Source organism: Rhodococcus sp. IEGM 1381, assembly GCF_030056795.1.
Lineage (GTDB): Bacteria > Actinomycetota > Actinomycetes > Mycobacteriales > Mycobacteriaceae > Rhodococcoides.
Genome location: NZ_JASHKQ010000001.1, coordinates 802,782 through 858,751 on the forward strand (window position 1 = coordinate 802,782; position 55,970 = coordinate 858,751).

Sequence of the window (55,970 nt, forward strand, 5' to 3'; positions counted from 1 at the left end):
CTCCGCTCAGCAGCTGCTGCTCTCGTGCCCCAAGCCGGTTCTAGCAGTCAAACCGCCTCGGTAGCAATCTGTTTCGGTCGTGCCGTTATCGCCTGCTCCGCCATTAGTGCGGAGCAGGCGACAGCGTTTTCAGACGAGCGGCTTCAATGCCTTACCTGCGAGTTCGACGGCACCCGGCTGGTGGCCGTTGGTGATCAGGTTGATGATGACGCCGTCGATGCCCTGATCGAGGACGCGCTTCTGCACCTGCTCGGCGACATCGTCGGGGGTTCCGCAGAAGTGCCGATCGGTGGCCTTCGCGGCGTCCTCCTCGGACAGGTTCGTCAGGTCGAGGCCCTGCTTCAGCACGAACTCACGCTGCAGCTCCTTGGCCTTGTCGCCGTCCTCGTCGATGATGACGAAGGCGAGGAAGCTCGTTTCGAGGTCCTTCGGGTCGCGGTCGACCTCCTCGCACCGTGCTTGGACGGCAGCCATCTTACGAGGCAATTCCTGTGCGTCACAGATGATGTTGAGGTGATCGGCGAACTGGGCGGCCAGGCCGAACGTCTTCTTCTCGCCACCGCCGCCGAGCATGATCGGAAGATCGTCGCGGATGCGGGGCTCGTTCATCGCGTTTTCGACCTGATACCAGAGGCCGTCGAACGTGGGACGCTGTCCGCGCAGCATCGGTTCGATGATCTGCAGGGCCTCGTCGAGACGCTCGAACCGATCGGTGAACGTACCGAATTCGAGTCCGAAGCTCTGATGCTCGAGTTCGTACCAGCCGGCTCCGATGCCGAGAATCGCCCGACCGCCGCTGACGACGTCGAGGGTGGTGACGGTCTTGGCCAGGATCGCCGGATTGCGGTAGGTGTTTCCGGTGACCAAGGCGGAGAGCTGGATGGTGTCGGTGGCCGTCGCGAGGGCGGACAGCGCGGAGTAGGCCTCGAGCATCGGCTCGTCGGGCTTGCCGATTCCGGGAAGTTGGTAGAAGTGATCCATCACGAACGCGGTGTCGAACCCGGCCGCTTCGGCCTCGCGCGCCTGCGCGATGACCTGGGGAAAGAGTTCTGCGACCGAACCGTCGTAGCTGAAGTTGGGCATCTGGTAACCGAGGCGAATAGTCACGGAAGCCACGCTACTCGGATATCGGCCCGTGGCACGTGCGAGAGCGTGATAATTCGACGATGACCATCATGGATCTGACCAGGCAGCCCTTCTCCGGGTTTGCTGTCGACGACCTACCCGCGGCGCGAACCTTCTACGCCGAGACGCTGGAACTGACGGTGACCGACAACGAGATGGGGATGCTCGAACTGCACCTGGGGACGGGCGCGATCGTGCTGATCTATCCGCGTCCCGGTCACGTGCCCGCCCAGTACACTATCTTGAACTTCCCGGTTGCCGATATCGAGAGCGCCGTCGGTGCCCTGACCGCGAAAGGAGTTGCGTTCGAGCAGTATCCGGAGATGGGCACCGACGAGAAGGGCATCTTTCGACATGGTGGGCCGCTGATCGCCTGGTTCACGGACCCGGCGGGCAATGTGTTGTCGGTGTTGGAGGGCTGACCGCTAGGCGCCCGGGAGTGGAGCCTGCGGAACGACCCTCAAGCTGTCGGGGTTCCTTGGGCGAGGGTGACTGTGCCGGTGGTGGTTATGCCTGCGTCGTCAACCCATTCGACGACGGCGGAATCACCCGGGACGCGGCCGATGAGCGCCTGAGACAGATCCGACGAGGACTGCACCTCCGTTCCGTCGAGCGAGACGATGATGTCTCCCGCCGACAAGCCAAGAATTTCGGCCGGGGAATCGGAGTTCACCGAGACGACGGCAGCCCCGATCGCCGGCTTGTTGTCGAACACCGACACGTCACGTACCGAGACCCCGAAATACGGCGTCGGGCCCACATGCACTGTGCCGCCGGACTGCCCGGCCAGTACCTGATCGAGCACAGCAACCGCCTCGCCGATGGGGACAGCGTAGGCCTCGGGCGCCTGGGGCGGTACGAACTCGGTGCCGTTGCGTGCGTCGTCCGACAACCCGGCGGTGTTCACACCCACCACCCTGCCCCAGGCGTCGAACAGTGGCCCACCCGAATCCCCTGCTCGCACATCGGCATCGACGCGAATCATCTTGTCCAGCGTGTTCCGCGAGCCGTCCACCGAACTGCGGGTGCGCACCTGCTGATCGAGGGCGGTCACGGTGCCGGGTGCCGGCACCAATACTCCTGCGCCCGAGGCATTCCCGATGGCCGTGACGGCATCACCCACGTCGGGAAGTGGGTCCGGGGCCAACTCGACCACTGGCAGGTCGGCCGCGGTGATCAATTGCACGACCGCGACGTCACGAGATTTGTCGTAACCCAGCACGGTGGCGTCGTAGATCAGTCCGTTGCCCATGTTCACTGCGGTGATTTCGGTGGCGAACTCCACGACGTGGAAGTTCGTGAGCACGATCCCATCGGGAGCGACGACGAAGCCGGTGCCGGCGACCCCGGAGAAGCCGGCGGACGCCGACAGTGTGACGACGGCTGGATCGACCCGAGCCGAAAGCTCGTCGAGTGTCAGTGGTGGTGGTTCGACGACGGGAGCAACGGGTGGGACGGGTGCAGGCGCAGCAGCGAAGTCCGCGGTTCCGGGATCGAGTGGTGGCGTCGCGAACAGCCACACACCGGCAGCGACCAGCGTCAGAACCACCGCTCGTCCACCCGACCGCATAGAGATCGATTATGGTCCGGTGGCGTCGGAGGTGCCAGCTAGTTGACGATCACGGCCCGCGGAACGTCGGCGCGCAACGTGAAATCGGTGACGAATTCGCCATCCTCGGGTCCGTACCGGCTCTTGATGTCGTAGTTCTCGACGTCGAAAGCGTCGAGCGTGGGTGAGTGCGACGTGACGGCCATCGTCGCGCCGTCGACGTCGAATTGGAGCAGACGCTGAAAGCCGGTACTGCGTTCGCCGTCGACCTCGAAGTACTGGTAGTCGGCCAATAGCTGCACGACGGTACGGTCGGTGTCGCCGACATTTTCGTCGACCACGGCAACCTGGCCGTCCACGTGCCCGGACAATACGAGGAAGACCGACTCGTGCGGTACGACGAGTCGATTCCAGATCTGTTGACCCGAACTCGATCCGATATCGCCGAACCCCATCAGTTTCTTCTCGCCGAGTTCGTCGAGGTAGTAGTGCGTGCCGATGACGACGTTGCGGTCGGGGTGATCGTCGAGTACCCGTTCTGCCCACTGCATGACCTTCTCGGGTGGGTTGTAGCCGATGAAGAGCATGAGAAATTTCGCGCCGGCGATGTCGACCAGATCGTAGTGCGCCGAATTGTCCTCGGCGGTAAAGGAACCGCCCCAGTACGGCTGATCACGATAGCGCTGCGGGCCGAAGTACTCGTTGTAGAGCGCGTGATTCTTCTCGTGCTCACCGGGAACCAACTTGCCTGCTGCGTTCCAGATGTTGTCGTGGTTGCCGGGCAGCACGCCGTGGGCAATGCCGGCATCTTCCAGGATGCTCATGGACTCGCTGGCAGCCTCGAATTCCCTGCGCGCCTGGGTATCCGGGCGACCGGGGCTGATCCAGCTCTGAATGAGGTCGCCGGTGTGCATGCTGTAGTCGATCTTCAGCTCGTCGGCGTTGTCGGCAGTCCACTGCGTCATGTCCGAATACACACCGGGGTCGTCGCGAGAGATGTACTGGGTATCGGTGATGTGTTGGAGCGCGAAGTCGTAGGTGTCTGGGTCGGCGAAAGCCTTGTCGGGGGTGGCGTTGGTCTCGGCGAACGAACGGTCCACTCGGGGACTGTCGATGACGAGAACCTCGATAGTGCCGCTCTCACTGGCTACGTCGGCGCTGAGTTCGATCGGACCACCGGGTGTTGCAGGCTCTGCTGCTGCTAGCGCCGGACTCCAATCGGCCGTCGATTCGTTCCACACGTGCAATGCGAGATCGTTGGTGCTGACCGATCGACCGGACCACGTGAGCGTCGTTCTCTCGGTCCCAGGAACGACCGAGACGGTGTATCGCAGATACGGGTACTCGTCCCACCCGGAAGTCTGCATCTCGGTGGTCGACGATTCGACACCGAACTCGTGCGTTGTCGGATCCGGTACTGCGGCGATCCCCGCCACCATCGACGTGGTGATCGCTGCGGGCACCGTTGTCAACCCGACACCAGGTACCGCAGCGGCCTGGCGAGGTGCCGGCTGATCGCGACGCTCGGCTGCCGCGTCGGCACCAGTGAGGGCGAGCAGCACACAGGTCAGCGCCAGGGAGCCGAATGCCGATGGGCGCTTCATGTCTTCGAGGCTACCGATACCAGCGCCAGAGTCGCGGCGTCGACGGTAGCGCCCGTCTACAGTCAGCTCATGTCCGCGCAGCATCGACCTCGGGTTTCGATCGGTATTTCGGGCTGGACCTACGCGCCGTGGCGGGGAGATTTCTATCCGGCGGGCTTGGCGCATCGAAAGGAGCTCGGGTACGCGTCCGAACACCTGACGTCGATCGAGATCAACGGCACCTTCTACGCGATGCAGAAGCCGTCGAGCTTCACCAAGTGGCGCGACGAAACCCCCGACGACTTCGTCTTCTCCATCAAGGGTGGGCGATACGTCACGCACATCAAACGGCTCGTGGGCGTCGAGAGTGCACTCGCGAACTTCTTCGCCACCGGTGTGTTGACTCTGGGCGACAAACTGGGTCCGTTCCTGTGGCAGTTGCCGCCCAACCTCGAATTCGACGCGCAGAAAGTAGCGGACTTCTGTGCGCTATTGCCTCGAACAGTGTCAGCTGCAGTGTCGTTGGCGGAATCACGGGACGACAAGTTGGCAGAGGATCGAGTGCTGTTGCCTGCTGCGTCGTCTCTTCCACTTCGGCACTGCGTGGAGGCCAGACATCAGAGCTTCGCCTCCGACGAAGCGGTGGAGTTGTTGCGGCAAAACGATATTGCGTTCGTCGTTGCAGACACTGCCGGCAAGTATCCGTACGTCGATACTCCGACAGCGAATTTCATGTATGCCCGACTCCACGGCGACGAGGAGTTGTACGCCAGCGGCTACACCGATGAGGCGTTGGATCACTGGGCCACCAAGATCTCCGAGTGGACGTCGACGGGAAGGGACGTCTACGTGTACTTCGACAACGACATCAAGGGCTACGCGCCGTTCGACGCCATGAGGCTCATCGAGCGCGTCGGTAGGTGAGTATTCCGTTTTCTAGCATTTTCTCAATACTGGCTGGCGCGCGGCGCTGCTGTGAGCAGCGCTCCGAAGCAGGTTCCGGCAGCGACGAAGACCCTTTCACCGGCACACTGGAGCCATGGAGCTATTGGTTCTCGGCGGCAGCGACTTCGTGGGGCGAACGGCCGTCGAGCATGCCCTCGCCCTCGGATGGGACGTCACGGTGTTCAATCGCGGCACGACGGCGTCCGATCCTCGAGTCACGCAACTCCGCGGTGACCGGCGCATGGCCGACGGACTGGATTCGATTCGAGAACGCAACTGGGACATAGCCTTCGACACCTGGTCGTGGGAGCCCGGTGTAGTAACGCGGTCGGCTTCTGCGCTCGCCGATCGAGTGCGCAGCTACGTCTACGTTTCGAGCCGATCGGTGTACGACGCGCCGAGAGCAGGTGCGACCGAGACCTGGCCGACGGTCCAGGGGCCTGGCGATGACTACGCGCGATGCAAACTCGGTGGTGAGCAGGCCGCCGTCACGGCATTCGGATTTCGAGCCTTGCTGGTCCGGGCCGGATTGATCCTGGGACCGTACGAGAATATCGGTCGACTTCCATGGTGGCTGAACAGAATCGAGCGTGCGGGGGATGTACTTGCGCCCGGCCCCGCCGACCTGACACTGCAGTACATCGACGCCCGCGATCTTGTCGGTTGGAGTCTGGACGCGGCTGCCGGTGGGCTCGGGGGTCCGTACGACGTGGTGAGTCGGCACGGGCATGCAACGATGCGTGAGGTTCTGCAGGCTTGTGTTGCCGCGACTCGGTCCGATGCTCGCCTGCGTTGGGTGCAACCTGAAGTACTCGGTGCTGCCGGCGTGCAGCCGTGGACGGAGCTACCGATCTGGATTCCGCCTGGCGCAGATCATGACTCGTTGCACGCGTCCGACGTGTCGAAGGCATTCGCGGAGGGGCTTCGGGCACGGCCGATTCAGGAGACCGTCGCGGACACGTGGAGGTGGCTGCAATCGCTGAACGGGCGTGCCCCGGTGAGGGGTGATCGCCCGCCGGTCGGACTCTCCGCCGACCGTGAGGCGGCAATTCTCGCGGATGTGGGGCGTGCAGAGGGTCGCTGAACTCGACAGACGCGCGCGCATTTGCGGGAACCGGGACAGCTACGCCAATATTCGAGACTCTTGCGGAGATGCGAGAGAACGATAGAAAAGGCTACGGAGTGCAGAGTCTTCGCACGGCGGCCTCGATTTTCGACGCCCTGCGCTGAATTTCGGCGTCGTCGGCGGCTTCGCAGGCCCTACTCGGCGCGGTCATCCAGGCCGAGGTGATGCCGAACATCATGGTGATCAGGTCGTCGACGGTGAAGGCGTCGGAGATCAGTCCGTCTTGCTGTGCAGCTGCCATGGCGTTGCGCCGCTCCGCGATGACCGAGTGGATGTCGTCGGTGCCCGATGCTGCCATGCCGCCCTGGAGCTGGGTCCAGAGAAGTAGGCGGTGTTCCTCGGGATGCTCTGCGAGATGCAGGTATTCGCGCGCTGCATATCCGCCGAGGTCGTCGACCGCGAAGGGTACTTCTTCGATGAACCGTGCGAACCCATCTTCGACCACAGCTCGGAACAGGGTCTCTTTGTCGCCGAAGTATGCGTACAGGCGCTCCTTGCTGGCCTTGGCCGCAACTGCGATGCGATCGACTCGAGCGCCGGCCAGTCCGTGCACCGAGAACTCGTCACGGGCGGCGACGACGATGCGGGCGCGGGTCGCGCCGGCGTCAGGTTTCATGGCGGTCACCATACCCCCAACCAACTAGTTCGTTTGACACTCGGTGCCGAGTGGCTTACCTTTCAGCTCGGGACATTTTTCGTGCCCAGAATCAACGAGTACGAGTGGGGTAGAAACATGTCGCAGCACTCCGAGCGCGAAGCGCCGGATCTGAATCCGAACTACGAGCGCCGATGGCTGGTGCTGTGCATCGTCGCCATCACGCAGCTGACGATCGTGCTGGACGGCACCATCGTCAACATCGCGCTACCGCAAGCGCAGATCGACCTGGGCATCAGCGACACCAGCCGCACCTGGGTCATCACCGCCTACGCCCTGGCTTTCGGTGCGTTGCTGCTGCTCGGCGGCCGCATTGCGGACTACTGGGGACGCAAGCGCTCGTTCATCGTCGGCATGGCAGGCTTCGCCGTTGCTTCCGCCATCGGCGGACTCGCCCAGGAAGGTTGGCAGCTGTTCATCGCACGCGCCGGCCAGGGTGTTTTCGCTGCACTGCTCGCACCTGCAGCGCTGGCCATCCTGACGGTCACCTTCACCGACACCAAGGAGCGCGCCAAAGCGTTCGGTGTCTTCGGCGCAATTGCCGGCGGCGGCGCAGCCGTCGGTCTGTTGCTCGGCGGCGTGCTCACCGAGTACGCGAACTGGCGCTGGTGCCTGCTGGTCAACATCCCAGTCGCAGTGATCGCCATCGCCGCTGCAGTACCGCTGGTCAAAGAGAGCAAGGCGCACGGAGACACCCGCTACGACCTGCCCGGCGCGATCCTCGTCGCTCTCGGTCTGGCCTCGCTGGTCTACGGCTTCACCGAAGCCGAAGACGGTTGGGCGACGGTACCCACCATCACCTTCATCGCACTCGGACTCGCTCTGCTGGCCGCGTTCGTCGTGGTCGAATCCAAGTCCGCCAACCCGTTGCTCCCGATGAGCGTGCTGCTCGACCGTGACCGCGGTGCCGCGTACATCGGCTCGGCAGTCATCGGTGCGGCCCTGCTCGGTGGCACGTTGTACCTCACGTTCTACTTCCAGATCGTGCTCGAGATGAGCCCGGTGATCGCGGGCGTCGCGTCACTACCGATGACCGGCGGAATCCTGATCACCGCAGCGCTCGCGTCCGCACTCGTCCCGAAGATCGGACCCAAGCCGCTGATGGCCGTCGGCCCCGTCGTCTCGGCGATCGGCCTGCTCCTGCTGACGCAGATCGGCGTCGACACCTCGTACTGGACGCATGTGCTGCCCGGCGTCGTGCTGCTCGGCCTCGGTCTCGGCCTGTTGATGGTGCCGATGCAGAACGTCGCGCTCATCGGGGTCCCTGATCACGACGCGGGTGCCGCATCTGCGCTGATCAACGCCACGCTGCAGGTCGGTGGCGCTCTGGGCGCGGCAGTGTTCACCACGGTGTACACCTCGTCCAAGACCTCGTACCTGGCCGACAACCCGGCCCCGACTCCGCCCGCCGGAGTCCCCGCGGAAGCTCTCGCGGGCCAGGAGGTCCCCAGCGCCGAAGCATTGGCCGCGCTGCCGGAACCGATCCGCAACTTCGTACTCGCCACCATCGACCACGCGTTCGCGGCCGAAGTCTCCGGCTACGCCTGGGCCTTCGGAACCGCCGCCGTTCTGGTCGCGCTGGTGTGCCCGGTGGTACTCGGGCTCGTTCGTGCGAAGAGAGACGACCTGCCCGTCGGCGACACCCCAGTGCATATCGGATAGTTCTCGCTGGCCAAACCCCGCTGCTCACCCGTCGAGCAGCGGGGTTTGTCGTCGTGTGGGTCTCTACTCCGGGTCGATCGCGTCGGCCTGCGCGGTGAGCAGCATGTGCAACAACTCCGGCGGCAGGGCCATCGGAGGCATTGCACCGAGGGTGATGGAGTTCTCGGAATCTCCGTTCAGTTCCTCGACCTCGTCGTGCAAGCTCTCCATCTTCTCGTCCAGTTTGTTGGCCGTCTCGGCGGCCTCGGTCAGTTCCGCCAACAGGTTGGTCGGTATCTGCCCGCGATACTTGTAGAAGATCTTGTGCTCGAGGCTCGCCCAGAAGTCCATGGCAATCGTGCGGATCTGGAGTTCGACCAGTACCGGTTGGACGCGGTCGGACATGAAGACCGGGATTTCGACAATGAGGTGTAAACTCTTGTAGCCGTTGGCTTTCGGGTTCGCTATGTAGTCTTTGACCTCCACGACACGAATGTCGCTCTGACTGCTGAGCATGTCCGCAATGCGGTACGTGTCGGAGATGAAGCTGCAGGTGATGCGGACACCGGCAACGTCGAAGATGCTCTCGCGAATCGCGTCCAGGTTCAGTGCGCAGTTCTTGCGCTTGGCCTTGTCGAGGATGCTCTCGGGTGTCTTCAATCTCGACGACACGTGCTCGATGGGGCTGTATCGGTGGATGTGGGTGAATTCCTGCTTCAAGATGTTGATCTTGGTGATCAGCTCGTCGATGCCGAACTTGTAGCTCATCATGAAACGGGTGAAGTCGTGCCTCAGCTGCACCAGGTCGACGACGGTTTCACTGTTGCTCATGCTCCCGATTGTCCACGATCGGCGGTCGTGACCGCGCGGCGCGGGAATCGAAGCTGGCATCGCTGCACGTCGGCCCGAGTTCCGGGGTGAAACGCACAAGACCACAGCTCTCGCATTGATGCGTACGGTGATGCCCTCGCTCGCACGAGCACGCACGTGAACCCACCAACACCGAGCCGGCGACGAGCGGATGGCCGTTGGTGCAGTGGGTAGGTGCTCGTTCGGCCCACCGATCGCCGACGCGATAGAGCGATCCGGCAACCGGGTCGGTATCGCGCTCGCCGGATGCCATCGCGCGCAACCGCCTTCGAGAATGTCTACCGTCCGATGTGGACCGCCCGAAGTGGCTCGGCTGGCTGCGTCGCCAACTCCGGGGGCCTGCTCAGGTTAGCAGAAATCGAACGTATGTTCTAACGCTTGGTCAGAACCACGTCTTGCGGCCACCGACTGCGCGCCCCATCGAACCGAGCACCGTCAGAACCGCGCCGACGACCACCAGAATGATGCCGATAGTCGTCAAAATTGAAATGCCGGCGAAATAGCCGATGAGGGCGAGGATGATTCCGAGAACGATCATGACTACTCCTGGTGCCACTGTGAGCCCACTACCGACGAATGCCGATGGGACCGAAGCTACGCCACCGAGATGGAGGAATGGTCACAATTGCCGCTATTTCCCGGCATCCACTTTCGCTGCGAGGAAAGCCTCCGGGTCGATCAGATCCGACTGCCCGACGATCGATCCCAGGTCAGCGATACGTTCGATACCGGTGAGCACCATCTCCTCTTCCACGGTGCCCTCGGCGTAACCGTAGTAACAGGTCGACGTCGTGTGGTTGTGGTCCTTGTCGATGCGGTTGGCGCGGCCCTCGATCTGCCTGATGTCGATGGGTGTCCAACGAGGATCGTGGATCAGCGTCACGCGCGGGGCGAGAGTGGACACCTCCCCTTCGGGGAGCAGTAACTCGTTGGTGTGCAGGTTGATTGCGCTGGTGGTGGTCGAGACGATGACCGACGCGGCCCCGGTCTGAAAGCGTCTGATCGACGCCTCCTGCGCGGGGCTGCTCATGCTGCCGTCGACCACGGCAACATCGAGTCCCTCGTCCCGCAATGTCTGCGCGAGTGCCGCGACGGACTCGCGGTAGAACATCGAGACGAACACCTGGTTTCCGGCCTTGACCCACGTCCGCACCTGGTCCGCCGACGCGGGAATGCGCAAATACGAACACTTCTGGCGAAATCGCAGCGTCGCGGCGCGGGTACTGGGGTTCTTCTGCAGCACTCGCCTTCCACCGACCGCTTTCCAGTTCGGCAGGCCCATCTCCTTGCGATAGTCCACCCACGCGGAGTTGTACAGCCGCTTCTGCGCGGCGGTGAGTTCCTGGCCGAGTGGTTCCCGCGGAGTCGGTGGAGACGGCCGCGAAATCGACCACGGCACGGCACCTCCCGACAGCCAACCGTGCACCGATGCAATGTCGCCTGCCCGTTTGGCCGCGTCCTCCGGTTCCCACCGCCACGTGGTCAACCCCGTCGTCGCCTTGCCTGCCTTCACCGCGAACCCGGACTCGATGAGGAACTCCGCCCACTTCATCGTCACCGCATAGCCGAGATATTCGTCGTCGCCCAGGATCTCGACCCCACGACTGCGCTCGACCGCGCGAGCCATGTACGCGAAGTGCAGCGGCTGATACCCGGGAGTGGCAGACATCCACACCACGGATCGGGCTGCCTCTTGATACCGCCAGAGGATCTGCGACTGCTGCGATTCGATGTTCATCAACGCATGCGACTCGTCCGCGATCACCACATCGATGTCGAAACGCAGCTCGCCCAGCGAGATGGTTCGCTTGTTCTGTGTCCGTTTGCGTTTGCCCAGATCGGTCTCGGGCGGAACCGACAGCAGCTTCTTCGTCGACTGATAGGTGATCAGCAGCCAGCGCTTGCGATCGGACGGTTCGATGTCGGCTTCGCTGTCGGCGATGGTGCGACGCCATCCCGGCAACGCGCCCTTGGGCGCAACCACGAGTACGGTCCCGATTTCGGCCGCGGACATCTGCCGCACGGCCTCGCACACCGCAAGCGTCTTGCCCAGACCCGTCGAATCCATCTGCGCGAAGTACGGGAATCCCGCGTCGAGCGCGGCGAGATGGCGTCGTACGGATTCGAGTTGAGTTTCTCGGGGCTGCATCGCCCGCTCCCGAACCATCTCGTCGCGCCAGACATCGTTGGCATCGTCCTCGAGCCACCGTTGCAGGCTGTACGGCGTCGACTCGTAGGGCTGCAGATACTCCGGCAACTCGGTGCAGTAGTACGCGAACACCCTAGGCCCGGGATACCACCTCGCGCCAGCCGCACCCGCCGCCGATCGATCCTCGAACGGCACGTCCAGCACCCAGACACGCTCGCCGGGATCGGGAACCCGCAGATCCGGGGCTGCGGCCTTACGCGACGAGGTCTTGCGTGGAGCTGCCCGCTTGCGTGGTGCGGCTTTCTTCGCAGCGGCCTTCTTCGGAGCAGGCTCACCGTTCTTCGCAGCCGCGAACTTTCGCGCAGCACTGCTCTGCCCGGCCTTGACGGTGCGGGCAGTGGTGGATCGGGTTGTGCGTCTACGAGGTGGCATCGGATCCAGTCTGTCGTACGGTGTGCACGAACACCGTAAAGGAGCCCTGTGACATACCCGAACCACCCGCGCGCCGTAGTACTCGTCCACGATCAGGATCCAATCCTTGCGCGACGCGACATCGGCACTCTCGATGCCGAATTGCGCACCAGGGGTTTCCAGTTGGACGTGCACTCCTTCGACCACAGCCCCGACGTCGCACCGCCGTTGCTGTCCGACGCGCAGTTGGTGGTGGTCATGGGCTCACCCGATGCCGCCTACGACGACACGCTGCCGTGGCTCGCGCCGGAGATTGCCTACGTGCAGGACGCGATCGATGGCCAGGTCCCGATTCTCGGTGTGTGCTTCGGCGGGCAGTTGCTCGCACGGGTACTCGGCGGCACCGTCCGTCAGTCCGAGCATCCCGAGTACGGATTCGTCCAGGTCGATACCTCCGATCCCGAGCTCGTCGCTCGAGGCCCGTGGATGGAGTTCCACGGCGACACGTTCACCGCTCCCCCGCAGGCGACGGTGATCGCCCGGAACGCGGCCGCGCAACAGGCATTCGTCTGCGGCCCGCACCTCGGGTTGCAGTTCCACCCCGAGATCGACCTCGACACCTACGACGCGTGGGCGGCCGCGTGGGACCGCGACGGCGTCGAACACGGGGTGGACGTGCACGAGATCAGGAGAGATATCGCCGACGCGGAACTCGCAGCTCGGGCGCGGTGCTCGGCTCTGCTGGACGCCTTTCTCGCCCGATCCTCGGCGGTGCCCCGGTAGGGTCGAACGATGACCGAGGCCAGGCCCAGTAACTTCAGTGATCACCAACTCGGCATCTACGCCGCCGGGATGTTCGCGCAGCAGACACCGCCGATCACCACCAACCTGGCAAGGCTGGAGGACCAAGCTGCCGAGAAGCTTTCGCCCGAGGCCTTGGGCTACATCGTCGCCAGCGCGGGCAGCGGATCGACGGCGCGGGCGAACCGGGCGGCGTTCGACAAATGGGCCATCACGCCGCGGATGCTGCGCAGTTCAGCCTCGCGTGATCACGCATGCACCGTGCTCGGCACCGATATGCCGGCTCCGCTGCTGATCGCGCCCGTCGGCATCCAGACTCTCGCCCATCCCGACGGTGAGCTCGCGACGGTTCGAGCGGCTGCGGAACTCGGTGTGCCGTATATTCATTCGACGCAGGCATCGCATTCGTTCGAGCAGATCGCCGAGGCAGGCGGAGATGCTCCGCGCTGGTATCAGTTGTACTGGCCGACAGACGAATCGGTACTGCTGAGCTTCCTGCAGCGCGCGAAGGACACCGGGTTCACCACATTGGTGCTGACTCTCGACACCACGTTGCTGGGCTGGCGGCCCGCCGATCTCGACCGCGGCTACCTCCCGTTCCTGGCCAACCTCGGCATCGAGAACTACCTGACCGACCCGGCGTTCCAGGCCGGACTGGCGCAGCCCGTCGAGGAGAATCCGGTTGCCGCCGCGATGCATTGGGCGCAGATGTTCCCCAACCCCGGTTTGTCGTGGAAGAACCTGGCCTTCCTGCGCGAGCACTGGAGCGGCCCGATCGTGCTCAAGGGAATCTGCACCGTCGGCGACGCCCGTGAAGCAGCAGCCCACGGCGTCGACGGCATCGTGGTCTCCAACCACGGCGGCCGTCAGGTCGACGGGGCCAGAGCGTCACTCGACGCCTTGCCGTCCATCGTCGACGCGGTCGGAGACGTTCTGACGATCCTGTTCGATTCCGGTGTGCGCACCGGTGCCGACATGGCCAAGGCGTTGGCGCTCGGAGCGGATGCGGTCTTGCTCGGCCGACCGTTCCTGTACGGTCTCGCGCTCGGTGGGCAAGAAGGCGTCGCACACGTATTACGTTGCCTGCTCGCGGAATTCGATCTGGTGACGAGTTTGTCGGGTCACACCGGTGCCGGCGAACTCGGCCTCGACTCCATCATGGAGTCCTGATGGAGTGGACGAAGCACGCTATCTGGTGGCACCTGTACCCACTCGGCTTCACCGGTGCGCCGGTACACGGATGGGACGGTGAATCCCAGTCGGATTTGCACCGGCTGAACAGAATCGAGAAGTGGCTCGACTACGCACTCGAACTCGGTGCGTCGGGCATTGCCCTCGGGCCGATCTTCGAGTCCGAGAAGCACGGCTACGACACGGTCGACTACTTTCATGTCGACGGCAGGCTCGGTACCGACGAGGACATCGACTCCTTGATCACCGCCGCGCACGGTCGAGGCCTGAAGGTCATGTTCGACGGCGTCTTCAACCATGTGGCACAGAGCTTTCCGAAGTTTCGCGAGGCCCTGTCCGAGGGCCCGGACTCCGAGGCCGCCGGGTGGTTCCACCTCGACTGGTCCGGCGACGAGCCGACGCATCGCAACTTCGAGGGCCACGACGAACTGGTGGCACTCAACCACGAGAGCCCGCACGTGCAGGAGTACGTCGTGAACGTGCTCTCGCACTGGCTCGAACGCGGCGTCGACGCCTGGCGGCTCGACGCGGCCTACGCGGTACCGCCGCGCTTCTGGGCCGCGGTACTGCCGAAGGTCCGCGAGAAGCATTCGGACGCATACTTTCTCGGTGAGGTCATTCACGGTGACTACGACCGGATCGTCTCGGCCTCCACGTTGGATTCGGTTACCCAGTACGAACTGTGGAAGGCGATCTGGAGTGGCCTGAGCGAGAAGAACTTCTTCGAGCTCTCGCACGCGTTGGAGCGTCACAACGGGTGGCTCGACGCGTTCGTGCCCGCCACGTTCGTCGGAAATCACGACGTCAATCGCATCGCCAGCGTCGTGGAGGACGAGCGACATCTGGTGCACGCATTGGTGGTCCTGTTCACCGTGGGCGGGATGCCGATGATCTACTACGGCGACGAACAGGCGTTCCGCGGCATCAAGGAAGATCGCGTCGGCGGTGACGACGACGTGCGTCCCGAGTACCCCGAATCCCCGGATGATCTGGCCCCGTACGGTTGGCCGGTCTATCGCGTGCATCAGGAGTTGATCGGAGTACGGCGTCGCAATCCGTGGTTGCACTCCGCGCGCACCGAGACGCTCGAGCTCACCAACACGGCGCTGCTCTACCGCGTGTCCGGGGACGACAATTCGATGACGGTGGCGCTCAACCTCGGCGACGATGCCATCGACTACGCGGCTCAGGGCAGCGAAGTACTGGCCGGTGAGGCGCACCTGAACGACGGCCGGGTGAGCGTTCCGCCGCACGGCTGGGCCGTCATCGGCTGATAGTTCTGGCTGCTTTCGCGCGATCGAAGAACGCCATCAGTTGCGGTAATTGTTCGTCGGTGACGGTGAGGATCATTCGATCGCCGTTGACGTGGATGCCGCCATCCGCGGTGCGCAGGCCGATGGTGAGCTTGGTGCCGCGGCGAGTCTGCTTGGCGTCGACACCGAGCTGGTCCACGTGCCAGCGACACCGGCCGCCAGAGGCGACGGTCACGGCAGCATCGAACACGTCGACCGTGCGATGGTCCAGGACGAAAATGACGTTCTCGTCGAGGCGATACTCCAGGTAGACGCGTTCGGCCATGGCGGCACAGTAACTCGTGATGGTCGTATTCAGGTATCTATCGATGACGCTAAAGAGTCGTAGCGACGGCAATGGAGCGCCGAATCGAGGCCGGTGGGTACAGTCGACCGCGACACGGGGTGCCCGGCAGGGCTGAGATCACACCCGTCGAACCTGATCTGGTTAGGACCAGCGAAGGGAATGTCGTGATTTTCGGTATTCCTGTCCCCTCGTAACGGTCCCGACCTCGAACGAGAGGCGAGGCGCATGAAAATCGACGAGCAGACAGTGTTGATCACCGGCGGCGGCCGCGGACTGGGAGCAGCGATCGCCGCTGCTTTCGCCGGTGAGGGCGCACGCGTGGTGATCGACTACCGCAAAAGCCGTGATGCTGCGGAGGCGCTGGCCGCCAGGCTCGGTGATAACGCGATTGAGGTGCAGGGCGACGTGACCGACGAGGGTGACGTGGCCGGGCTGTTCGACACCGCACGAACACATTTCGGCACTCCGATCACGACCGTCGTCAATAACGCGCTGGCCGATTTCTCGTTCGACGGAGATGCACGGCCGAAAGCCGACACCATTACCTGGGAGCGGTTCGACGCACAGCTGCGTGGCAGTGTCCGTGCGGCATTGCTCACCACCCAGGCTGCCTTGCCGGGTATGCGCGAGGCGGGCTTCGGCCGAATCATCAACGTGGGCACCAACTTGTTTCAGAATCCGGTGGTGCCGTACCACGACTACACCGCGTCCAAGGCCGCACTGCTCTCGCTGACCCGCACTCTGTCCGCGGATCTTGGCGTAGACAACATCACCGTCAACATGGTCTCGGGTGGACTGCTGCGCACCACCGACGCCAGCGCCGCCACCCCGGCCGAGGTATTCGACTTCATCGCAGCCTCGACCCCGCTGCAACGCGTCACCACCCCGGAAGAGTTCGCCGACGCCCTGTTGTTCTTCGCCTCGCCGTGGGCGCGGTCGGTGACCGGCCAGAATCTCGTCGTCGACGGCGGCCTGGTCAAGAACTGACATGCACCTCAACGCTTTTCTCTACGGTTGCGGCCACCACAGCGCCGCGTGGCGTCATCCCGATTCGCGAGTGGAGGATCTCGGCGACATCTCGTACTACGAGGAACTCGCGCAACTCGCCGAACGGGGCAAGTTCGATGCGGTGTTCTTCGCCGACGGACATTCGGTGCGCGACCCCGCCGGTGCAGGCACCTGGTTCCTCGAGCCGATCACCGCGTTGTCGGCCATGGCCAGGGCCACCACGCACATCGGTCTCATCACCACGGTGTCGTCGACGTTCTACACCCCGTTCCATGCCGCGCGCATGCTGGCGTCGTTGGATCACATCAGCGGTGGCCGGGCGGGCTGGAACGTCGTCACTTCCATGTTCGACGCCGAAGCGCGCAATCACGGGATGGATGTCATCCCGGCTCGCGAGGAGCGCTATGCCCGCGCGGAGGAGTTCGTCGATACTGCACTGGCGCTGTGGGATTCGTGGGACGCCGATGCGTTGACGCTCGATCGCGCCGGAGCGTATGCAGACCCGGCCAAGGTGCATGCCATCGATCACGAGGGCAAACATTTTCGCGTCGACGGTCCGTTGACGGTGCCGCGTTCACCGCAGGGTCGGCCGGTGCTGTTCCAAGCCGGGGCGTCGGGTCCGGGTCGCGATCTCGCCGCGAAGTACGCCGAGGCCATCTATGCCGTCGCCTACGATCTCGTTGCAGCGCAAAACTATTACGGCGACGTGAAGTCGAGAATCGATCGAGCCGGTCGTGACAGCGCGGCAGTGGGAATCATGCCGGGTTTGGTGACGTACATCGGATCGACGATGGCCGAGGCCCGACGCAAGAAGGCCGAACTGGATCGGCTGCTACCTACCGAGCAGTCACTGGCAATGTTGTCGACCTTCACCGGACAGGACTGTGCTGGTTGGGAACTCGATGAACCGGTACCCACGCTACCGCCGGCAGTAGAGTTCACCGGACCGCAGGGCCGCTACGAGACGATTCTGCGCATCGTAGAGAAGGATCGCCCCACCGTGCGTGAGTTGCTCGGCACCCTCGCGGCCGGTGGTGGGCACGCCACGATGATCGGCACGCCCGAGTCCATCGCCGACGAGATGGAATCGTGGATCGGTCGCGGTGCCGACGGATTCAACCTGATGTGCCCGCGCTACCCGGACTCGCTCGTTGACTTCGCCGATCAGGTGGTCCCTATCCTGCAGCAGCGCGGCCTCTTTCGATCCGAATACACGTCGTCCACGCTGCGCGGGCATCTGACCGGATGACCTGAAGGTTCAGCCCAGCGAGTCGATGAACTCTCGCGTCAACCGTGCGATGTCGTCGGCATGGGAGATCGGCGACCAATGCCCCGCTGGAATGTCGTTGCGGGTCAAGTTCTTCACCCACTTGCCGGTGTCGTCATAGTGGTACGGACGCACCGCGACGTCCTCGGTGTTGACGATCAGGTGGACGGGGATGTCGATGTATCGATTCCGCGGATTGGTCAGTAGCGGAATGATGTTGGCCCGATACAGATTGGTGCCGTTGGTGGCATCCGACCACAGCGTGGGGTTCTGAGTGACGAGCTTCGGGTCGACTCCCGAGAACTCCTCGAGGAACGCCGGCCAACCCTTGGCGAACTGCCGCTTGATCCGCAGCGTGGACAGACCGGGGATATGGAAGGTGACGGTGTACCAGGACGCTCGCGTCTGGGCTAGGACCTGCTTGATGCCGGTGAGCGTCGGACGACGCAGGCGCGACTGCGACCACTTACCGAGATGGTCGAGGTTCGGTCCCGAAATCGATGTGTAGGAACGAATTCGATCCTTCGCCTGGGGTTGGGCTGCGGCCTCCCATACCTCCACGGCGCCCCAGTCGTGCGCGAGTGCGTGAACGGGAGCATCGGGGCTGACCGCATCGGCGACGGCATAGAAGTCCGACGCCAGTCGCGCCAACTTGTACGCCGACTGCTCGGTGGGAACCGAGCTCTCGCCTGCACCGCGGGAGTCGTAGCTGATCACCCGAAAGCGGTCCTCGAGCTGGGGCACGATGTGGCTCCACAGCTCGTGGGTATCGGGCCAACCGTGCACGAGGACGATGGGGTCACCTTCGGGGTTGCCGCTCTCGAATACCGCCAGTCGGATTCCCTCGTTGACGACCGTCGTGCGAACCGCGTTGCTGCTCAAGAGGTTTCCGTTCTATAGATCGAGGACGAGACGTGCGCTGCGTGCGCGGGAGACGCAGATGAGCATGTGATCGCGCTGCTCTTCGGGGGTCAATCGTGTTTCCAGGTGCTCGGGCTCACCGGAGAGCACCCGCACCTTGCAGGTGCCGCAAAAGCCCTGCTGGCACGAGTACGCGATATTGGGCTTCTGTTCCTTGACTGCGGTCAACACGGAGGCGTCGGCGGCCACGTCGAGCACAGCCCCACTGCTGATCAACTGCACCTCGAACGGGTGGCCGTCGAGAATCGGCGGCGGGCCGAAGCGCTCGAAATGCAGTGCGGTGGAGGGGCACTGACTGAAGTCGCGGCGGACGGCGTCGAGCATGGGGGTGGGGCCGCAACAATAGACGGCACCGCCGGCCGGGGCGCGCTCTAGTAGCTCGCCTTCACCGGGGTATCCGTGCACGTCGTCGGTCCGGATGAACACGCGATCTGATTCCCAGCTCTCGATCTCGTCGAGAAAGGGCATCGTGTCGCGGGAGCGACCGCAGTACACGAATTGCCAGTCCATGCCGAGAATCCTTGCGGCACGAACCATTGCGATGATGGGAGTGATACCGATACCACCCGCGATGAACAGGGCGCTGCCCTCACCGACGAAAGGGAACCCGTTGCGAGGGCCGCGGACGGTGACCTCGGTGCCTGGCTCCAGGCCGTGCATCTCGATGGATCCACCTGCGCCGGTCGGGATTCGGCGCACTGCGATGCGATAGGAGCTTCGGTCGGAGGGGTTGCCGCACAACGAGTACTGCCGACGACGGCCCGAGGGCAGGTGCAGATCGAGGTGACAGCCCGGGTGCCAGATCGGCAGTTGAGCCCCCGTCGGCGACGCGAGGGTGAGGGCAGCGACATCGTTGTCCTCGGCGACGATCTCCCGATCGGTGACGACCAGCGTCAACGCGGAATCGGGATTGTGGCCGGCAACGGCGTCGTCGTACTCCGCACGTGCTGCGGCGTGCATGTACCCGTTGAGGAACGTACCGAGCAGCTGCATCGAGCGATCGGGACGTGCTCGTCCGCGCAGGTCGGGCGGCGCATCCTTCGGGAGCAGCCGAGGGACGCGACGTGAAGTGAGTTTCACCGCGCCGCAGCCTGCGCGGCAGGCGAGGACGCGAGGTACCGGACGGCCTGCGCGGTGGAGCCCTCCTGGCTGGGGTGGTAGGACTTCTTGAGGTAGCGCGACATGCTGCGACCGACGTGCGTCAGCGCAGGCAATGTGCCACGACGGACCGATTTTCTCCACAGCGCAGAACGAGGTTTACGGGTGGACTTCGGCGCGGTCTGGAGCTCCGGGTCGTTCTTCATCAGGAAGATGATTCCGCGCATCCAGATGTATCCCACCAACGGTACGACCACCACGAATGTGCGCAACCGACGAACCTCGCGCTTGTCGAAGTACCGCAACGTGTCGTAGGCGACCGAGCGGTGCTCGACCTCTTCGGCACCGTGCCAGCGCAGTAGATCGAGCATGGTGGGGTGGATACCTGCACGATCGAGGCCGTCGGCGTTGAGTACCCAGTCGCCGAGGAATGCCGTTACGTGTTCGATGGCGGCGATCAGGGCCAGGCGCTCGACCAGATTGTTCTTGGACCGCAAGCTCGTCACCGAATCGGATCCGAGCACCTTGCCGAAGGCCCATTCCATCTGGTCGGTGAACGGTGTGGGGTCCAGCCCGTTTGCCCGGAGGTGCACGAGTACCCCGGTGTGGGCCTCGGCATGGACGGCTTCCTGGCCGATGAAGCCGATGACGTCGTCGCGGAGCTTCTCGTCGTCGATGTAGGGCAGCGCTTCTTTGAAGGTGTCGACGAACCAGTGCTCGCCGGCCGGAAGGATCAGGTGCAGCACGTTGAGAACGTGCGTGGTGTACGGATCGCCCGGCACCCAGTGCATCGGCAGATCACTCCAGTCGAACTTGACGTTCCTGGCTTGCAGCATCACTTCGCCGGGATCCGATGCAACAGTCTTCCGTTGGCTCATCGAGTCCACCTCCTCCACTCCGCATGTGTGGCCGATGCCACAGAGCGCAACTTAGTATAAACACCAGTTACATGTAAATGGAACCATGTCGGTTGTCGATGAGAGACTTCTGTCATGACCGACCCCTCCCCAGCGGCTGTTCCCCCGAGCACCGTCCCCATCACATGGCCTGCCGAGTGGCCGGCCGAGGTTCGACGGATCGCCGATGCCACGAACGATGCCCTGGCCGCTGTTGCGGCGGGGGATCCGATCGCGTTCGACGACGCCGTCGAGCTGTTGGGCCGCTCGGACTCGGCGCAAGCCGGTCACGTGCATGCCGAAATGGTACGCACGTTGCTTGAGGAGGTATATAGCGATGGATTGACCGGCGAGAACGTCCAGGAAGTGCTCGGCCGAACCGTGCGAGGGGCGCACTGGCTGCCGAATCTGGACATCGCCGGGTTCGTCGAGGTACTCACCGGAGCCCTCGGAGTCGCGGATACGGAAGAGCAAGCCCGCTCCAGGCCACGTCCGGCGCACGCGCTGCTGGTGGTCGCGGATCTACTTGCAGTGCGCCGCGGCCGGGCCGAGACCTACCTGCGCCGGGCACTGGCCGAAGTCCACCGAGCCGAGACTATCGAGATGCCCTAGCGAGATCTTCGCCTGTCTTGCACAAGTGCTAGACAGGCGAAGAAAGCGCTACCGAGCCAGAAGGCGGCGTCGAACTCGAAGTTATGGACACTTTCCGACGGTTTTTCGTCCTCAACTTCGAGTTCGCGCCGTCGGTAGGGGCTACCGAGCCAGCAGGTTGGCCCCGGCGATGACTGCCCTGATGGACGACAGAGTCGCGTCGGCATCCATGCCCATCGCCCATTCGCGACGTCCGTCGTGCTCGGTCAGGACGAAGGTGGCGGTCTCGTCGCCGATGATCTGCTGGTGAAACGAGAGAATCTCGATGCGGAATCCGGCGTCGTGCAACATCGACGACAGTGCCTCGATCGGCCCGTATGTCGTTGCGGCACAGGTGATGATGGTGTCGCCGATGCCGAAGGTCGCGTCGTAAGCAGTCCGCCCACCAGTTGCCGTGCCGGCAGTCCATGACCCCAGTCGGAGAGGTCCGGTGGTGGGTGAGAAGCGTTCGGTGAAGTTCGCCCACGACATGTGTGGCCAGGTGATTTCGTCGCGCATCGTGCGCGGCAGGGCGCAACCGAATCGGCTGTGGAAGGGATCGGTGGCAAAAGTGGAAGCAAGTGCATTCATCAGGAGTGGTCTTCCGATGTGAAGGGAGGACCGAAGAGGTAGCACGAAGACCCGCAGCGAGGGGTCGGTCCGAATCAGACCCCGCTACGGCGGCGTACTACGAGAATGCGCTTCACGCCTCCGAACCTAGCGGCGACGTGGGCTGCGGCGCAAGTATCGAGTGAATACACATCTCTAGGACACGAGCTAGATGTCCGCATATATCGCACGATTCGTTGTAACTTTGGCCCCATGGACCCCGTGCGTAACCCTTACGCCCCCGGCGCCGGCCAGCGCCCACCCGAGCTCGCAGGCCGAAAGAAGCAGCTCGACGCCTTCGACGTAGTGCTCGAACGCATCACCCGCGGCAGACCGGAGCGCAGTGTCGTACTCACCGGTCTACGGGGCGTCGGGAAGACGGTGCTGCTCAATCAGCTCCGGTCCGCGGCCATCGCCCGCGGATGGGGAACCGGGAAGATCGAGGCCCGCCCGGACCAGGAACTGCGTCGACCGTTGTCCTCGGCCCTGCACATGGCGGTACGCGGCATCGCGGCCTCGCACCGCGATCCCGAACGCGTCGACGAGTTCCTCGGCGTGCTCAAGGCCTTCGCTCTGCGCTCCACGGCCGACAAGGGCATGCGGGAGCGGTGGCAACCGGGCATCGACGTTCCGGCGAAGACCGGCCGCGCCGACTCCGGTGACATCGAGATCGACCTCGTGGAACTGCTGCTCGACGCCTCCGCGCTCGCCGGCGATGTGGGTGTCGGTATCGCCATCTTCATCGACGAGATGCAGGACCTCGGGCCCGCCGACATCTCCGCCTTGTGCGCTGCGTGTCACGAGCTCAGTCAGGACACCGCGCCGCTGATCATCGTCGGTGCCGGATTGCCGCACCTCCCTGCAGTGCTGTCGGCATCCAAGAGTTACTCCGAGCGCCTGTTCAGTTACCACCGGATCGGTCGGCTGGAACGAGCCGCGGCCGATCTCGCGCTGATCGCACCGGCCGATCGAGAGGACGTCGAATTCACCCCCGACGCCCTCGACGCGCTGTACGCGGCTGCTGACGGCTACCCGTATTTCGTGCAGGCGTATGGCAAGGCGACATGGGATCTTGCGGCCGACACCCCGATCACCGTCGAGGACGTACGTGTCGCTGCCCCGACAGCGGAAGAGGAACTGGCCGTCGGATTCTTCGGTTCTCGCTACGAGCGCGCCACGCCTGCCGAGCGTGAATACATGCGCGCGATGGCCGAACTGTCGGTGGACGACGGCTCGGTGCCGACCTCGGCCGTGGCGACCGAACTGAAGCGCAAGCCGGCGTCACTGTCTCCGGCCCGCGACGGCTTGATCAAGAAGGGCCTGATCTACTCGGCCGAGCGCGGAACCATCGCATTCACGGTGCCGCACTTCGGCCGCTATCTGCGCGCGCAGACCGACGAACCTGCGGCGGTGTGAACTATCGGTGCGCCTGTGCTCGCTCGACACATAGCTGCTCGAGCTTCCGCACAGCCCTGGGGTCGGAGCGATCGACGTTGACGAGGTCTGCGTCACCGTCGTAGAAGTCGATCAGTCGCTGGTCCATCACCCGGCGCCACAGCGGCGGAATCAGTGAGCAGAAGATCATCACGGCGTACCCGGCCGGTAGCTGCGGGGACTCGTCGACGGTGCGCAGGGCCTGGTAGCGGCGCACAGGATTCGCATGATGATCGCTGTGGCGTTGCAGGTGGTAGAGAAAGAGATTGCTCCACAGGTGATCGCTGTTCCAGCTGTCCCGGTGAGTGGGTTTGCCGTACCGCCCGCTGGGCCGCCTCTGACGCAGCAGCCCGTAGTGCTCGAGGTAGTTGGCCGCCTCGTACAGAACGATGGCGATCGCGGCCTGCAGCACCAGGTACGGCACGATCACGGTGCCGAAGACGGCGATCAGTACGCCGAACAGGGCGACGCTCATGGCCGCGGCGTTGAACAGATTGTTTCGGTACGACCACCGCGACAGGCCTTGCCGGGCGAGGCGTCGGGATTCGAGCTCCCAGGCCGAGCGCAGGCCGTGCACGACGGTGCGCGGCAGGAACTTCCAGAACGACTCGCCGAACTTCGCCGATGCCGGATCGTCCGGGGTGGCAACGCGGAGGTGGTGGCCGTGATTGTGTTCGACGTAGAAGTGGCCGTACAGAGTCTGTGCCAACGTCACCTTCGAGAGCCATCGCTCGAGGCGTGCACGCTTGTGGCCCAGTTCGTGCGCGGCGTTGATGCCTACTCCGCCGACGATGCCGACGGTGATCGCCAGGCCGATCCGCTCGGGAACCCCAAGCGGTCCGTGCGCCCACAGATAGCAGGCGGCCACGAGTCCCGCGTACTGCAGCGGGAGGAACAGATAGACACACCACCGGTAGTAGGGGTCCTTCTCCAGCGCAGCGATCGCCTCGTCGGGGGGATTGCTGCGGTCGACACCGGCGAATTTGTCCACGAGGGGCAGCGCGATGCCCATGATCATCAGACCGAGGGTCCAGAAAGCACCGGGACCGAGGAGAGTCACCAGACCCCAGGCCAGGAACGGACTCAGAGGAATCGTCAATCCCAGCGGCCACAGGTAGCGCTTGGGGTCGCGCCACCGAGGCGACGTGCTGGTGGCGGACTCATCACGCATTCTGGGTTCGTAACTCCTCGTTTGTGGCCGAACCTCGGGCCGAGGCAGGGCGGTAGTGGCGTCTCACAATGACATCGCCGGCTCCACCAGGATAGTTACTGGAGCGAATCTTTGCGGGTTGGCCGATGGGCCATCGCACGACCCGCCACCCTTGTACGGTGACCGCATGAAGCATGTCGATTCGTCGTTCGCCGGTGTTCACGGAACCCGAATCGTCTACGACGTCTGGACCCCCGAGACTGCAGCCGAGAACACACCGACCGGGGTTGTCGTGCTGGCCCACGGCTTGGCCGAGCATGCAGGCCGGTACCGGCACGTGATCGAACGGCTCTGCTCTCTCGGCCCGGTCGTCTATGCGCCCGATCACCGCGGCCACGGGCGCTCCGGCGGCAAGAGGGTGGCATTGGCGAAGTGGTCCGACTTCACCGACGACCTGCACACCCTGTTCGGAATCGCAGCCGACGAGTACCCGAACAAGCGCATCTTCCTGCTCGGCCACAGCATGGGTGGCGCGATCGCACTGTCCTACGCCCTCGACCATCACGCCGACCTCGATGGGTTGATGCTGTCCGGCCCAGCCGTGGTTCCGAGCGTCGGGCAACCGAAAGCCCTGGTGGCGGTCGGAAAGATCCTCGGACGCCTGGTACCGGCCGCTCCCGTACTCAAGCTCGACCCCAACCTGGTCTCGCGGGACAAGAACGTGGTCGACGCCTACGTTGCCGATCCGTTGGGCTACCACGGCAGCGTCTCGGCGGGCCTCGCCGCGGCGATGCTCGGCGTCGGCGACACTTTCCCGGCGCGCCTGCCGTCGCTGACGATTCCGGTGTTGCTTCAGCACGGAACCGCGGACGGATTGGCCGATGTCTCCGGCAGCGAACTCATCGCCGAGCTGGCCGGATCCGACGACCTGACCCTGAAGAAGTACGACGGGCTGTTCCACGAAGTATTCAACGAACCAGAGAAGGAGCGCGTCCTCGACGACCTCATCGCCTGGCTGCGTCCGCGAGTACAGACCAGCGCTGTAAGTTCCTGACGGATCTTTTCGATGAAGGGAGTAAGGCCATGACCAGGCGAGCACTCGTATTGGGCGGCGGCGGAGTCGCAGGTATTGCGTGGCAGACGGGTGTCCTACTGGGATTGGCAGAATCCGGAGCCGACGTCACAGACGCCGAGATGCTGCTCGGCACGTCGGCCGGATCCTCGGTGGCAGCGCAGATCTCGAGCGGTGCCACGTTGGCCGAGTTGTTCGGGCGTCAGGCAGACGAATCGAAACAGGACGACGAGCCGCACGCCGAGGCGACCATCGACGAGCTGGTCTCCATGCTGGCTCGGGCGGCCCAGAATTCGGACGGCAGTGCGATCGACACCCGCAGGCGCATCGGTACCGAGGCGCTGTCGGCGTCGACGATCACCGAACGCGAGCGTCGCGCCATCATCGAACGACGGCTGCCGTCGCACTCGTGGCCGAACCGCGATCTGCGGATCGTCACGGTCGACGCTGTGACCGGTCGGCATCGGGTTCTCGATCGGGGCTCGGGCGTCCAACTGATCGACGCGGTGGCCGCGAGCTGCGCCATCCCGGGCATGTGGCCGCCGGTGACGATCGGCGATCACCGCTACGTGGACGGCGGGATCCGGGCAAGCGAAAATGCCGATCTGGCAGTCGGTTTCGAGAAGGTGCTCGTGCTCAAGGTCGGTGCACTCGATCTCGAGGACGATCCCTTCGAGATCGAACGAGAACGTCTGGTCAAGGGTGGCTCGAAAGTGGAAGTGGTTGCGCCCGATGCCGATTCGTCCGCGGCGATCGGACCCGACGCCACCGACATCGCCGTTCGATCGGCTGCAGCCGTGGCCGGACGAGCGCAGGGTAATGCCATCGCCGAGCGAATCGCCGAGTTCTGGGTCTAGAGAACCTCTAGCCGAACAGTGCGGCCCCGTTGCCCCAGCACACGGAGCGCACCCAGTCGTCTCCGAGGTCCAGGCGGCGCACAGCGTGTAGAGCGTCCAGGTAGGGATACGGGATGTTGGGAAAGTCGCTGCCGAAGAGAATCCGATTCTGCAGATCGAGCAGCCGCGGCAACTCGTTTCTCGGAAACGGTGCCCCCGCCTCCGAGAAATCGGTGAACGCCATCGTGGTATCCAAGCGAACGTTCTCGTAGCGATCGGCCAGGTCCAGAAACTCGACATACTCGGGCATGCCCATGTGCGCGATGATCAACGGCAGCTTCGGGAACCGTTGCAGCAGAGCGGCAATCGGCCCCGGTCCGGTGTGAGTGCCGGGTGCCGGGCCGGAACCGCAGTGAATCACCACCGGTATCTGTGCGTCCGAGATCGCGCCCCAGACGCCGTCGAGCAGGGGATCGTTCGGGGAGTAGTTTCCGACCTGGATGTGAGACTTGAAGATTCGGGTTCCGTTGGCCACTGCCTGCTCGACGTACTCGGCGGCATCGTCCTCCGGGTAGAACGTGGCGGTCTGCAGGCAGTCGGGGGTACGAGCCGCGAAATCGGCTCCCCAGGAGTTCAGCCAGGCAGCCATCGACGGCTTGTGTGGGTAGATCATCGAGGTGAAGCGTCGTACACCGAACCCTCGAATGACCTCCAGCCGTTCATCTTCGGCGAATCGATACGAGATCGGCCACACGCTGCCGGTCAGCGGCCCGGCACTGTCGAAGTAGCTCCACACCTTGTCCATCACGTTCTTCGGCATGAAGTGTGAGTGGACGTCGAACAGGCCGGGCAACGACAGCTCGGTCCAGAAGGCGACGATGCGTTCCGTCTCTTCGAGAAGTTCGGCGTCGGAGCGCGGTTGTTCAGCGTGCGACATGGGCGTCGAACCACTCGAGAGTCTTGCCCCAGGCATCGGCGGCGGCGTCGGCGTCGAACACGGCGGGGCGGTCGTCGCAGTGGAACCCGTGCTTGCCGTGGGCGTAACGGGTGATCTCGGTGTCGACCGGGGCCGTTGCGGTGATCTCGCGCAACGTCTCGACGTCCTGGAACGGGATGCCCTCGTCCAGGTCTCCGAAGAATCCGTGCCAGGGTGTCTGGAGGGCGTCGCCCACTGAGGCCATCGTGGGATAACCGAAGCGGCCCTTCGTGATTCCGCCGCCGTAGAATGTCGCTGCCGCACCGATGGGGCGTCGAACAGCGGTCTGGAACGCCACACTGCCACCCATGCAGAAGCCGACGATGGCGATCGACGAGGGCTCGAATCCCAATTCGGCGAGCGCACTCGCCGCCGCGTCCACGTCGGAGTCCACCTCGTCAGCCTTCAATTTCCCGATGGCCGCCATGGCCGAGTCCATGTCCGAGTAGTCGAGCACAGTGACGCCGTCCTGGCGATGAAACAGATGCGGAGCGACCGCAACCCACCCTGCGGCCGCGACTCGATTGCAGACGTCGACGATGTGGTCGGTGACGCCGAAGGCTTCTTGGATGACGATGACGCCGCCGCGGGCGGTGCCGTCGGGCGAGGCGACGGTGAGGGGAGTGGTGTTCACCCTTCGATTGGAGCACATCGGCAGGAGTGGAGCCCGCGGAACGACCCAGTGCTGGGAGTGGAGCCCGCGGAACGACCCAGCGGGGGAGTACCGCATGCCGGTAGCCACGGTGAGTTCGGCAGTTTTGTACGGTGGCGTGCAGGGAACGATCCCGACCGAGAGGACCATTCATGCGCGCGGTACTGATCTCCAGCCTCGACGGACCCGACTCGGTGAGCGTGGTGAACATCGACGAACCTGCCCCGCGCGACGGGTCGGTGGTCATCGAGGTCCATGCCGCGGGCGTCGCCTTTCCCGATGCGCTGCTCACCCGTGGGCTGTACCAGTACAAGCCGGAATTGCCGTTCGTTCCTGGAAGCGAGATCGCCGGTGTCGTCCGGTCGGCTCCGGCGGACTCCGGCTTTTCGGCCGGCGATCGCGTCGCGGCGCTGACGGGCTTGAGCGACGGTATGGCCGAGGTCGCCGTGGTCTCACCCGATACGGTGTTCGCACTGCCGGAGTCGGTATCGCTCACCGCAGGGGCCGGGCTGTTGTTCAACGACTTGACGGTGCACTTCGCACTGCGTGAACGCGGCCGGCTGGCTGCAGGTGAGACGGTGTTGGTGCACGGTGCCGCCGGCGGTATCGGAACCTCGGCGCTGCGGATGGCTCCGGTACTCGGTGCGTCCCGGGTGATCGCCGTCGTGAGCTCGGAGGCCAAGGCCGACGTCGCCCGCTCCGCCGGAGCCACCGACGTCGTTCTCGTAGACGGATGGAAGGACGCGGTCAAGGAATTGACCGGCGGACGCGGCGTCGATGTGGTCGTGGATCCGGTGGGCGGCGACCGGTTCACCGACAGCATCCGCTCGCTCGCACCGTCGGGCCGAATTCTGGTGCTGGGCTTCACCGGTGGTGAGATTCCGACGGTCAAGGTGAATCGGCTACTGCTCAACAACGTCGATGTCGTCGGCGTCGGTTGGGGCGCGTGGTGGATGACGCGGCCGGGTTACCTGGCCACCCAGTGGGCCGAGATCGAACCGCTGCTCGCCGACGGTTCGCTCGTCGCACCCGAGCCCTCGGTGTTCCCGGCTGCCGAGGCCGCCGCGGCGATCGCGTCACTGGAGAACCGCACTGCCGCAGGCAAAGTGGTGCTCGACTTCGCTCGCTGACTCAGCACTCGCTGATATCTGCCGAAATCACTGCGTCGAGTTGCCGGGTCACTCCGGCAACTCGACACCCCTCGCCTCGGCCAAGGCGGCTATCTCGGCGGGGAAGACATTCTTGAAGACGAACGGATCCGTGCCCAGAGCCCAGTTGGGTGCGAGCTCGATGGCGTATCTCTCGAAGTAGCCGAGTTGCTTGGCCACCAGGATCAACTCCTCGGGGCTCGACGTCTTGTACTGCTTGCCCATGCCCACCAGGGCCCGGATGAAGTCTGCAAGACTGAAGTGCGCGAGGGTCGTCGAGAGCATCGGGGCGAACACCGACTGCAGTATCGCCCCGACCTCGGCATCCGAACCCATCTGTGGTGCAACGATTCCCAGGCGCTTGACGGTGGTTGCGAGCCGGGTGAAGTCGCCGTCGATCACGGTGGCATGGAACAGGTCGAGTAGTAGCGCGCGCCATTGCTCGTCCACCTCGCCCATGACTCCGAAGTCGAGGAACGCCACCCTGCCGTCGTCGAGCACCCACACGTTGCCCGCGTGCACGTCGCCGTGGAAGAGGCCGTGCAGCACAAGTGCTTCCATCCAGACTTTGGCCGCGCGGCGGACGATGAGCTCGGACTGCTCTCCGGGCTCGTAGCGGTCGAGTGGGGAACCGTGCATGCGTTCCATGCAGATGACGCGGCCGCCGCAGTAGTCGAGAAAGACCTCGGGGGCGGTGACGTGCTCGTTGTCTCCGAACAAGCCGATGGCCGCGCGAAAGCTGTCCTGGCGCTTGGCTTCCACGGCGCTGTCCAGTTCGGCGAAGGTGGCGGCATGCATGTCTACGATGATGGCCGACGCATTGGCGGTGGCGAAGAACGGAATGAACTTCTCGAGCCCGCGGGCGATGAGGTACGCGATCCGCAGATCGATCTTCATGCGGTGGTAGATGCCCCGCCGCTGCACCTTCATGACCACTTCGCGCCCGTTGTCGCGGCGCACGCACAGGTGTACCTGAGCAACCGATGCGGACGAGAGCGGCACGTCGTCGAACGAGGAGAACAGATCGTCGATTCCGCGGCCCAGGTCGGCCTCGATCACCGCGCGGGCTTGCGAGCCGGGGAACGGTGGAACCTCGTCGAGGCACCGCAGGCAAGTATCGGCGAGGACCTTCGGGAACAGCCCCGGTGAGGAGCCCATCAGCTGCCCGACTTTGACGAATGTGGGTCCGAGAGCGAAGAACGCGTCGACGACGGCCTCCGAGGCATGCACGGGCCACCCGCGTCGGGGCGCACGAACCCAGCGTCCGATCGCAACGAACTGAAAGTACGTCAATACCGAGCCGATGACGATCAGCCGCAGCAGTTCTCGTATCCCGAAGGTCCTGAGCTCGGGTGCGGGCTTCGGTGTCATGGGCTCGGGTGTCATGGGCTCGGGCGTCGTGGCATCGGGGCTCATGCGTGCACTCCCGCGGGTAGGCGTGCGGCCGATGCTTCCAGCCGCGACAACAGACGATCGAATCTCGTCTCGTCGTCCGATGCGCGCGAGAGCACCAACGCACCTTGGATACCGGCGACGATCTCCTCGGCGAGTTCGGCCGCCGACTCGCCGTGTCCGAGGCGATTCAGTACCGGGGTGAGTGCCTCGATCCAGTGCGCGAAATGTGTTGCGACGCGTCCCGAGAAGGCCGCGCGCTCCAGTCCGAGTGTGAACGCGCCGAACAGACACACCAGGCGGTTGGAACGGAAGTAGCGGGCGGTCTGCTCGAACATGTCGTGCGTGGTCGACGCCGCATCGGTGCCGTGCCGCAGCGGCTCGAACACGTTGTGGTGAAACCAGTGCTCCACGTCGTCGAGGACGGCCTCGGCCATCTCCTGCTTGCCGCGCGGAAAGTAGTGGTAGAGACTGCCTTTCCCCAGGCCGGTCTGCCTGCTGATGACCGCGAGAGACGAACCGTCGAACCCGTGGTCGCGGAACACCCCTGCGAGTATCGGCACCACATCGTGGCGATCGCTCATGAGCCGGTACTGTACCAATCGGTACACGCGAGGTGTAACTGGGTTCTCGAGATCGGACCATGCAGCTGTGAAGAGAACTACCGTCCTGGCCGCCGGAGCCTTCCTCGTCGGCGGGGTGACCTACCTGGCCGCCGAAGCAATTGCGGCGCTCGGTTGGACGGACCGCCCGTACAGCTACGCCCGCAACAACATCAGTGACCTCGGGATCCCGGACATCTCACCGTGGCACGCGGTGATGAACACCGGTTTCGTGGTCGACGGCACGCTGTTCGTTCTTGCCGGCCTCGGACTGTCGGTGTTGTTCGAGGGTCGAGCGCGGTGGATCGTGCTGGTTACGTCGGTTGTGCACGGCGTCGGCAGCATCGTGGTCGGGCTCGCGCATGCCTCGGTCGACGGAGCATCGGCGCCGCATGCGGCGGGCGCGGGTATGGCGATCATCGGCGGAAACCTGGTGCTCCTGGCTGCAGGCCGGTACGGCGGCCGCGTCGGAGCGCCGCGGTGGTACACGGCGGGCAGCGCCCTGGCCGGTGTCGCGGGGCTGGCAGGTTTCGCGTTGTTTCTCGCCGACACGGGGATCCTCGGCGGCGGAGCGTTCGAGCGGATCTCGGTCTACACCATCATCGGATGGGAGATCGTCACCGGCGCAACGATTCTCGCGCAGCGACGCCTAACGAAATCTCGGTGATTCCTTGGCGAGAAAGGCGCGCACGCCTTCCCGTCCGTCCGGCGATCCGAACGCTTCCTCGAACACCGGCAATGCCCGTCGTGCCGGTTCGTAGGGGGATGGCCCGAAGGTGAGCTCGAGTGCTCGCTTGTTCGCGTGCACCGCCGAGCGGGATTTCCGAGCGAGCGTCTGCGCCAGGTCCAAGGCCACCGACAGCGATGCACCGCGCGGTGCCACCCGATTGATCAGACCCCACTCGAGCGCGGTCTCGGCGGCGATCGGCTCGCCGAGCAGCACGAGTTCGGCCGCGCGGGCCTGACCCACTCGGCGCAGCGCGCGCATCGACCCGCCGCTGCTGGGGATCACGCCGAGGTCGATCTCCGGCAGCCCGAGTTGAGCTCCCGCATCGGCGACGACGAGATCGCAGCACAGCGCCATCTCGAGTCCGCCGCCCAACGCGAATCCGTCGACCGCGGCAACCGTCGGAAGCGGCAGTTCGGCCAGCAGATCGAGCGTGGCGTTCTCGAAGGTGCTCTTGCGTGCGAGCACGTCGCCGTCCTTCTGCATCTCCGGCATTTCGGAGATGTCCGAACCGGCGCTGAACACCCGCTCGCCGGTGATAACCACCGCTCGAATTGTGGCGTCCCGAGCCAGTTCTCGCAGAACGGCATGCAGCCGCCGCGTCGCCGGACGGGTCAGCGCGTTGACCGGCGGGTTGCTCAGCGTGATCTGTGCGACGGCCCGGTGCGGGAAGGACAGGACGGGGGAGGACTCGGTGGGCATAGAAGAGAACCGTAGAGCGTTGACCAGGCGATTGGGAGACTGCCGAGATGGCATGTACGGTTGGGAACACACACAGCGCGGGGTGGAGCAGCTCGGTAGCTCGCTGGGCTCATAACCCAGAGGTCGCAGGTTCAAATCCTGTCCCCGCTACTACAGACGTCAGGCCCGGCACATCGTGCCGGGCCTGACGTGTTTCGTACGTATCAGGGTTGCAGTCGGAACTGCACGACGGCCGTGACGTTCTCGATTGCGTCGTCGAGTGCGGTCTTGCGGGCCCGGGCGTTCGGTGCCGACAGGATGTCGAGTCGATCGGACTGACCCATCGGGATCAGCGCAGCCAGGGACCAGATCTTCTCGGCGGCCGAGATCGGTAGGCTCAGAAAGTCCGGAAAGCCTGGAGTGGCAATGTTTTCCGTTGATTCGAGCCGGCCGATCAGCTCGTACAGATCCTCGACGCGCGCCCAGGTGGTGTCGAATTCGGTATCGCCGATCACCGTGTCTATGTCCTCGTCCTGCCACGGTCGAACATCGGCCAAGGGGTAGGGATCGTCGGGCAGCCAGGCGTCGATCCGGATCCGTTCGCCGCCCACGCATTCGAGTAGATATCTACCGTCACCGATGGACTCGTGCCCGATGATGTGAGCAGTCGTCGCCACGTCGTGCCGAACATCGCCACCGCCGGCCTCGTGGCCACGCGCGATGAGCACGACGCCGAAGCTCGGGTCGTCCTGCTTCAGGCAGTCGTGAACCAGCGCCTGGTAGCGAGGCTCGAAGATGTGCAGCGGTAAGCGTTCGCCGGGAAGCAGAACGCTCCCGAGCGGGAACATCGGGATGACACTCACGGGCGTTGCAGCGGCATGACTGCCGGGGTGATCTCGTCGCTCTTCTCCACTCCCACCGGCGGGGAACCCAGGAACTCGTCCAGGAGTCGGAAGAAGAAATCAGGCTCGTCGAGCTGCGGAAAGTGACCGGCGTCCGGGAAGATCTCGACGCGGCTGTTGGGCACCTCGCGTCGGATGTTGTCCGCATGCTTGGCGGGAATCATGCGATCCTTGCCGCCCCAGACCAGCAGAGACGGGATCGACTCGAACTTCTCGAAATGCTGCTTGGCGCTGACGGTTTGGCCGCGCGGGCCCACCACTGCTCGCGTCGACGCCAGGAAGGCACCGCGGGTGGAGCGGTCGGCGACCGACCGGAACGATCTCCAGGTCTCCGCCATGCTGGGGCCGGGCTTGACCGAAAATCCCCATCTGCCGAGCTGAGCGAGCGCACTCTCGGTGTTCTTACGGAACCAATCCGACGCTAGCAGCGGGAGCACCAGCTCACTACCGGGCAGAGTCGCGGCCTTGAGGAGCAGGCTCACCTCGGGACCGAGGCCGCCGCTGCTGACCAGGGCCAAACGATCCACCCGTTCGGGAAAGAGGTAGGTGAGTTGCATGATGATGCCGCCGCCGAGCGAGTGACCGACCATCGGGGCCGTGTCGATGTTCAGGTGGTCCATCAGATCGCGGATGGTGGCCGAGTGCGAGCTCAGGGAGTAGTCGCCGGTCGGCTTGTCGGAGTCGCCGTGGCCGAACAGGTCCGGGGCGATCACTCGGTACTTGTGCGAGAGGCGCTCGAGCTGGGTGCCCCAGGACAGATGCGATCCCAGCAGGCCGTGCACCAGAATTACGGGCGGACCGTCGCCGATGTCGACGTACCGCAGGACGTCCTTGTGTAGTTCCACGGACTTCAATTCGTACGGTGAACTCATTGTGGACCTCCCTGTCGTGTGCGTCGGGCCTGTCGCGCGGCTCGGCGTGCCGTCTGGCACAAACGTACAAGCTGCGCCGCCACCGTGACAGACCGTCGCGGCGGCCTCAGCGACCGCTACCGACGGTGTCGTCGATGATCTTGGCCAGTTCCTCGGCCATCGGCTCGCTCAGCATGTCACCGTGATCGCCGGTGATGTCGACGAAAGTCAGTTCACCACGAGCGACTGTCTGCCACGACCTGGCGTCTTTCACGTTCTCTGCTGTGCGAACCACGGTCATCGAACCCGACCACGAAGTCGGCACGTGCTTGTTCAACGCCACGTACCCGATGCTTGCGAAGACCAACCATTCCATGGTCGTCGGGTACCGCAGCAACCCGGCGAACTGCATGCGCATCCACAGAGCGGCCGTGCCGAGGCGGCCGAGGTGGAAGCCCGCTTCTTCCCGCGTCCGAGCCGGTGGTGCAGCGGGAACCTCGGTACCACCGGGCAGCTTGTCCAACAGATGCCGAAACAGTCGGGTGTCCAGGAGGAGCAGATGCGGAGAGCCGAGACCACAGTCTCGGATTCTCTCGGCCATCGCGATGGCGATCCACCCGCCGAGCGAATGGCCGACCAGATGGAACGGTCCTTCGGGCTGGACGGTGCGGATCGCGTCGACATACCGCCTCGCGGTTCCCCGGACAGTGCGGTCCGGTCGTCCGCGCTTACCCCGGCCGTGCGCCTGCAGTGCGTACACCGGATGGTCGTCGTCGATGTGCTTGACGAGATTGAGGAATGCCATCGCGCCGACGCCGGCTCCGCCGATCAGGAAGATCGGTGCCTTGCTGCCCTCGGTGCGCAGGGGCACCAGCACATCGTGTTCGCCGGACGTGCGTCGACGAACGGTGGCCGCGTCTCGTAGGCGGGCATCGACCGTCGCAGCGAGAGTTCGAACGGTCGTCGCCGCGAACACGTCCTCCGCCGTGAGATCGACCTTCAATCCCTCCCGTAGCTGAGCAAGCATCGCCGTTGTCGTCAGCGAGTTACCGCCGAGAGCCAGGAAGTCCTCGTCCCGGCCGATGGAGTCCAGACCGATGGCAGCCCGCGCAGCCTCGGCGACGATGTATTCGGTGGGGCCGACCGCTGTTCGTTCGACCCGCCGATCCGCGGGCTCGGGCAATGCCATGCGATCGAGCTTGCCGCGTTCGTTTCGCGGCATCGCGTCGAGCGCCACGATGTGCGTGGGAACCATCCACTCAGGCAGGGTCCGGCGCAGCGACGCTCTGATCTCGCCGACGGAGGGGCGCTTGGCGGATCCCGCCGAACACACGTAGGCCACCAGGTCGGTGTCGGTACCCGAGTGTCTGCCGATGACTGCGGCCTCGTCGATCTCCGGCATCGCTCGCAGAGCGGCCTCGATCTCGGCCGGCTCGACCAGGTATCCGCGAACCTTGACGGCGTCGTCGATGCGTCCGGCCAGATGCAGCGTCCCGTGTATGTCCAGACGCCCCAGATCGCCGGTTCGGTACCGGAACAGGCCGTCGCCCAGGGCGGCGAATCGTTCGGAATCCAGACCTGCGTCGCCGAGGTAGCCGTCGGCCAGGCAGGTCGACGTGACTCGGACTTCGCCGATCGCGTCGGGCAGACACACCGAGCCGTCGGTGGTGACGACCTCGACGAGCTTGCCGGGAATGGGCCTTCCGGCCGGTAGGAAGCCGGACGGCAGCGTTCGCTCCGGTGGGAACTCGCTGTAGGCGACGGCCCCGGCCTCTGTGGTTGCGTACCAGTTCACCATCGTGGCACGTCCGTCGAACATTCGCCTGAAATTGTCGACGTCGTCGGAATGCAGGGACTCCCCGTACGTGGTGACCACACGCAGACTGGGCACGGCAGCGTGCCCGCGGTCGGCTGCCGCAATGGTGCGCAGCAGTGACGAGGAGCAGTGCAGTGTGGTCAGTGAGTGTGCGGCGATCCACTCGGCGGTGTCGGACGGGACACCCGACCGAGGGTCTCGGCAGTGCACCGCGGCACCGCTGAGCAGCCCTGCGAAGAGCGTGTTCAACCCGGCACCGAAGCTCACCGGCAGCGAATTCCCGATGCGATCGCGCGGGCCGACCGATAACGCGGAAGCGACCTCGTATGCCTTGGTCAGGCACATGCGATGGCTGAGGATCACGCCCTTGGCCGTGCCCGTCGATCCCGAGGTGTAGTTGATCACTGCAGTGTGTTCACCCGACAGCGTCGGTAGTGGCACGCAGGAATCCATGGTCGTGGCAATGATGGCGGCGTCGATCGCCGTCGCATTCGCTCGGTCGATGATCGTGGCGCGTCGCTCGGTGGGAAGCATGGGATCGAGAGGCACGAGAGGGTGACCGGAGGCGACGACGGCCAGCATCAGCACGATCGAGCTCGGAGTGTCGTCGGCATCGACGGCGAGCGGCCGAGAGTCGCCGGGGAAGAGGGTGGCGATCTTCCGGGCCTGCGAGTACGCGCGGTGCAGGAGTTCGTCGAAGGTGAGCGAGATTCCGCCCACGGTGAGTGCAACGGCGTCCGGCAGGGCATGAGCCACCTCCCGGTAGCGCGCCATCAATGTGTCGCGGCTCTCGGGCCGGCACAGTGGGGCCAGTGCGAGACGGGTGGGTGCATCGATGTCTTGAACCGACATGATTCTCCTTGCACGAGCCCGACCCGCGGTACCAGAGTTGGTTTGCTGACTACAAACCTACTTGAAGACTGTTTTACCGTCTCAAAGGTAGACGTGCATCACCTTTCGGCGCAAGCCAAAAACCGGACATTTCACAACGAATAGGTGTCGTTGCGAAATGCCCGGTCTGGTTCGGGAGTGTCAGAGGTCTGCGATCGCCTCCAAAGGCTTCGTGCGAGCCGCCCGCACGGCAGGCCACAGTGCGGCCATTACTCCGACGACGGCAGATCCCACCAACATGGACGCCACCTGACCCCAGGGGACGGTCATGGTCCCCAGGCCCTCGTCGCGCAGGGTCTGCACGAATCCCCAACCGAATGCGATGCCGAGGGCGACGCCCACGATCGCGCCGAACAGCGCGATGAGCAACGACTCGAGGTAGATGATGCGACGAACCTGTGGACGCTGCATTCCTATGGCCCGCAGCATGCCGATTTCTCGACGACGCTCCACGACGGACAGGGCCAGTGTGTTGACGATGCCGAGCACGGCGATGACGACGGCCAGTGCCAACAATCCGTACAGCACCGCGAGCAGGGTGTCGATCTGTTGTCCCTGACTGCCCTTGAACTCTTCGACATCCTGAACCTGAACGACGACGAACGGCTTGGTGGCAGCCTCGAGGTCGGTGCGAAGCGTACCGAGATCGGTGCCCGGCACGGCCTTGACGAGGACCAGAAGATCCGACCGCGTGATGGACGGTGTCACTTCCTGATAGATGTCGCCCGAGACGATCCAGTTTCCGATCAGCGGATTGTCGGTGAACACCCCGGTGACGGTGACCGGAACCGAGGCCCCGTCGACGGTGTCGAAGGTGACCTGTGTGCCGACGGTCCATCCTCGGTCGGCCGCCTGCGTTTCCGACACCGAGAAACCGTTGCTGTCGAGGTCGGCGGTGCCCTGGACCATCGACAGTTCTAGCAGCCCCTCCGGGGAGCCGTCGATCGCGGCGCCGAACTCCTCCTGGCCGGCGATCGTGACGAACACCGGGTGCAGCACCGCGGTTCGGTCGACGCCGTTCACTTGTTGCGCGGCTGCGGTGGCACCGGTCGGAACGCCGATCGACTGGGGGCCCGAGAGGATGTAGTCGGCCTCCACGCCGGTGTCGACGAGCGAATCGACGCTGGCTTTCGCAGTGGATCCCAGCACGCCGATCACGGTGACGAGCATGAGGCCGAGCATCAGGGCGAAGGCGGTGGTCGCGGTGCGACGCGGGTTGCGCACGGAGTTGGTCCTGGCCAGCCGTCCGATCGCTCCGAACGGACGGGTGATGACGGCACCGAGTGCACCGACGATGGGCCGCGACAGGGACGGCGCGGCCAGCGCGGTGGCGACGATGAGTGCCACTGCACCGGCCCCGACTGTGGCGGCCGCGGCGCCGCCGGTCGACTGTGCGCCGATGACCAGTGCAGCCGCACCGGCGATTCCCAGCCCGACGCCCACGAACGTCCGGGTGCGCAGGGTGTCGCCTGCGGAGGCGAACTCCTCGCGCATCGCGGCGACGGGCGGAATCTTGGCTGCTCGACGCGCCGGTGCGTATGCACTCAGGACGGTGACGATGATGCCGACCGCGAAGGCGACGGCGACGGTGCGGGGTTCGAGTGCCAGTGATCCCGACGGCAGCCCCAGATCGAAGGCGTTGAGCAGCGCGCGCAGGCCGTAGGCCAACCCGACTCCCCCCGCGAAGCCGAGGATGCTGCCGATAACGCCGACGACGAGTGCTTCGAGTACCACCGAGCGGCTGACCTGGCCGCGGCTGGCCCCGATGGCTCGCAGTAGCGCCAGCTCACGGACTCGCTGGGCAACGATCATCGAGAACGTGTTGTAGATGATGAAGGTGCCGACGAGCAGTGCGATGCCGCCGAAGGCGAGCAGGAAGTAATTGATGAACGACAGGGCCGACCCCACCTCGGCCTGGGTCTCTTCCTGTACGTCCGCGGCGGTCTGCACCTTCAGGCCGGGGAGCGCCGCGGAAATCTCGTCCCGCAGATCGCTCTGCGTTAGCCCCTGGGCGATGAGATCGTTGCCTGCGACGTCGATGTACTGCACATGGGTACCGTCCGTGAACAATTCGTTCGCCTGGCTCTGAACGAACTGGAGTCCGATGAAACCGCCGGATTCGGTTGCGGTGGAGTATATTCCGGAAATCGTGATGTCGGTGATGCCTTTGGACGGCACGAGCACCTGGGTGGCGTCGCCCACCTTCAGCCCGGCGCGCTCGGCACCACCGGCATTGATCGCGACCTGCCCGGGGGCGGTGGGAGCCGAGCCGTCGACGAAGGCCGTCGGATCGCCCAGTCGTTGGTCTTCCGGTAGGTACGACTCGCCGATGGTCGGTGCCCCGCCCGATTGCACGGCGGCACCGTCGGAGCCGAGCAGCACGAGCTGTCCGCCGACGTACGGCGACACGGCGCGCACGTTCGGCAGGGCCGAGATCGCGGCGATGTCCTCGTTGGGCACCCCGCTCGAGCGGGCGTCCTCCGGGCTCACGCGAACGTCCGCGCCCTGCGCAGTATCGGCGAACAACGAGGAGAAAGTACGTTGAAGGGTGTCGGTGAAGACGAACGAACCCGCGACGAACGCGGTGCCGAGGACAACGGACAGAACCGTCAGTGCCAACCGAACCTTATGTGCTGCAAGGTTTCTCAGCGATACCTTGCGCATCGGATTGCCCGACGGCTTTTGTCGAGGAGGCTTGTTGGAGACAGAATGCGCCATTATCGGACCGTCTCCAGTTTCTTCATCCGCTCGAGTACGGCGTCGGCCGTGGGCGAGTTCAGCTGATCGATCACGGCCCCGTCGGCGAGAAACACGACGCGGTCTGCATAACTGGCCGCGCGTGGATCGTGGGTGACGATGACGACGGTTTGGTCGAATTCGTCTGCGGCAGTGCGCAGAATCGACAGAACCTCGCCGGAGGAGCGGGAATCCAGGTTGCCGGTGGGCTCGTCGCCGAACACGATGTCGGGTTTACCGGCCAGCGCGCGGGCGCACGCCACTCGCTGTTGCTGCCCGCCCGAGAGCTCGCTGGGGCGGTGATCGAGGCGATCGCGGAGGCCGAGTCGGTCGACGACGGTGTCGAGCCACCCCTGATCCGGGGCGCGGCCCGCGATGTCGAGTGGCAGGGTGATGTTCTCCAGCGCGGTCAGGGTGGGCACCAGATTGAATGCCTGGAACACGAATCCGATTCGGTCCCTGCGCAATCCGGTCATCTCCTTGTCGGAGAGCGCCGTCAGCTCGGTGTCTCCGATCGATACCGTGCCCGATGATGCGGTGTCCAATCCGGCCAGGCAGTGCATCAGAGTGGACTTGCCCGAACCCGACGGGCCCATGATGGCGGTGAATTCTCCGCGAGCGAACTCGACGCTCACCCCGGACAGTGCGTGCACCTGGGTGTCCCCGGAACCGTAGACCTTCGATACGTCGACCGCGCGTGCGGCAATGTCGCTCATGCGCTCCAGTGTTTCAGTGTTCTGCGCCGGTTGCTATCAGGGGAGACCCCGAACGCGACCCCTATGATGGACGTCATGCGCATCGGAGCACACGTCCGCGACAGCACCGACCCCCTCGGTACCGCAGAGGCGCTCGGCGTCGATCTCGTCCAGATGTTTCTCACCGATCCGCAGAAGTGGAACAAGCTCGAACCACACCCGCAGGGCGAGGCTCTGCTGGCCGGCTCGGTCGATGTGGTGGTGCACTCGTCGTACGTGCTCAACGTTGCGAGCTTGAACAATCGGATCCGCATCCCGTCCAGGAAGGCCGTCGTCGAGCAAGCAGCTGCCGCGGCGGAGATCGGGGCCATCGGGCTGGTCGTCCACGGCGGCCACGTCCGCGAGGGCGAGGACACCGCCAAGGGAATCGACAACTGGCGCAAGCTCTTCGAGCGTCAGGCCGAGCAGGGCGGCTTCGCGGTGCCGATCTTCGTCGAGAACACCGCGGGTGGGGATTCGGCAATGGCGCGCCATTTCGACGACATCGCCCGCCTGTGGGATGCGATCGGCGAGTTCGGTGCCGGCTTCTGTCTGGACACCTGTCATGCGTGGGCCGGGGGCGAGGATCTCGTCGACGTGGTCGACCGCATCAAGGCCATCACCGGGCGAATCGATCTGGTGCACCTGAACAACTCGCGCGACGAGTTCGATTCGGCCAGGGACCGACACGCGAATCTCGGCACCGGAACCATCGACGCCGAGATCCTGACCGCCGTCGCATTGGCCGCCGACGCGCCGGTGATTCTCGAGACGCCGCCCGAGGGCATCGAGGACGACGTCAGGCTGCTGAAGAGCCTGTAGCGCCGGCTGCCATCGTGGTCAGGTGGTGGACGGCTACCGACCACAGCCGGATCAGCTCGTCGACTCCCTGCAGTTCGTCGGCCCAGCTGACCCGTGCCGCCTTCGTACCGGCGTCGGTGGCGGTAATCGTGACATCGATCGCGTACTCGCCGTTCGGCTCCGCCGATGCATGGTCACGCACGATGATCTGCGCCCCGGCACGTGAGGCGAGCGCGGGATAGTTGCGGGTGAGCGCGTAGTCGCGGCCGCCGTTCGGCACCGAGTCCAGTTTCCTCGAGACATCGTCGACGAGGTTCTTGCCGTGAGTGGGCACGGCGAGCGCGTCGGTGTGGACGGCGGGGAGACGGACCGGGTGCACTGCGGTCGTGGCGTCGAGGTCCAGATCCACCAGGACGCCGGCCGACGAGCCACGGCGATTGTTCCTCTGCCACGTACACACCGCCGACCCGAGCGCCGCGAGCAGCAGGGCATGGGGTCGGTGTGGGCTCTCGGGCAGTTCGAGCGTCACCGCAGCCTGCTCGCGACGCCCCGATACCGATCGGGCGTCGAGCAGAGGCCGCTCGGCGGGGGTCAACACGGCAACCCAGTACGGAACCTGTTCGGCAACCTCGGTGCACAGGGTGCGCCCGAGCTGAGCTGGGCTGATGGTCTCCCCGCATATGAGTCCCTGTCGCGCGAGTCTCAGCGGTGCGAACACGGTCACCCGACGAACCCCACTTCCGGTGCGGATTGTCCTAGCCTTACCTAATTCTCTCAGGCTAGCTCGAGCCGGAACCGGGTGCCAGCATGCCCCGGCGCGGATCGGTGGCGCGCAGCATGGGAATGCCGGGGGAGACCGGCAGGGTTCCGGTCTCCAGGTCGTCGAGCAGCCCCTCCGACCAGGCCAACAAGCCGCGGACGTCGATACTGTGCGGAGGGTCGGATTCGAAGCCGATCAAGCGATCGTGTCCCTGTCGAAGGAGCGACGCGGCACCGATGCGATTACCGCGCAAGAGGTGAGTCAGCCCGACGGCGAGTTGGGCTAGACCTTGCCACAACGGACGCTCGTCGGTCGGGCAGCTCTTCCACGTGCCCTCGAGTACTTCGTGTGCGTGGAACGGCATGTTCGCATCGAGAAACTTCTGCGCCTCGACGAGAGCTGCGCCGGGAGGAAGCCTGACGTCGTCGGGCACTCGTGGGGTTCCGCTTCCTCCGCGGGCGAGAGGCCGCCCGAGACCGTCGCGAGGCCTGGCATTGAGGGGTTTACCTCGCGCATCGCGCTCGCGTTCGGTCATGGCGTCACCCTAGTGGGTGGGTGCCGCTCCCTGAGTCGGTTGCCGAGTAGACGACCGCGCGGTGATGACGCCCAGGGCGATCAGTGCAGCTGCAGACGTCACGACCATGGTTGTGGACACGGCCACCGCATCGTTTCCGAGTGCGCCGACGATCGGGGCGACGATGGCACCGAGACCGAACTGCGCCGCTCCGAGAAGTGCAGCAGCACCACCTGCGGCCTCACCGTGTCGGGACAGAGCGAGTGCAGGCGCGTTGGGCATCACGAATCCGACGGCCCCGAGCACGAACCACAGTGGGACGACGAACCCCGCCATACCGCCGGTCCCGGTCACCGCCAACGCCACCATGACTCCGCCGGCGACGACGCCGAACGACAGAGCCGTCAGCACGATCTGCACGGGTGCGAAGCGTCCGAGCAGCAGGACGTTGAGCTGAGATGCACCGATCAGGGAAATCGCGCCGGCCGCGAAGACGATCGCGAACTGCTGCTCGTCCAGGCCGAACTCCTCCTGCAGCACGAACGACGACCCGGCCACGTAGGCGAACAGTGACGACATCGCCAGTGCGGCGACCAGGACGAGTACGACGAACTGGGCGTCACGCAGTAGTGATCGGTAGGTGCGCAACACCGGCATGACGCCACTGGCTCGACGACGCTCGGGTGGCAGGGTCTCGCGCAGCGACACGATCGCCAACGTCAGCAGGCCGACGCCCAGGATCGCCAGCGCTGCGAAGACGAGACGCCATGATCCGACCAGCAGCACGGCACCGCCGAGGGACGGAGCCAGCACGGGGGCGACGCCCATGACGAGCATCAGACGCGACAACACGGTGGCGGCAGCGCGGCCGGTGAACAGATCTCGCACGATGGCCATCGCCACCACGGCTGCGGCCGCAGCTCCGAGACCTTGCACGACGCGTAAGCCACCGAGGACGGCGATGTTCGGGGCCACGATGCAGGCCACGGAAGCGAGGATGTGTACTCCGGTGCCGACGATCAGGGGAAGCCGTCGGCCGATGATGTCCGACAGCGGCCCGATGACGAGTTGGCCGAGTGCGAGCCCGACCAACGTGCCGGCGAGGGTGAGCTGCACGGCGGACGACGGAGTGTTCAGGTCGTCGGCGATGGCCGGTAGAGCCGGCAGGTACATGTCGATGGTCAGCGGACCGAGGGCGATGAGCGCGCCGAGCACGAGGATCACCCGCAGACGCTCACGCGACGTCGGCTCGGTCACCGGAGCCGAGGTGTCGGTCATCGGCGTGCTGGTTACGGCTGTGTTCGTCGAAGACGTGTTCGTTGCTGGGGCCACCCGAAGGTCAGCAACCGGGCTACTGGTTCTGTTCCCAATTGCTGACTACAACTTTCGTGTTCTAGGCCACCGCGTCGGACAGAACCGTCAGTTTCTGTACTTCCTGGCTGGTCAGAGCCAAGGCCGGCGCGTCGAGCAGGGCGGGCAGCTGAGAAATCCTGCTTGCGCTGGCAATGGGCGCGGTGACGCCCGGACGAGCCAGCAGCCAGGCCAGAGCAACGCTCGAAATCTCCGCGGATCGCGATTCGGCAATCTCACGCAGGCCCTGCACCACGTCGAGCCCGGCATCGGAGAAGTATCCCGTGGTCAGCCGCTCGCGCTGTGTGCCGGTCAAGTCCTGGCGGGTGCGGTACTTGCCCGTCAGGAATCCGGCGGCGAGGGAGAAGTAGGGAAACACGCCGAGGTTGTGATCGACGGCCAGCTTCTGCAGCTCGCCCTCGTAGTTACGGCGGGCGACCAGGTTGTAGTGCGGCTGCAGCGCGATCGGAGCGGCGAACCCGTTCTCCTTCGCCAGCTCCAGCCACTCACGCACTCGCGCCGGGGAGTAGTTCGAGATGGCGACGTGGCGAACCTTGCCTGCCGTGACCAACTCGTCGAACGCGGCGAGGGACTCGACCAGCGGGGTCTTGTCGTCGTCGTAGTGCGCGTAGTAGACGTCGATGTGATCGGTCTGCAACCGGGTCAACGACGCGTCGGCGGCCGCTCGGATGTTGTCCGGGGCCAGCCCGCGGAAATCGGGATGCTGGCTGACCTTGGTGGCGATGACCACGTCGTCGCGGTTGCCACGAGCTGTGGTCCACGTGCCGATGATCGTCTCCGACTCGCCGCCGGAGTTGCCGTCGGCAAAGGCCGAGTACGAGTCGGCCGTGTCGACGAAGTTGCCTCCGCCGGCGGTGAAGGCGTCGAGAATCTCGAAGGACGCAGCCTCGTCGCTGGTCCAGCCGAAGGTGTTCCCGCCGAGGGCGAGCGGAAAAATGTCGAGATCGGACGTGCCGATGGCAACCACGAGTACTCCTTACGTTGGCGAACAACTCGACTGTACGAGCAGCCGAGGGCTCAGTGCCAGGTGTGATCCACCAGAGCGGTTCGCGGACCGAACTTCGGCTTGGTGGCCTTCCCACTCAGGTACAGCAAGCGAATCGCGCGATGCCTGTGCGGTGCCAAGGGCTGCAGATACTCGACCATCTCCGCGTCGTCGATCGGTCTCCCCAGCAGCGCCCAGCCCACCACCGACGCCAGGTGGTAATCGCCCACCGACAACGCATCGGGATCCCCGAGGGCGCGTTGCGCGGTCTCGGCCGCCGTCCAGACACCGACGCCCGGGATTGCCCGCAGCCTGCGCTGCGCGTCCTCGGGTGTCATTCCCGACGCCTCCTCCAGACGTCCGGCTGCGCAGGCAGCGCGGACGATGGTCTTCGACCGGGCCGGGTCGACGTTGGCGCGGTGGTACTCCCACGACGGGATACGACGCCACACGTCGGGTGTGGGGAAGACGAACATCGGCTTGGGAGTCGGTCCCGGTGCGCTCTCGCCGAACTTGCTCACCAGATAACGCCATGAACCGAACGCCGAAATGCCGTGTACGCGTTGCTCGATGATCGCCGGGATCAACGCCTCGAGGACGAGGCCGGTTCGGCCGAGACGCAGGTGTGGCAGCTGCCGGTGTGCCTCTCGCAGGATCGGGTGCTCCGGTGCGAATGTGCTGGCGTCGTCGCCGTGGCCCAGCAGCGCGGGCACCGCGTCCAGCAGTTCGAGTGCGCCGGGGCCCCATGCTCGGGCCTGGACACTGGTCGGCGAAGCTTGGGTCAGACGGTAGGTCACCGGACCCGAGCTCATCCTCGACGTGCGCCAGATTCCGCCGTCCGGCGTCGACTCGTAGGTGGGATCGCCGCGGCCCCGACGCAACGGCGACAGCGACATCCGCACGTCGAGCCGCGTTTCGGACGTGACGACGCGTACGGTTCCGCTCGACTCGGTGGCGTCGGACATTGCGGTTCGTCACCTCCTGGAGTGTGCGGGGCCGGCGTCGACGGTGTATCTCTGGCAGAGCCCAGTCAACACCTTCCCGGAGTCGCCGGGAAGTATCGTGCACCCGCACAAGGAGGACAACCGTGACTCGATCGAGTGCAGCATCGTTCGTCGGGGTCGCATTCGCGTTCGTCGTCGCAATGATGGGCACGACGATGCCGACGCCGCTCTACGCGTTGTACGAGGTCGAATTCGGGTTCTCCGTATTCGTCGTCACGTTGGTGTTCGCTGCGTACGCCGTGGGTGTGCTCGGGGCTCTGTTGGCCTTCGGTCGCTGGTCCGATTCGCTCGGTCGGCGTCCGATGTTGCTGGCGGCCATCGCTTTCGGTCTCGTCAGTGCCGTGGTGTTCGTGACTGCGGACTCACTGACGGCCCTGGTGATCGGGCGCGTGTTGTCCGGTATCTCGGCCGGGATCTTCGTGGGTACCGCCACGGTGACCCTGCTCGAACTGGTTCCTGACGCGTGGCGGGATCGGGCTCCGGCGATCGCCACTGCCGCCAACATCGGAGGTCTCGGCCTCGGACCGCTGGTGGCAGGACTGTTGGTGGAATACCTGCCGCAGCCCTTGCGGCTGACGTTCTTCGTCGACATCGCACTGCTTCTCGTGGCTGCAGCCGCGGTGTACTTCGCGCCCGAAACCGTCCGGGTCGCCGCCGGTGCGCGTCCGCACGTGCAGCGACTGTCGGTTCCGGTGGAGGTGCGCGGTACGTTCTTGCGCGCTGCGGTCGGTGGGTTCGCAGGGTTCGCGGTACTGGGGTTGTTCACTGCCGTCTCACCGGGATTCATCGCCGGTGTGCTGGGGATCGACAATCACGCCATCACGGGTGCGGTGGTGTTCGCCGTCTTCGCCGCGTCCGCGACCGCCCAGATCACGCTGCGCGCAGCCGATCCCACCTCGGCTCAGCGCTGGGGATGCCTGGTGTTGGTGTTCGGTCTGGTGCTGCTTGCCGCGTCGTTGCTCACGACGTCTCTGGTCGTGCTGGTGTGCGCGGCGCTGCTCTGTGGCATCGGGCAAGGCGTGACGTTCAGCAACGGGATGGCAGCAATAGGTGCGCAGCTTCCGCAGCACCGTCGTGCGGAAGTGACCTCCACCTTCTTCGTGGTGCTCTACGTTGCGATTTCGGTCCCGGTGATCGGTGCCGGGGCTGCGGCGACGGAGTGGGGACTGGTGACTGCAGGGGTGGTGTTCTCGGCGCTGATCGCGGCGCTGGCAGCGGTGGCGTTCGTACTACTCACCGTCGACGGCCGAGGGGCCACGGGTAGTCGCACGGCTTGAGCCGGGTCGCGATATCGATTCGCAGCACCGCGCAGACGATCGCCAAGTAACTCGATGTTCTCGAGCGAGTCACCCGGAGTTTGTCGGTGGCCCGACGTAGGGTCTGAGACCGTGATCATCGTGAGTACGGACGGCTCGTGTCTGCGTAACCCCGGCGGAGCAATCGGGTGGGCGTGGGTCAATCACACGGGGCCGAGCAACTCCGGCGGTGAGCCCTCGGGAACCAATCAGGTAGCCGAGCTCCGTGCCCTGCTCGAGGCAGTTCTGGCCCACCCCGGCCCCGAACCGCTGTTGATCGAGTCCGATTCTCAGTACGCGATCAAGTGTGCGTCCGAGTGGCTCGCCGGCTGGAAGCGCAAGGGTTGGAAGACGGCGAGCGGCACTCCGGTACGCAATCTCGAGCTCGTGCAGAACATCGAGCGGGCCATCACCGACCGTGAAGGGCCCGTCCGGTTCCGGTGGGTCCGTGGACACGTCGGCAATCACTTCAACGAAGCAGCCGACGCCTTGGCGGGCGAAGCTGCCCGGGCCATCGCAGCAGCGGGAGCCAACGCCGGATCCAAGCCGGCCGTGAAGATGCCTTCTGAGACCGAACTCGCCAAGGCCAATCCTGCAGTGGGCGCAATACCTCAGTCGTCACCTCAGTCGTCGGAGCCGGAGATCGCGACGCTGTTCTGACGGTTGTGCTCGGCAGTCAGCCGCGAGGTTTCATGCGGGCGTTCGGAAGTTCGGGCGCATGGAGCCGCGGGCCGGAATAGCCCTCGACGGTGCCGAACTGGCCGTTTTCGGCCTCGTAGGCCGCTCGATACTCGACGACGTCGTCGTGACTGCGGCCGACGAAGTTCCACCACATCACGATCTGCTCGCCGAACGGCTGACCGCCCAGTAGCAGGAACCGAACCGGATCCTGCGTCGAATTGTGCAGGTGCAGCTCGTGTTCACCGGGTTCGACATACCCCAGTTCGGCAGCGCCCAGATCGGCGTCGGCCAAGGTCACCGATCCTCGGTCGACGATGATCCCGTGCTCGAACGTCGGGTCGACCTCGAGAGTGACCCGCGCGCCGGCGTCGAGCACCATCTCTGCCCCGAGCAGTGGGGTGTACGTCGACACCGGTGAGGTTTCGCCGAGCACGCTGCCGAGGAACACCCGGGCGGCGAGTCCGGGTGCAGTGACCGGCTCCGGCACGTAGTGCTCGAATGTCGGTGCCACAAAACGGGATACGGCCGGAAGTGCGACCCACAACTGCATGCCGTGCAGGATGTCGGACTGCGGTGTGGATACTTCGGAGTGACTGATGCCATGCCCGGCCGTCATCAAGTTCAGTTCACCTGGCCGGACCATGGCGTGCGAACCCACACTGTCGCGGTGCTCGATTTCGCCCGAGAACAGCCAGCTGACCGTCTGCAATCCGGTGTGCGGGTGCGGTGCAACATCCATGCGTGAGCGTTCCGGGCCGTAATGATCGGCGAAACACCATGCACCGATGAGGGATCGGTCCTTGTGAGGCAGGGTGCGTCGAACTTTCATCGCGCGGGGACCGCCGAGTGGAACTTCACGAGGGGTGATGACCTGGATCATGTGTGCTCCTACCCGAACGGCAAGTCCATGCATTGTGCATCGACTACGCGGTACAACGGGAGCCGAGCCCGACTATTCCGTCTTGCTATTGGACGAGCGACGCGGTTCCGCTGAGCAACCGCACGTCGTAGGACTCGGCAGCACCGTGCTGCTCGGAGGATCCGCCGTGCACGGTGTATAGGACCGCGTACGAGGTGAACGTCGACGGCTGGCCGTCGTCAGCGTCGATGTTGACGCGGGGCAACACGACCAGCAGGTGGGTCCGGTTGCCGTCCGAGAGAGTCTGCACGAGGGTGCGCACCTCGAATCCCAGGTCGGATCGGGTGACGCCGGTGGATTCGAGCGTCTCACCACTGAGTACGAGCTGCGCCGCCCAGACCCCCGCGGATCGATGGGCGTCGACGGTCCCGGTGATGTCGTCGCCACTGAAGTCGTAATGGTTCGCTGCTGTAAAAGGCATGGTCACAGGCTATGCCCAGGCGGGCGAAAAAACTTCGAAAGAATTTCCCATCCGGTACCCATCCACCCGTTGGGGGGCTGCGAATGCAAGGTGAGACACCCGCTGCTGCTGTCGCCCCCGACCGCCGTCAGTAGTGGGTGTCTCCCTTATTTTGCGGGGCCCTTGGGTGTCCGTCGCAGATATGGAGCGATGAGCCCCTAGCGGTGCGGCGCTTCACTACCATCGATTTCATGGCTTTTCGCATCGTTCCCGTCGAGGGTGAGTACTGGCGACTGTTCCGTGATCTTCGGCTCGAGATGAGCAGGAAATTGTCATGACCACACCACTCGCAGTGAGATAGCTTCCGGTCGAGCGTGCGCACAGTCGGGTGGGCCCCACGAGGGAATCGCGTGAAGCGGATATCGGTGCACCGTCGAGAACAGCAGATCGTCGGACGCATGCTTCTAGGTAATGGCATGATCAACACCTGCCAATTGCACATCATCGCGGGGCTCGATGTTCTGCACGAGACGGACCAGCGCTAGGGAGACCGGGCAAGACCGATCTACGAGTTTCCGGGGAAGCCGAATCGGTAACAGCTTTATGCTCTCAGGCCGGGGCCAGATGTTTCACTAGGGAGCCCTGATGCACAAAGAGTTTCGATTGCCCAGATCGCGACGCGGCGCGTCACGGCCGCCACGGTCGAAGCGAACACACGGCGACACACGCGGTCGTCATCGCACACAGTCGGCCGCGGCTTCGCCGCCGAGATCGATCTCGAGCATCACCACTGCGCCGCTCGGCCCTCAACCCAGCGCTGCTCAGGTCATTCGTCACTGGTTCATCACTCCGCACGATTTCGACTGGGTCTTCGTGCACAAGTCGACACGTCCGCTGCACCGATTGATCCGAGTCGTGTTCGCGAGCTGCGTCGCGATGTACGCCGCCGTGTCGATTCTGATGTTGGCCTCGCCGAATGGGCCCACCGGATCGGGTCCCGTGGCCTACGTGATCTTCATCCTGATTCTGCAGTTCGCCGTGATCGGGTGGCTGCTGCTGGGGCCGTTGCCCGACCGCAAGTGGCAGGTGGTGGCCTTTCTGGTGTTCGGCGATGTCGGTCTTGCGTCGGTAATCCTTCTCGATGTCCCTACGTCGGCTCTCATCGGCACATTCCTCTTCGCGCTGACAGGGTCGATGTGCACTTTTTTTCTGGGACCGAAACTGCTTGTCGCTCATCTCGTGTTTGCCAACCTGGTGATCGTCTACATCGGCGTTGCCGCATATGTGCAGGGGTTGTGGGGCCCGTGGGATGCGATCGCCGCGGTGCTGGTCGCCGGAGGCGCCACGTCGGGTGTTCCGGTCTTCGCCCAGATCGCGTGGTCGTTGGTGGCCGAGGACGCACGGCAGTCGGAGATCGACCCACTGACGAGAACCAAGAACAGACGTGGGCTACAGAATGCGATCGAAGATCTGTGGACGGTCGCTCACGGCGAGCAGTTGGCGTTCGGTCTTGTCCTCGTCGATATCGATTCGTTCAAGACCATCAACGACCGCTACGGACACGACCAGGGCGACGCCGTCATAGTCCTGGTGGCCGAGCGTCTTTGCGGCCACTTCGCGACAGTCGGGGTCGTAGCGCGAACAGGGGGCGAGGAGTTCGTAGCCGTCCTCGTCGGCGGGACAGACCAGGTTCGTGAATTGGTGCGCGAGGTCAGCGGAATCCTGACCGATGGCGCGGATCGGATACCGATGACCGTGAGTGCGGGTGCAGTCGTGCTCCCTCCCGATTCCGAAGCCTGGAAATCAGGACTGCATGCGGTCAACAATGCTACGCGCGCGGCCGATTCCCTCATGTACCGCGCGAAGTGGGCAGGCGGAAATCGAACTCTGCTCGAGACGATGTAGACGGTGATAGCAACGCGGACAGATGATGTCGGTGGCACCCCATCAACAGCGTGTCGTGGCCGTAGCCACGTGAGAACTCGAAGGTGTTTTCAACTCGCTGAGTCGACTCATCAGTCGATCGGTGTCGAGACCGGCACATCCTACGGCGAATTCGTGCAGCGGGACGAGGGCATGGAAGTCGGTACGTACGTCCTGGTCGTACAGGACATCCACGAGATTCGAGAACCGTTGAGCGGCGAAGTCGTCGACACTCGCGAGAGCAGGAACCTCGGTGACCGTCAATGTCGTTGCTATTTCCGCCATCTGGAGGTAATCGCCAGTCGAACGAGCGGCGCAACACAGCTCGGCAAACGTATGCCCACCCGATCCAGTCTCGAGACACCATGTGCCCGAGGCGAATCGAGACCCGCTCGTCCCGGCGGCACGGTAATCGACGGGACCGTCGACGCTGACCACGTCGAGTTGCTCCTTCAGCTTCTCGATGGTCGGGATGAACGTCGGGTGGAACAGTGTATTCGGCAGTAACTCGTCGGGCGCGTAGTTGGAGGTGACGACCAGGACGACGCCGCGGGCGAAGAGGGCGTCGAGCATGCGCGTGATGAGGCGGGCGTCGCCGATGTCGTGGACGTGGAATTCGTCGAAGCACAGCAGTGATGCAGGGGCGGAACCCGTCGACAGGATGTCGTCGATGGCCGCGTCGATCGAGAATTTGCGGCGAAAGTACGCGGCGTGCAGGTCGCGGAAGAAGCTGTGGAAGTGGACGCGCTTCTTCGACGAGGTGGCGACATTGTCGAAATAGGTGTCGAGCAGCCAGGTCTTGCCGCGTCCGACCGGGCCCCACAGATAGATGCCCTTGTTGCCGGGCGTCGACAGCGCGTCGGCCGCTGCGGCCTGGGCGTCGTCGAGGACGAAGTCGGTGTCGAAGATTTGTCGCGGTGGAGTCGGCCTCATGAATCGAACGGTACGCCGAGAGCCTCTACATTTGTAGAGTGGGTGTGTAGGCTCACGTTCATGGATCGCCGAACCGCCATCGCCGACGCAGCCCTCGGCATCGTTGCCCGCGACGGCCTGCGCGCGTTGACTCACCGTGCGATCGACTCGGCGCTCGAATATCCGGCCGGATCGACGTCCTACTACTTCCGAACCAAGGCCGATCTACTGGCGGCGGTGGCCGCGCGCCTGGTGGAGCTCTCACACGCGTCGTTCGTCGGCATTGCCGTGACCGAGCACGATCTGGCGTCGGTGGTCGCGCGCTATCTCCACGATGCACTCACTCATCGCATGGTCGAGCTGCGGGCCCGGTATGCGCTGATGCTCGATCCCGCTGTAGCGCAGGGTATTCGAGATGTGCTGGCTCGCGCGCTCTTCTCGCTCGAACGGGCCCGGGAGCTGTTCGACGAACCCGCTCACGGAGACGGTCTGGTCTCGCTCTGCGAGGGCTTGATTGCCGATGTCGTGTTCGGCCGTCGCGCATCGAAAGATGTTGCAGCGCTCAGGATGCCGATCGCGGTCTACCTTCAGGGTGCCGGGAGTTCACTGCGCGGGAACGCACCGGACACCGGCCTCGCGTAGCCTCGGCGACCATGCTATTCGGTAAGTATCTCTCTCTGGCATGCATTTCCGCTGTGGTTCTGGTGGGATGCGCAACCGATTCGACAGCGGACCCAGCGTTACCGGAAGATTCGTTCGATCTGCAGGCGCATCGAGGCGGCCTGGGCTTGGTGACCGAGAGCACCATCGAATCGTTCACCAATGCACTGCAACTCGGGGTGAGCACCCTCGAGCTGGATACCCAGATAACCGAGGACGGCATCGCGATCGTCACGCACGACCGCAAGGTTTCCGACAAGAAGTGCATCGACACCGGTGCATCCACGCCGGGAGATCCGGACTTTCCTTACGTCGGAAAGTTCGTCAACACACTGACTCTCGCGCAGATTCGCACACTGGATTGCGGTGCGTTGCCGCTCGCGGACTACCCGGAGCAACGACGCGTGCCCGGTGCCCGCATGCCGACGCTCACCGAGGTGCTGGATCTGGTGAAATCGGTCGACGCGCCGGACGTGAAGCTGAACGTCGAAACCAAGGTCGAGGCGGGTAGCCCCACCGAGACCGCCCCGCGCGAGCAGTTCGTCGACACAGTGCTGGGGACGATTCGCGACGCAGGCATGCTGGACCGGGTCAGCGTGCAGAGCTTCGACTGGGGCGCACTGAAACTGGTCCGAGATGCCGAGCCCGAGGTGCCGGTGGTGGCGCTGACCAATGGCGACTTCTTGCAGATCGGCCAGGACGGTGCTTCAGCCTGGCTCGGCGGACTGGACATCGACGATTTCGGTGGAGACGCGATCGCGGCGATCGACTCGTTCGGAGCGTCCGCCTACTCGCCGGTGCAGGGAAACCCGCAGAGCGGCAAGGTCGGCGACCCGGACTTCGAGCTCTTCGTCACCCAGGCAATGGTCGACGCTGCCCACGAGCGCGGAATCCGGGTGATCCCGTGGACCGTTGACGACCCCGATACGATGCGTGCCCTGATGGATTTTGGCGTCGACGGTCTGATCACCGACTATCCCGACCGCGTGCGCACCGTCATGAGCGAGCGCGGACTTCCGCTGCCCGAACCCGCGCGGTAAGTGCGCGGCGGGAGACTTACAGCGGGTAGCCGACTCCGGTCAACTTCTCGCTGACGTCCCACAGCTTTGCCGCGAGCGCGGGATCCTGTGCCATGCGAGTCATCGACGCTGGGCCCGGCTTGCCGCGTGATTCGAACAGCGACGTGGGGCCGCTGTAGGTGCCGCCACCCGCGACGTCGACGGCATAGATCGTGGGAAGGGCTCCGGCACGGGCAGATTGCGAGATGAACTTCAATCCGATGGGTGCCAGTGCCGCGAGGATCTTGTTGCTGCCGAGGCCGTCCGGGCTCGAGTACAGCTCGGTCGAGGAGATTCCGGGGTGCGCAGCATTGCTGGTCACCTTCGATCCGGCCTTGTCGATCCGACGCTGCAATTCGAGCGCGAACAAGATGTTCGCGAGCTTGGAGTTCGCGTACCCACGCTGAGCGTTGTAGCCACGTTCGAGCTGGAGATTGTCGAAGTCGAGCTTGGGGCGCTGACGGTGCGCGACCGATGCGATGGTGGTGATCTTCGCGTCGTCCGCGAGCTTGGGAAACAGCAGGCCGGTCAGCGCGAAGTGGCCGAGGTGATTGGTGCCGAGCTGAAGCTCGAATCCGTCCTCGGTCTCGGTTCGCGAGGCCGGCATCATGACGCCTGCGTTGTTGATCAGTACGTCGATCGACTCGGGAGCCGACGCGGCGTATTCACGCACCGAGGCCAGGTCGGCGAGATTCAGAGTCGCCGTATCGACGGTTCCGTTCGGTACCTCCGCTCGGATCTTCGCCGCTGCGGACTCGGCTTTCTCCTGGTTACGGCAGGCGAGCGTCACATGGTCGCCACGTTTTGCGAACTCCAAGGCGGTGAAGTAGCCGATACCGGTGTTCGCTCCGGTGATGACAACGCGTCTCTGCTTTGTTTCAGGCACGGCGTCAGGCTACCGGTCTGCTTTAAAATGCGCCCGTGAGTACAGCAGAAACCGATGAACATCCGGCCCGTCCAAGAAGCATTGGAGCAAACCGGTAGATCACTCGGCTGATGGTCAGGCCCAGTGACTCGGACGGGTGAGGGATTCGGGTAGCCGGGTTGCTCGGTCACCCCGTGCCGCGTTGATCTGGAACTGGGTGGCGAAGATGCTGCCACGCAGGTCTGCGGCTCTGAGGTCGGCACCCCGAAGATCCGCGCCGATCACGTCGGCCAGACGCAGGTCGGCCCCGCGCAGGTCGGCTCCGATGAGGTAGGTGCCGCGCACGCTTGCGCCGCGCAGATCGGCGCCGGCCAGCTTCGCGCCGATCATGTCGCGTCCGCGGTAGTTCGTCTTCGTGCCCGCAACCTCGGCGCGCACCAGGTCGCTTGCGTCGAGCAGTACTTCGTTGACTCGCGAGCGCAGGACGGAGACGTCGACCGACATCAGGATCTCGGGAGTCGCCGCAGTGAGCGCATCCAACTCGTCGTACTCGCCGGCCAGCCGGGCGTGCAGACTTTCGGTCGATTTCCGACCACGTGCATCCGCCAAGTACCAGAGCAGTTCGTGCAGATCACGCATCACCGGAAAAACCGCGAACATCTCCGTCGCGTTCGACGGTTGCTGCCGCCAGTCCCGTCCCTCGAACGTGGACTGCGACACCTTCTGGCCCGCGCCGAAGCAGTCGTACACCGTGCACCCGGGAAAACCCTTCTCCCGAAGCGACGAGTGAATGCCGCACCGCGAGTCCTCCAGGAGGTTGCGGCACGGCTCCCCTGCGGCCTTGTCCAGTGCGAAATCCGATGATTTCGCGAAGGGCAGAGCGACGCAACAGAGCCCGAAACAGCTGCCGCAATCGGCCAGCAAATTCTCGCTCGGTGCAGCCATGCGTCCACTGTGTCCCTCGACGTGCGTCAGCGTCAAACGAGATTCACTCGGGTAGATCGAGCAGTGCGACGAGCTTCGGTGCCACCGACCCAGGCCTGTTCCTCGTACGTCTCGGGCAGCGCCAGGCACATTCGACGGACTGTGGCATCCCAGCTCATCGCCCTCTCCTCCTGCGACATACCGGGCTACAGTATTTCGACGGG

57 protein-coding genes, 1 tRNA gene and 1 riboswitch (1 of these 59 only partly in view) are annotated in these 55,970 nt (G+C 64.6%); of the genes, 24 read left to right on the forward strand and 34 right to left on the reverse strand.

Going from position 1 to position 55,970, the window contains the following annotated elements; all coding sequences use genetic code 11:
- Positions 1-64: the 3' portion of a universal stress protein gene (locus QM797_RS03935; RefSeq protein WP_283273828.1), read on the forward strand. It extends 326 nt beyond the left edge of the window; the window shows 64 of its 390 coding nt (coding positions 327-390); the start codon falls outside the window, past its left edge; it ends in the stop codon at positions 62-64.
- A 65-nt stretch (positions 65-129) separates the two neighbouring features.
- On the opposite strand, the gene QM797_RS03940 is transcribed toward QM797_RS03935, so the two are convergent.
- Positions 130-1,107, reverse strand: coding sequence for an LLM class F420-dependent oxidoreductase (locus QM797_RS03940; RefSeq protein ID WP_032379391.1), 978 nt, complete (start codon positions 1,105-1,107; stop codon positions 130-132).
- Between the two features lie 59 nt (positions 1,108-1,166).
- On the opposite strand from QM797_RS03940, the gene QM797_RS03945 reads away from it, so the two are divergent.
- On the forward strand, positions 1,167-1,547 hold the full coding sequence (locus QM797_RS03945; RefSeq protein WP_283273829.1) for a VOC family protein: 381 nt from the start codon (positions 1,167-1,169) through the stop codon (positions 1,545-1,547).
- A gap of 38 nt (positions 1,548-1,585) precedes the next feature.
- Here QM797_RS03945 and QM797_RS03950 read toward each other — a convergent pair whose 3' ends face one another.
- Together QM797_RS03950 and QM797_RS03955 are read right to left on the reverse strand one after the other, a co-directional pair.
- Positions 1,586-2,695 (reverse strand): S1C family serine protease, encoded by a 1,110-nt coding sequence (locus QM797_RS03950; RefSeq protein WP_283273830.1) that lies wholly within the window; start codon positions 2,693-2,695, stop codon positions 1,586-1,588.
- 38 nt (positions 2,696-2,733) lie between these two features.
- Positions 2,734-4,278, reverse strand: coding sequence for a metallophosphoesterase (locus QM797_RS03955; RefSeq protein WP_283273831.1), 1,545 nt, complete (start codon positions 4,276-4,278; stop codon positions 2,734-2,736).
- Positions 4,279-4,347: 69 nt separating this feature from the next.
- On the opposite strand from QM797_RS03955, the gene QM797_RS03960 reads away from it, so the two are divergent.
- Positions 4,348-5,181, forward strand: coding sequence for a DUF72 domain-containing protein (locus tag QM797_RS03960; RefSeq protein WP_283273832.1), 834 nt, complete (start codon positions 4,348-4,350; stop codon positions 5,179-5,181).
- 115 nt (positions 5,182-5,296) lie between these two features.
- Positions 5,297-6,286, forward strand: coding sequence for an NAD-dependent epimerase/dehydratase family protein (locus tag QM797_RS03965; RefSeq protein WP_283273833.1), 990 nt, complete (start codon positions 5,297-5,299; stop codon positions 6,284-6,286).
- 91 nt (positions 6,287-6,377) lie between these two features.
- Here the strand turns inward: QM797_RS03965 and QM797_RS03970 are convergent, their stop codons facing one another.
- Positions 6,378-6,944 carry a TetR family transcriptional regulator gene (locus QM797_RS03970; protein WP_283273834.1) on the reverse strand — a complete coding sequence of 189 codons (567 nt, stop codon included), beginning with the start codon at positions 6,942-6,944 and terminating at the stop codon, positions 6,378-6,380.
- 81 nt (positions 6,945-7,025) lie between these two features.
- On the opposite strand from QM797_RS03970, the gene QM797_RS03975 reads away from it, so the two are divergent.
- Entirely contained in the window at positions 7,026-8,645 is a 1,620-nt protein-coding gene (locus tag QM797_RS03975; protein WP_283273835.1) for an MFS transporter, read from the forward strand.
- A gap of 63 nt (positions 8,646-8,708) precedes the next feature.
- Here the strand turns inward: QM797_RS03975 and QM797_RS03980 are convergent, their stop codons facing one another.
- The 3 genes from QM797_RS03980 to QM797_RS03990 form a co-directional block, all read right to left on the reverse strand.
- Complete coding sequence (locus tag QM797_RS03980) at positions 8,709-9,455, reverse strand: GTP pyrophosphokinase (protein ID WP_283273836.1); 747 nt, start codon at positions 9,453-9,455, stop codon at positions 8,709-8,711.
- A gap of 421 nt (positions 9,456-9,876) precedes the next feature.
- On the reverse strand, positions 9,877-10,032 hold the full coding sequence (locus tag QM797_RS03985; protein ID WP_317805589.1) for a DUF6131 family protein: 156 nt from the start codon (positions 10,030-10,032) through the stop codon (positions 9,877-9,879).
- 93 nt (positions 10,033-10,125) lie between these two features.
- Positions 10,126-12,075: a helicase-related protein gene (locus tag QM797_RS03990; RefSeq protein ID WP_283273838.1), complete on the reverse strand. Its 1,950-nt coding sequence runs from the start codon at positions 12,073-12,075 to the stop codon at positions 10,126-10,128.
- Positions 12,076-12,123: 48 nt separating this feature from the next.
- On the opposite strand from QM797_RS03990, the gene QM797_RS03995 reads away from it, so the two are divergent.
- The 3 genes from QM797_RS03995 to QM797_RS04005 are packed head-to-tail and all read left to right on the forward strand — an operon-like array spanning position 12,124 to position 15,320.
- On the forward strand, positions 12,124-12,837 hold the full coding sequence (locus tag QM797_RS03995) for a type 1 glutamine amidotransferase (RefSeq protein WP_283273839.1): 714 nt from the start codon (positions 12,124-12,126) through the stop codon (positions 12,835-12,837).
- 9 nt (positions 12,838-12,846) lie between these two features.
- Positions 12,847-14,025 carry an alpha-hydroxy-acid oxidizing protein gene (locus tag QM797_RS04000; protein ID WP_283273840.1) on the forward strand — a complete coding sequence of 393 codons (1,179 nt, stop codon included), beginning with the start codon at positions 12,847-12,849 and terminating at the stop codon, positions 14,023-14,025.
- The gene (locus QM797_RS04005; protein WP_283273841.1) at positions 14,025-15,320 is read left to right on the forward strand and encodes an alpha-amylase family glycosyl hydrolase; all 1,296 of its coding nucleotides are present in this window, start codon (positions 14,025-14,027) and stop codon (positions 15,318-15,320) included. The genes QM797_RS04000 and QM797_RS04005 overlap by 1 nt, the downstream gene beginning before the upstream one ends.
- On the opposite strand, the gene QM797_RS04010 is transcribed toward QM797_RS04005, so the two are convergent.
- The gene (locus QM797_RS04010) at positions 15,310-15,624 is read right to left on the reverse strand and encodes a hypothetical protein (protein ID WP_283273842.1); all 315 of its coding nucleotides are present in this window, start codon (positions 15,622-15,624) and stop codon (positions 15,310-15,312) included. The two genes, QM797_RS04005 and QM797_RS04010, sit on opposite strands and share 11 nt — an antisense overlap.
- 105 nt (positions 15,625-15,729) lie before the next feature.
- Positions 15,730-15,822, forward strand: a riboswitch (TPP riboswitch).
- Between the two features lie 48 nt (positions 15,823-15,870).
- Here QM797_RS04010 and QM797_RS04015 point away from each other — a divergent pair.
- Together QM797_RS04015 and QM797_RS04020 are read left to right on the forward strand one after the other, a co-directional pair.
- Complete coding sequence (locus QM797_RS04015; protein WP_283273843.1) at positions 15,871-16,632, forward strand: 3-oxoacyl-ACP reductase; 762 nt, start codon at positions 15,871-15,873, stop codon at positions 16,630-16,632.
- Position 16,633: 1 nt separating this feature from the next.
- A complete protein-coding gene (locus QM797_RS04020; protein WP_283273844.1) occupies positions 16,634-17,902 on the forward strand; it encodes an LLM class flavin-dependent oxidoreductase in 1,269 nt (422 codons plus the stop codon).
- Positions 17,903-17,911: 9 nt separating this feature from the next.
- Here QM797_RS04020 and QM797_RS04025 read toward each other — a convergent pair whose 3' ends face one another.
- The 3 genes from QM797_RS04025 to QM797_RS04035 are packed head-to-tail and all read right to left on the reverse strand — an operon-like array spanning position 17,912 to position 20,817.
- Positions 17,912-18,802 carry an alpha/beta fold hydrolase gene (locus QM797_RS04025; protein ID WP_283273845.1) on the reverse strand — a complete coding sequence of 297 codons (891 nt, stop codon included), beginning with the start codon at positions 18,800-18,802 and terminating at the stop codon, positions 17,912-17,914.
- A gap of 12 nt (positions 18,803-18,814) precedes the next feature.
- Complete coding sequence (locus tag QM797_RS04030) at positions 18,815-19,921, reverse strand: PDR/VanB family oxidoreductase (protein ID WP_502942257.1); 1,107 nt, start codon at positions 19,919-19,921, stop codon at positions 18,815-18,817.
- Complete coding sequence (locus QM797_RS04035) at positions 19,918-20,817, reverse strand: metal-dependent hydrolase (RefSeq protein WP_283273846.1); 900 nt, start codon at positions 20,815-20,817, stop codon at positions 19,918-19,920. Before QM797_RS04035 ends, QM797_RS04030 begins: the two co-directional genes overlap by 4 nt.
- Before the next feature lie 114 nt (positions 20,818-20,931).
- Here QM797_RS04035 and QM797_RS04040 point away from each other — a divergent pair, with 114 nt between their 5' ends.
- Positions 20,932-21,447: an HD domain-containing protein gene (locus QM797_RS04040; RefSeq protein ID WP_283273847.1), complete on the forward strand. Its 516-nt coding sequence runs from the start codon at positions 20,932-20,934 to the stop codon at positions 21,445-21,447.
- 141 nt (positions 21,448-21,588) lie between these two features.
- On the opposite strand, the gene QM797_RS04045 is transcribed toward QM797_RS04040, so the two are convergent.
- Complete coding sequence (locus QM797_RS04045; RefSeq protein ID WP_283273848.1) at positions 21,589-22,056, reverse strand: alpha-isopropylmalate synthase regulatory domain-containing protein; 468 nt, start codon at positions 22,054-22,056, stop codon at positions 21,589-21,591.
- 231 nt (positions 22,057-22,287) lie between these two features.
- Here QM797_RS04045 and QM797_RS04050 point away from each other — a divergent pair, with 231 nt between their 5' ends.
- A complete protein-coding gene (locus QM797_RS04050) occupies positions 22,288-23,490 on the forward strand; it encodes an ATP-binding protein (protein WP_032378585.1) in 1,203 nt (400 codons plus the stop codon).
- 1 nt (position 23,491) lies between these two features.
- On the opposite strand, the gene QM797_RS04055 is transcribed toward QM797_RS04050, so the two are convergent.
- A complete protein-coding gene (locus QM797_RS04055; protein ID WP_283273849.1) occupies positions 23,492-24,679 on the reverse strand; it encodes an alkane 1-monooxygenase in 1,188 nt (395 codons plus the stop codon).
- 166 nt (positions 24,680-24,845) lie between these two features.
- Between QM797_RS04055 and QM797_RS04060 the strand changes: the two genes are divergently transcribed.
- Together QM797_RS04060 and QM797_RS04065 are read left to right on the forward strand one after the other, a co-directional pair.
- Positions 24,846-25,712, forward strand: coding sequence for an alpha/beta hydrolase (locus QM797_RS04060; RefSeq protein WP_283273850.1), 867 nt, complete (start codon positions 24,846-24,848; stop codon positions 25,710-25,712).
- A gap of 29 nt (positions 25,713-25,741) precedes the next feature.
- On the forward strand, positions 25,742-26,587 hold the full coding sequence (locus tag QM797_RS04065; protein WP_283273851.1) for a patatin-like phospholipase family protein: 846 nt from the start codon (positions 25,742-25,744) through the stop codon (positions 26,585-26,587).
- A 7-nt stretch (positions 26,588-26,594) separates the two neighbouring features.
- Here QM797_RS04065 and QM797_RS04070 read toward each other — a convergent pair whose 3' ends face one another.
- Positions 26,595-27,503, reverse strand: coding sequence for an amidohydrolase family protein (locus QM797_RS04070; protein ID WP_283273853.1), 909 nt, complete (start codon positions 27,501-27,503; stop codon positions 26,595-26,597).
- Complete coding sequence (locus QM797_RS04075; RefSeq protein WP_283273854.1) at positions 27,490-28,176, reverse strand: dienelactone hydrolase family protein; 687 nt, start codon at positions 28,174-28,176, stop codon at positions 27,490-27,492. Before QM797_RS04075 ends, QM797_RS04070 begins: the two co-directional genes overlap by 14 nt.
- A 170-nt stretch (positions 28,177-28,346) precedes the next feature.
- Between QM797_RS04075 and QM797_RS04080 the strand changes: the two genes are divergently transcribed.
- Positions 28,347-29,324, forward strand: a complete 978-nt coding sequence (locus tag QM797_RS04080; RefSeq protein ID WP_283273855.1) for an NADPH:quinone oxidoreductase family protein — start codon at positions 28,347-28,349, stop codon at positions 29,322-29,324.
- A 48-nt stretch (positions 29,325-29,372) separates the two neighbouring features.
- Here QM797_RS04080 and QM797_RS04085 read toward each other — a convergent pair whose 3' ends face one another.
- Positions 29,373-30,728, reverse strand: coding sequence for an ABC1 kinase family protein (locus QM797_RS04085; protein ID WP_502942290.1), 1,356 nt, complete (start codon positions 30,726-30,728; stop codon positions 29,373-29,375).
- 26 nt (positions 30,729-30,754) lie between these two features.
- Positions 30,755-31,318: a TetR/AcrR family transcriptional regulator gene (locus QM797_RS04090; protein WP_283273857.1), complete on the reverse strand. Its 564-nt coding sequence runs from the start codon at positions 31,316-31,318 to the stop codon at positions 30,755-30,757.
- A gap of 67 nt (positions 31,319-31,385) precedes the next feature.
- On the opposite strand from QM797_RS04090, the gene QM797_RS04095 reads away from it, so the two are divergent.
- Positions 31,386-32,003, forward strand: coding sequence for a DUF998 domain-containing protein (locus QM797_RS04095; RefSeq protein WP_283273858.1), 618 nt, complete (start codon positions 31,386-31,388; stop codon positions 32,001-32,003).
- Here QM797_RS04095 and QM797_RS04100 read toward each other — a convergent pair.
- Positions 31,986-32,765, reverse strand: a complete 780-nt coding sequence (locus QM797_RS04100; protein ID WP_283273859.1) for an enoyl-CoA hydratase/isomerase family protein — start codon at positions 32,763-32,765, stop codon at positions 31,986-31,988. The genes QM797_RS04095 and QM797_RS04100 overlap by 18 nt on opposite strands.
- Before the next feature lie 76 nt (positions 32,766-32,841).
- On the opposite strand from QM797_RS04100, the gene QM797_RS04105 reads away from it, so the two are divergent.
- Positions 32,842-32,915 (forward strand) — tRNA-Met (locus tag QM797_RS04105).
- A gap of 53 nt (positions 32,916-32,968) precedes the next feature.
- Here QM797_RS04105 and QM797_RS04110 read toward each other — a convergent pair.
- The 5 genes from QM797_RS04110 to QM797_RS04130 all read right to left on the reverse strand — a co-directional run bounded on the left by QM797_RS04110 (position 32,969) and on the right by QM797_RS04130 (position 40,656).
- On the reverse strand, positions 32,969-33,607 hold the full coding sequence (locus QM797_RS04110) for an LON peptidase substrate-binding domain-containing protein (protein WP_283273860.1): 639 nt from the start codon (positions 33,605-33,607) through the stop codon (positions 32,969-32,971).
- Positions 33,604-34,518: an alpha/beta fold hydrolase gene (locus tag QM797_RS04115; RefSeq protein ID WP_283273861.1), complete on the reverse strand. Its 915-nt coding sequence runs from the start codon at positions 34,516-34,518 to the stop codon at positions 33,604-33,606. The genes QM797_RS04110 and QM797_RS04115 overlap by 4 nt, the downstream gene beginning before the upstream one ends.
- Positions 34,519-34,624: 106 nt before the next feature.
- The gene (locus QM797_RS04120) at positions 34,625-37,165 is read right to left on the reverse strand and encodes an alpha/beta fold hydrolase (protein ID WP_283273862.1); all 2,541 of its coding nucleotides are present in this window, start codon (positions 37,163-37,165) and stop codon (positions 34,625-34,627) included.
- Between the two features lie 180 nt (positions 37,166-37,345).
- Positions 37,346-39,868: an ABC transporter permease gene (locus tag QM797_RS04125; RefSeq protein ID WP_283275264.1), complete on the reverse strand. Its 2,523-nt coding sequence runs from the start codon at positions 39,866-39,868 to the stop codon at positions 37,346-37,348.
- Positions 39,869-39,921: 53 nt separating this feature from the next.
- On the reverse strand, positions 39,922-40,656 hold the full coding sequence (locus QM797_RS04130; protein ID WP_283273863.1) for an ABC transporter ATP-binding protein: 735 nt from the start codon (positions 40,654-40,656) through the stop codon (positions 39,922-39,924).
- 75 nt (positions 40,657-40,731) lie between these two features.
- Between QM797_RS04130 and QM797_RS04135 the strand changes: the two genes are divergently transcribed.
- Positions 40,732-41,496 (forward strand): deoxyribonuclease IV, encoded by a 765-nt coding sequence (locus QM797_RS04135; protein ID WP_032379378.1) that lies wholly within the window; start codon positions 40,732-40,734, stop codon positions 41,494-41,496.
- On the opposite strand, the gene QM797_RS04140 is transcribed toward QM797_RS04135, so the two are convergent.
- From QM797_RS04140 to QM797_RS04160, 5 genes are all read right to left on the reverse strand, one after another.
- The gene (locus QM797_RS04140; RefSeq protein ID WP_283273864.1) at positions 41,474-42,199 is read right to left on the reverse strand and encodes a hypothetical protein; all 726 of its coding nucleotides are present in this window, start codon (positions 42,197-42,199) and stop codon (positions 41,474-41,476) included. The two genes, QM797_RS04135 and QM797_RS04140, sit on opposite strands and share 23 nt — an antisense overlap.
- A 55-nt stretch (positions 42,200-42,254) precedes the next feature.
- On the reverse strand, positions 42,255-42,770 hold the full coding sequence (locus tag QM797_RS04145) for a DUF309 domain-containing protein (RefSeq protein ID WP_283273865.1): 516 nt from the start codon (positions 42,768-42,770) through the stop codon (positions 42,255-42,257).
- A gap of 9 nt (positions 42,771-42,779) precedes the next feature.
- Entirely contained in the window at positions 42,780-44,027 is a 1,248-nt protein-coding gene (locus QM797_RS04150; RefSeq protein WP_283273867.1) for a multidrug effflux MFS transporter, read from the reverse strand.
- 115 nt (positions 44,028-44,142) lie between these two features.
- Positions 44,143-45,087, reverse strand: coding sequence for an aldo/keto reductase (locus tag QM797_RS04155; protein WP_283273868.1), 945 nt, complete (start codon positions 45,085-45,087; stop codon positions 44,143-44,145).
- 50 nt (positions 45,088-45,137) lie between these two features.
- Entirely contained in the window at positions 45,138-46,070 is a 933-nt protein-coding gene (locus QM797_RS04160; protein WP_283273869.1) for a DNA-3-methyladenine glycosylase family protein, read from the reverse strand.
- 122 nt (positions 46,071-46,192) lie between these two features.
- On the opposite strand from QM797_RS04160, the gene QM797_RS04165 reads away from it, so the two are divergent.
- The gene (locus QM797_RS04165; RefSeq protein WP_283273870.1) at positions 46,193-47,386 is read left to right on the forward strand and encodes an MFS transporter; all 1,194 of its coding nucleotides are present in this window, start codon (positions 46,193-46,195) and stop codon (positions 47,384-47,386) included.
- Positions 47,387-47,497: 111 nt separating this feature from the next.
- Positions 47,498-48,064: a ribonuclease H family protein gene (locus QM797_RS04170; RefSeq protein WP_283273871.1), complete on the forward strand. Its 567-nt coding sequence runs from the start codon at positions 47,498-47,500 to the stop codon at positions 48,062-48,064.
- A 16-nt stretch (positions 48,065-48,080) separates the two neighbouring features.
- On the opposite strand, the gene QM797_RS04175 is transcribed toward QM797_RS04170, so the two are convergent.
- Positions 48,081-48,965 carry a pirin family protein gene (locus QM797_RS04175; RefSeq protein ID WP_283273872.1) on the reverse strand — a complete coding sequence of 295 codons (885 nt, stop codon included), beginning with the start codon at positions 48,963-48,965 and terminating at the stop codon, positions 48,081-48,083.
- Positions 48,966-49,050: 85 nt separating this feature from the next.
- Positions 49,051-49,425, reverse strand: coding sequence for a hypothetical protein (locus QM797_RS04180; protein WP_283273874.1), 375 nt, complete (start codon positions 49,423-49,425; stop codon positions 49,051-49,053).
- Positions 49,426-49,814: 389 nt separating this feature from the next.
- Here QM797_RS04180 and QM797_RS04185 point away from each other — a divergent pair, with 389 nt between their 5' ends.
- Together QM797_RS04185 and QM797_RS04190 are read left to right on the forward strand one after the other, a co-directional pair.
- Positions 49,815-49,949 (forward strand): hypothetical protein, encoded by a 135-nt coding sequence (locus tag QM797_RS04185; RefSeq protein WP_283273875.1) that lies wholly within the window; start codon positions 49,815-49,817, stop codon positions 49,947-49,949.
- A 328-nt stretch (positions 49,950-50,277) separates the two neighbouring features.
- On the forward strand, positions 50,278-51,309 hold the full coding sequence (locus QM797_RS04190; RefSeq protein ID WP_283273876.1) for a GGDEF domain-containing protein: 1,032 nt from the start codon (positions 50,278-50,280) through the stop codon (positions 51,307-51,309).
- Between the two features lie 42 nt (positions 51,310-51,351).
- Here QM797_RS04190 and zapE read toward each other — a convergent pair whose 3' ends face one another.
- Entirely contained in the window at positions 51,352-52,260 is a 909-nt protein-coding gene (zapE, locus tag QM797_RS04195) for a cell division protein ZapE (RefSeq protein WP_283273877.1), read from the reverse strand.
- 60 nt (positions 52,261-52,320) lie between these two features.
- On the opposite strand from zapE, the gene QM797_RS04200 reads away from it, so the two are divergent.
- Together QM797_RS04200 and QM797_RS04205 are read left to right on the forward strand one after the other, a co-directional pair.
- Positions 52,321-52,881 carry a TetR/AcrR family transcriptional regulator gene (locus tag QM797_RS04200; RefSeq protein ID WP_283273878.1) on the forward strand — a complete coding sequence of 187 codons (561 nt, stop codon included), beginning with the start codon at positions 52,321-52,323 and terminating at the stop codon, positions 52,879-52,881.
- Between the two features lie 11 nt (positions 52,882-52,892).
- Positions 52,893-53,939, forward strand: coding sequence for a glycerophosphodiester phosphodiesterase family protein (locus QM797_RS04205; RefSeq protein ID WP_283273879.1), 1,047 nt, complete (start codon positions 52,893-52,895; stop codon positions 53,937-53,939).
- 16 nt (positions 53,940-53,955) lie between these two features.
- Here the strand turns inward: QM797_RS04205 and QM797_RS04210 are convergent, their stop codons facing one another.
- The 3 genes from QM797_RS04210 to QM797_RS04220 form a co-directional block, all read right to left on the reverse strand.
- Complete coding sequence (locus QM797_RS04210) at positions 53,956-54,843, reverse strand: oxidoreductase (protein WP_283273880.1); 888 nt, start codon at positions 54,841-54,843, stop codon at positions 53,956-53,958.
- A gap of 114 nt (positions 54,844-54,957) precedes the next feature.
- A complete protein-coding gene (locus tag QM797_RS04215) occupies positions 54,958-55,767 on the reverse strand; it encodes a pentapeptide repeat-containing protein (protein ID WP_283273881.1) in 810 nt (269 codons plus the stop codon).
- A 32-nt stretch (positions 55,768-55,799) separates the two neighbouring features.
- A complete protein-coding gene (locus tag QM797_RS04220) occupies positions 55,800-55,925 on the reverse strand; it encodes a hypothetical protein (RefSeq protein WP_283273882.1) in 126 nt (41 codons plus the stop codon).
- Between the last annotated feature and the right edge of the window lie 45 nt (positions 55,926-55,970).

Coding starts and splice junctions, on each gene's coding strand:
- QM797_RS03945 (WP_283273829.1), top strand. CDS start 1,167: ATGACCATCATGGATCTGACCAGGCAGCCCTTCTCCGGGTTTGCTGTC.
- QM797_RS03950 (WP_283273830.1), bottom strand. CDS start 2,695: ATGCGGTCGGGTGGACGAGCGGTGGTTCTGACGCTGGTCGCTGCCGGT.
- QM797_RS03955 (WP_283273831.1), bottom strand. CDS start 4,278: ATGAAGCGCCCATCGGCATTCGGCTCCCTGGCGCTGACCTGTGTGCTG.
- QM797_RS03960 (WP_283273832.1), top strand. CDS start 4,348: ATGTCCGCGCAGCATCGACCTCGGGTTTCGATCGGTATTTCGGGCTGG.
- QM797_RS03965 (WP_283273833.1), top strand. CDS start 5,297: ATGGAGCTATTGGTTCTCGGCGGCAGCGACTTCGTGGGGCGAACGGCC.
- QM797_RS03970 (WP_283273834.1), bottom strand. CDS start 6,944: ATGAAACCTGACGCCGGCGCGACCCGCGCCCGCATCGTCGTCGCCGCC.
- QM797_RS03980 (WP_283273836.1), bottom strand. CDS start 9,455: ATGAGCAACAGTGAAACCGTCGTCGACCTGGTGCAGCTGAGGCACGAC.
- QM797_RS03985 (WP_317805589.1), bottom strand. CDS start 10,032: ATGATCGTTCTCGGAATCATCCTCGCCCTCATCGGCTATTTCGCCGGC.
- QM797_RS03990 (WP_283273838.1), bottom strand. CDS start 12,075: ATGCCACCTCGTAGACGCACAACCCGATCCACCACTGCCCGCACCGTC.
- QM797_RS04000 (WP_283273840.1), top strand. CDS start 12,847: ATGACCGAGGCCAGGCCCAGTAACTTCAGTGATCACCAACTCGGCATC.
- QM797_RS04005 (WP_283273841.1), top strand. CDS start 14,025: ATGGAGTGGACGAAGCACGCTATCTGGTGGCACCTGTACCCACTCGGC.
- QM797_RS04010 (WP_283273842.1), bottom strand. CDS start 15,624: ATGGCCGAACGCGTCTACCTGGAGTATCGCCTCGACGAGAACGTCATT.
- QM797_RS04015 (WP_283273843.1), top strand. CDS start 15,871: ATGAAAATCGACGAGCAGACAGTGTTGATCACCGGCGGCGGCCGCGGA.
- QM797_RS04020 (WP_283273844.1), top strand. CDS start 16,634: ATGCACCTCAACGCTTTTCTCTACGGTTGCGGCCACCACAGCGCCGCG.
- QM797_RS04035 (WP_283273846.1), bottom strand. CDS start 20,817: ATGAGCCAACGGAAGACTGTTGCATCGGATCCCGGCGAAGTGATGCTG.
- QM797_RS04040 (WP_283273847.1), top strand. CDS start 20,932: ATGACCGACCCCTCCCCAGCGGCTGTTCCCCCGAGCACCGTCCCCATC.
- QM797_RS04045 (WP_283273848.1), bottom strand. CDS start 22,056: ATGAATGCACTTGCTTCCACTTTTGCCACCGATCCCTTCCACAGCCGA.
- QM797_RS04050 (WP_032378585.1), top strand. CDS start 22,288: ATGGACCCCGTGCGTAACCCTTACGCCCCCGGCGCCGGCCAGCGCCCA.
- QM797_RS04055 (WP_283273849.1), bottom strand. CDS start 24,679: ATGCGTGATGAGTCCGCCACCAGCACGTCGCCTCGGTGGCGCGACCCC.
- QM797_RS04060 (WP_283273850.1), top strand. CDS start 24,846: ATGAAGCATGTCGATTCGTCGTTCGCCGGTGTTCACGGAACCCGAATC.
- QM797_RS04065 (WP_283273851.1), top strand. CDS start 25,742: ATGACCAGGCGAGCACTCGTATTGGGCGGCGGCGGAGTCGCAGGTATT.
- QM797_RS04070 (WP_283273853.1), bottom strand. CDS start 27,503: ATGTCGCACGCTGAACAACCGCGCTCCGACGCCGAACTTCTCGAAGAG.
- QM797_RS04080 (WP_283273855.1), top strand. CDS start 28,347: ATGCGCGCGGTACTGATCTCCAGCCTCGACGGACCCGACTCGGTGAGC.
- QM797_RS04085 (WP_502942290.1), bottom strand. CDS start 30,728: ATGACACCCGAGCCCATGACACCGAAGCCCGCACCCGAGCTCAGGACC.
- QM797_RS04090 (WP_283273857.1), bottom strand. CDS start 31,318: ATGAGCGATCGCCACGATGTGGTGCCGATACTCGCAGGGGTGTTCCGC.
- QM797_RS04100 (WP_283273859.1), bottom strand. CDS start 32,765: ATGCCCACCGAGTCCTCCCCCGTCCTGTCCTTCCCGCACCGGGCCGTC.
- QM797_RS04115 (WP_283273861.1), bottom strand. CDS start 34,518: ATGAGTTCACCGTACGAATTGAAGTCCGTGGAACTACACAAGGACGTC.
- QM797_RS04120 (WP_283273862.1), bottom strand. CDS start 37,165: ATGTCGGTTCAAGACATCGATGCACCCACCCGTCTCGCACTGGCCCCA.
- QM797_RS04125 (WP_283275264.1), bottom strand. CDS start 39,868: ATGCGCAAGGTATCGCTGAGAAACCTTGCAGCACATAAGGTTCGGTTG.
- QM797_RS04130 (WP_283273863.1), bottom strand. CDS start 40,656: ATGAGCGACATTGCCGCACGCGCGGTCGACGTATCGAAGGTCTACGGT.
- QM797_RS04135 (WP_032379378.1), top strand. CDS start 40,732: ATGCGCATCGGAGCACACGTCCGCGACAGCACCGACCCCCTCGGTACC.
- QM797_RS04145 (WP_283273865.1), bottom strand. CDS start 42,770: ATGACCGAACGCGAGCGCGATGCGCGAGGTAAACCCCTCAATGCCAGG.
- QM797_RS04150 (WP_283273867.1), bottom strand. CDS start 44,027: ATGACCGACACCTCGGCTCCGGTGACCGAGCCGACGTCGCGTGAGCGT.
- QM797_RS04160 (WP_283273869.1), bottom strand. CDS start 46,070: ATGTCCGACGCCACCGAGTCGAGCGGAACCGTACGCGTCGTCACGTCC.
- QM797_RS04175 (WP_283273872.1), bottom strand. CDS start 48,965: ATGATCCAGGTCATCACCCCTCGTGAAGTTCCACTCGGCGGTCCCCGC.
- QM797_RS04180 (WP_283273874.1), bottom strand. CDS start 49,425: ATGCCTTTTACAGCAGCGAACCATTACGACTTCAGTGGCGACGACATC.
- zapE (WP_283273877.1), bottom strand. CDS start 52,260: ATGAGGCCGACTCCACCGCGACAAATCTTCGACACCGACTTCGTCCTC.
- QM797_RS04200 (WP_283273878.1), top strand. CDS start 52,321: ATGGATCGCCGAACCGCCATCGCCGACGCAGCCCTCGGCATCGTTGCC.
- QM797_RS04205 (WP_283273879.1), top strand. CDS start 52,893: ATGCTATTCGGTAAGTATCTCTCTCTGGCATGCATTTCCGCTGTGGTT.
- QM797_RS04215 (WP_283273881.1), bottom strand. CDS start 55,767: ATGGCTGCACCGAGCGAGAATTTGCTGGCCGATTGCGGCAGCTGTTTC.
- QM797_RS04220 (WP_283273882.1), bottom strand. CDS start 55,925: ATGAGCTGGGATGCCACAGTCCGTCGAATGTGCCTGGCGCTGCCCGAG.